34 protein-coding genes and 1 tRNA gene (1 of these 35 running past the window's edge) are annotated in these 57,671 nt (G+C 38.2%); 24 read left to right on the top strand and 11 right to left on the bottom strand.

Translation table 11 applies throughout. The annotated features are described in order from the left end of the window. On the bottom strand, nt 1–2,803 hold the 5' portion of the coding sequence (locus tag AC4MRQ_RS02155) for a golvesin C-terminal-like domain-containing protein (RefSeq protein WP_491195989.1). It extends 212 nt beyond the left edge of the window; 2,803 of the gene's 3,015 nt are visible here — the first part of the coding sequence; the start codon lies at nt 2,801–2,803; the stop codon falls past the left edge of the window. A 138-nt stretch (nt 2,804–2,941) separates the two neighbouring features. Here AC4MRQ_RS02155 and AC4MRQ_RS02150 point away from each other — a divergent pair, with 138 nt between their 5' ends. Next, nucleotides 2,942–3,796: an ATPase gene (locus AC4MRQ_RS02150; RefSeq protein ID WP_491195988.1), complete on the top strand. Its 855-nt coding sequence runs from the start codon at nt 2,942–2,944 to the stop codon at nt 3,794–3,796. Nucleotides 3,797–3,798: 2 nt separating this feature from the next. Then, entirely contained in the window at nt 3,799–4,623 is an 825-nt protein-coding gene (gene murQ / locus AC4MRQ_RS02145) for an N-acetylmuramic acid 6-phosphate etherase (RefSeq protein ID WP_491195987.1), read from the top strand. A gap of 39 nt (nt 4,624–4,662) precedes the next feature. Here the strand turns inward: murQ and trxB are convergent, their stop codons facing one another. The 6 genes from trxB to AC4MRQ_RS02115 all read right to left on the bottom strand — a co-directional run bounded on the left by trxB (nt 4,663) and on the right by AC4MRQ_RS02115 (nt 11,334). Further along, complete coding sequence (gene trxB, locus AC4MRQ_RS02140) at nt 4,663–5,664, bottom strand: thioredoxin-disulfide reductase (RefSeq protein WP_491195986.1); 1,002 nt, start codon at nt 5,662–5,664, stop codon at nt 4,663–4,665. Nucleotides 5,665–5,822: 158 nt separating this feature from the next. Beyond that, a complete protein-coding gene (locus tag AC4MRQ_RS02135; protein ID WP_491195985.1) occupies nt 5,823–6,755 on the bottom strand; it encodes a DUF4249 domain-containing protein in 933 nt (310 codons plus the stop codon). Between the two features lie 3 nt (nt 6,756–6,758). Continuing rightward, nucleotides 6,759–9,416: a TonB-dependent receptor gene (locus tag AC4MRQ_RS02130; protein WP_491195984.1), complete on the bottom strand. Its 2,658-nt coding sequence runs from the start codon at nt 9,414–9,416 to the stop codon at nt 6,759–6,761. A gap of 21 nt (nt 9,417–9,437) precedes the next feature. Next, a complete protein-coding gene (locus tag AC4MRQ_RS02125) occupies nt 9,438–10,415 on the bottom strand; it encodes a FecR family protein (RefSeq protein WP_491195983.1) in 978 nt (325 codons plus the stop codon). A gap of 71 nt (nt 10,416–10,486) precedes the next feature. Then, entirely contained in the window at nt 10,487–10,660 is a 174-nt protein-coding gene (locus tag AC4MRQ_RS02120; protein ID WP_491195982.1) for a hypothetical protein, read from the bottom strand. An 89-nt stretch (nt 10,661–10,749) separates the two neighbouring features. Then, the gene (locus tag AC4MRQ_RS02115; RefSeq protein WP_491195981.1) at nt 10,750–11,334 is read right to left on the bottom strand and encodes an RNA polymerase sigma-70 factor; all 585 of its coding nucleotides are present in this window, start codon (nt 11,332–11,334) and stop codon (nt 10,750–10,752) included. Nucleotides 11,335–11,494: 160 nt separating this feature from the next. On the opposite strand from AC4MRQ_RS02115, the gene AC4MRQ_RS02110 reads away from it, so the two are divergent. Beyond that, nucleotides 11,495–11,569 (top strand) — tRNA-Pro (locus AC4MRQ_RS02110). A gap of 174 nt (nt 11,570–11,743) precedes the next feature. Here the strand turns inward: AC4MRQ_RS02110 and uxuA are convergent. Further along, nucleotides 11,744–12,949 (bottom strand): mannonate dehydratase, encoded by a 1,206-nt coding sequence (gene uxuA / locus AC4MRQ_RS02105; RefSeq protein ID WP_491195980.1) that lies wholly within the window; start codon nt 12,947–12,949, stop codon nt 11,744–11,746. A 168-nt stretch (nt 12,950–13,117) separates the two neighbouring features. Continuing rightward, nucleotides 13,118–15,553: a glycosyl hydrolase 115 family protein gene (locus tag AC4MRQ_RS02100; protein WP_491195979.1), complete on the bottom strand. Its 2,436-nt coding sequence runs from the start codon at nt 15,551–15,553 to the stop codon at nt 13,118–13,120. A 521-nt stretch (nt 15,554–16,074) separates the two neighbouring features. Between AC4MRQ_RS02100 and AC4MRQ_RS02095 the strand changes: the two genes are divergently transcribed. The 3 genes from AC4MRQ_RS02095 (at nt 16,075) to AC4MRQ_RS02085 (ending at nt 24,858) form a co-directional block, all read left to right on the top strand. Continuing rightward, nucleotides 16,075–21,891, top strand: coding sequence for a PKD domain-containing protein (locus tag AC4MRQ_RS02095; RefSeq protein WP_491195978.1), 5,817 nt, complete (start codon nt 16,075–16,077; stop codon nt 21,889–21,891). Between the two features lie 7 nt (nt 21,892–21,898). After that, nucleotides 21,899–22,831 (top strand): PorP/SprF family type IX secretion system membrane protein, encoded by a 933-nt coding sequence (locus AC4MRQ_RS02090; RefSeq protein WP_491195977.1) that lies wholly within the window; start codon nt 21,899–21,901, stop codon nt 22,829–22,831. A gap of 194 nt (nt 22,832–23,025) precedes the next feature. Next, nucleotides 23,026–24,858, top strand: coding sequence for an OmpA family protein (locus tag AC4MRQ_RS02085; protein WP_491195976.1), 1,833 nt, complete (start codon nt 23,026–23,028; stop codon nt 24,856–24,858). Between the two features lie 502 nt (nt 24,859–25,360). Here AC4MRQ_RS02085 and AC4MRQ_RS02080 read toward each other — a convergent pair. After that, complete coding sequence (locus AC4MRQ_RS02080) at nt 25,361–25,738, bottom strand: HU family DNA-binding protein (RefSeq protein ID WP_491195975.1); 378 nt, start codon at nt 25,736–25,738, stop codon at nt 25,361–25,363. A 753-nt stretch (nt 25,739–26,491) separates the two neighbouring features. Here AC4MRQ_RS02080 and AC4MRQ_RS02075 point away from each other — a divergent pair. From AC4MRQ_RS02075 to AC4MRQ_RS02045, 7 genes are all read left to right on the top strand, one after another. Next, nucleotides 26,492–28,966, top strand: a complete 2,475-nt coding sequence (locus AC4MRQ_RS02075) for a phage tail-like protein (RefSeq protein WP_491195974.1) — start codon at nt 26,492–26,494, stop codon at nt 28,964–28,966. Between the two features lie 227 nt (nt 28,967–29,193). After that, on the top strand, nt 29,194–30,828 hold the full coding sequence (locus AC4MRQ_RS02070) for a 7TM diverse intracellular signaling domain-containing protein (RefSeq protein WP_491195973.1): 1,635 nt from the start codon (nt 29,194–29,196) through the stop codon (nt 30,826–30,828). 229 nt (nt 30,829–31,057) lie between these two features. Then, nucleotides 31,058–32,215 carry a DUF8740 domain-containing protein gene (locus AC4MRQ_RS02065; RefSeq protein ID WP_491195972.1) on the top strand — a complete coding sequence of 386 codons (1,158 nt, stop codon included), beginning with the start codon at nt 31,058–31,060 and terminating at the stop codon, nt 32,213–32,215. A 114-nt stretch (nt 32,216–32,329) separates the two neighbouring features. After that, nucleotides 32,330–32,815 carry a T9SS type A sorting domain-containing protein gene (locus AC4MRQ_RS02060; protein ID WP_491195971.1) on the top strand — a complete coding sequence of 162 codons (486 nt, stop codon included), beginning with the start codon at nt 32,330–32,332 and terminating at the stop codon, nt 32,813–32,815. 14 nt (nt 32,816–32,829) lie between these two features. Beyond that, nucleotides 32,830–34,428: an Lcl C-terminal domain-containing protein gene (locus tag AC4MRQ_RS02055; RefSeq protein WP_491196042.1), complete on the top strand. Its 1,599-nt coding sequence runs from the start codon at nt 32,830–32,832 to the stop codon at nt 34,426–34,428. Nucleotides 34,429–34,902: 474 nt separating this feature from the next. Next, the gene (locus AC4MRQ_RS02050; RefSeq protein ID WP_491195970.1) at nt 34,903–36,333 is read left to right on the top strand and encodes a redoxin domain-containing protein; all 1,431 of its coding nucleotides are present in this window, start codon (nt 34,903–34,905) and stop codon (nt 36,331–36,333) included. A 192-nt stretch (nt 36,334–36,525) separates the two neighbouring features. Next, nucleotides 36,526–39,183: a phage tail-like protein gene (locus AC4MRQ_RS02045; RefSeq protein WP_491195969.1), complete on the top strand. Its 2,658-nt coding sequence runs from the start codon at nt 36,526–36,528 to the stop codon at nt 39,181–39,183. A 122-nt stretch (nt 39,184–39,305) separates the two neighbouring features. Here AC4MRQ_RS02045 and AC4MRQ_RS02040 read toward each other — a convergent pair whose 3' ends face one another. Beyond that, a complete protein-coding gene (locus AC4MRQ_RS02040; protein WP_491195968.1) occupies nt 39,306–40,928 on the bottom strand; it encodes a 7TM diverse intracellular signaling domain-containing protein in 1,623 nt (540 codons plus the stop codon). Between the two features lie 503 nt (nt 40,929–41,431). On the opposite strand from AC4MRQ_RS02040, the gene AC4MRQ_RS02035 reads away from it, so the two are divergent. The 11 genes from AC4MRQ_RS02035 (at nt 41,432) to AC4MRQ_RS01985 (ending at nt 57,618) form a co-directional block, all read left to right on the top strand. Further along, on the top strand, nt 41,432–44,257 hold the full coding sequence (locus tag AC4MRQ_RS02035) for a BspA family leucine-rich repeat surface protein (RefSeq protein WP_491195967.1): 2,826 nt from the start codon (nt 41,432–41,434) through the stop codon (nt 44,255–44,257). A 96-nt stretch (nt 44,258–44,353) separates the two neighbouring features. Then, nucleotides 44,354–47,014 (top strand): phage tail-like protein, encoded by a 2,661-nt coding sequence (locus AC4MRQ_RS02030; protein ID WP_491195966.1) that lies wholly within the window; start codon nt 44,354–44,356, stop codon nt 47,012–47,014. Nucleotides 47,015–47,364: 350 nt separating this feature from the next. Continuing rightward, the gene (locus tag AC4MRQ_RS02025) at nt 47,365–49,614 is read left to right on the top strand and encodes an efflux RND transporter permease subunit (RefSeq protein WP_491195965.1); all 2,250 of its coding nucleotides are present in this window, start codon (nt 47,365–47,367) and stop codon (nt 49,612–49,614) included. A gap of 9 nt (nt 49,615–49,623) precedes the next feature. Further along, nucleotides 49,624–50,379, top strand: coding sequence for an outer membrane lipoprotein-sorting protein (locus AC4MRQ_RS02020; RefSeq protein WP_491195964.1), 756 nt, complete (start codon nt 49,624–49,626; stop codon nt 50,377–50,379). A 3-nt stretch (nt 50,380–50,382) separates the two neighbouring features. After that, complete coding sequence (locus AC4MRQ_RS02015) at nt 50,383–51,165, top strand: sulfite exporter TauE/SafE family protein (RefSeq protein ID WP_491195963.1); 783 nt, start codon at nt 50,383–50,385, stop codon at nt 51,163–51,165. A 10-nt stretch (nt 51,166–51,175) separates the two neighbouring features. Continuing rightward, the gene (locus tag AC4MRQ_RS02010) at nt 51,176–51,904 is read left to right on the top strand and encodes a phosphatidate cytidylyltransferase (protein ID WP_491195962.1); all 729 of its coding nucleotides are present in this window, start codon (nt 51,176–51,178) and stop codon (nt 51,902–51,904) included. A gap of 18 nt (nt 51,905–51,922) precedes the next feature. Continuing rightward, complete coding sequence (locus tag AC4MRQ_RS02005; protein WP_491195961.1) at nt 51,923–52,597, top strand: diacylglycerol/polyprenol kinase family protein; 675 nt, start codon at nt 51,923–51,925, stop codon at nt 52,595–52,597. A gap of 29 nt (nt 52,598–52,626) precedes the next feature. Continuing rightward, on the top strand, nt 52,627–53,739 hold the full coding sequence (locus AC4MRQ_RS02000; RefSeq protein WP_491195960.1) for an SDR family oxidoreductase: 1,113 nt from the start codon (nt 52,627–52,629) through the stop codon (nt 53,737–53,739). Nucleotides 53,740–53,761: 22 nt separating this feature from the next. Next, nucleotides 53,762–54,355, top strand: coding sequence for a CDP-alcohol phosphatidyltransferase family protein (locus tag AC4MRQ_RS01995; RefSeq protein WP_491195959.1), 594 nt, complete (start codon nt 53,762–53,764; stop codon nt 54,353–54,355). A gap of 15 nt (nt 54,356–54,370) precedes the next feature. Beyond that, a complete protein-coding gene (locus tag AC4MRQ_RS01990; RefSeq protein WP_491195958.1) occupies nt 54,371–56,806 on the top strand; it encodes a DUF5686 and carboxypeptidase-like regulatory domain-containing protein in 2,436 nt (811 codons plus the stop codon). Nucleotides 56,807–56,823: 17 nt separating this feature from the next. Then, complete coding sequence (locus tag AC4MRQ_RS01985) at nt 56,824–57,618, top strand: SDR family oxidoreductase (protein WP_491195957.1); 795 nt, start codon at nt 56,824–56,826, stop codon at nt 57,616–57,618. Nucleotides 57,619–57,671 lie beyond the last annotated feature (53 nt).

The following is a 57,671-nucleotide window of genomic DNA, read 5'->3' as shown; positions in this document are numbered from 1 at the left end:
GTGCTTCAACAGTATAAACATCGGGGTGATAGTCAGTATTAAACACCATATTACCTTTAAAAGAAGGTGCTGCTAAGTCCGTGGTATACACAATCCCTGTTTTTGAAGCATGATTGCTCCGCCATTTGAAACGCAACACATCGGCTGCAAAATCCTTCGCTACAGTATCTTTTGTTAGATGTATATCAGAACCCAGGTAAGCTCCACTCATAAACACATGCTGTTTGTTGACTGTCAATTCTTTTAATTTATTCATCATTCCTTGGGTAAATATCTTATAGCGATGTTCTTTACCATTGTACGATGGTGTGGTTCGTTCTTCTCCAAAAATTACATCTACCACATTATAAGGTGACGCATCGTATTGAGCATCTTCAAATGCTTCGTCACTAACCGATATAAAAGAATATCCTGCTTTTAGTATGGATTCACCGTGAAGGATCACATTATCAAAACTATTCCCTTTTATAATCTTACCCTCATCATTACCATAACTGGCTCCCCATCCAGGACTATCATCATCTAACCATGGCGATTGACGGTCAAAGTCATATTGTTGCCCCGTATAACTATAATTGTATTTATCAGGTACACCATGATCGTCCCACCAGGCTATTCCTGCAAAATCGCCTTCATCAATAAATGATGGTGCACTTAACCGATCAAATGCATTAACAACCAGAACTTTTTCAGCTCTTTTACGAGCCATTCCTATTGACAATACTTCAGATGGCATGCTTTCACCTCCTTCGTTCAAGGCGGTCACCTTATAACTGACAATTTGCCCTTTCCTGATCTTTGGTAATGGATAAGAGGTTCCTGTTACCATTGTTCCGTCATCAAATCCGTTGGTTCCGATTCTACGATATACTTTATACTTATCTGGCACTGCTGTTTCTTCAAGGGAATCAATAAGTGGTTGCCAACTTAACTCAAAACCTTTTTTTGTTTCTGTAATAGCCATATGGCTTACCGGCAAAGGCTGCACAACAAACTGCCGCTGCTCCTGATATGCCAGAAACTTCAGTATTCCCTTATAAATAGCCCGGCTAACATCAAACTGAAAATTCGGATCAAGCCCTAAGCGCATATCAGCCAGGTTCTGATGTGAAAGCAATTCCAAAAGCATGGTTGGTACATTAGGACGCCATGCTTCGGAGTATTGTTTGTTCCATATGCCTCTTCTTGTCCAGTCTTTCTTATACAGTGTCCTGATGTCCTCCACAACTTGTGTCTGAATAATGTCTGTCAAATCACGACTGGCCAACTTTGACTGTCCATTCTGAAAATATCCACTATCACGTTCTGAACTATAAATGCCAAGCGTTCCAATCACGGAATCATTGGGTGTAACACCGGCATCGGTATGAAAGGCAAACGCCAGATCAATGGGTAGTTTCAATCCTTCTTTGTTCCGATCTTTCATTGGTCCGGCAGGTGATCCGATCAGATAATCGACCCACTCGCCTCTGCTTTGGTAATCATCATTGTAATCGTTTTTCTCATCATTCAGACTGAATACCAAGGTATCGGGCATTCCCGCATATTGTAACCAATAACGGGCTGCTTCCATATAACGAGGTCGTTGTGATATTTTCCAGGAGTATTGTTCGGGATTGACAATGGTTATCTCGTTCTTATTATTGGGATTATTATTCAATGACCATTGGTTTGCAGATAGTTCATCTGACGGACGACGGGCCACATGACCATACCCACCACCAAGCTTAATGGCATCAACTGATATTTGACCTTGCCCTGATACCTCCACAATTGCATTCTGACCTTTTATAAAATGAAATGATCCTAGATAGATCCATGTACCACCGCCCATTTGTTGGTCAATAATAAAGGAAGAACTTCCTCCACTATGCTGAACTGTGTAATCAACTTCGCGGCTATTCTGATCATCCTGTTGGTAAGCAATATAAACCCCATATTCACCCTCGTTCGGTATCTCTGCTTCAAAAGTTGCAATCTTTCCATTTGCGTTAGTAATCCTTAATGATGTTCCCATTTGAAATGGATTATCCCCGGGAAAAAGCGTATCCTTATGTGCATAACCCAATAGTATATACTTCTCTAACTTAGACTCTAATTTTATTTTTGATTGGGCTGTTGATTCATCATTATCCACAATTATTTCATTGGGATTAAAACATCTTTCCCGTGGCAGATATATGTTGGCACCTGCATTTTCCAGCATCGGAACCAGGTAAGGCAGTACATAAGTCATTGGAAAAATATCTTCAACCGTACTGTACAAACGGGCTCTCTGCCACTCCCAACGATCCAGTTTTGATTCATAATACCAACCATGGCTATGCCATAAAGCTATATGATTATCTGTTAGTCCTTTGGGAAAATCATCCTGTGACGTCCGCTTAATATGAGAACCATTGATTTTATCATTTAAGCGAGTTGAATCAATATTTTCATTTAAACGATAAATGTTAGGTATCAAATCTCTAAGCTCATCTCCGTTGGTATAAATAGCAATCTGATAGTTTTTTAATTCATCAGATAAAGCATTTACCAGACTTGTATTAAATGCTGATAATTGATCTTCGCGCCAAGGCAAGTAAGACAGTGTTTTATTAAAGAAGAACAATGCTTCATTATTCGTCTCATTGATCAATAAAGAATCGAGCCTCAATTGTCCTACATATCCCCAGTGTGTTAATGGATTGTCCCAATCATATATGAATTGTTCTGTTGACAGCTTGTAAGAATGTTGATTCTGAGCGAGTCCATTCATAAACATGAACGACATCGTAATAATAAGATATAACTTAAATCGCATAATAATTCTTTTAAAATCAACACTGTCACATGCCATACAACCAGCATTTCCAATACCACATATTCATGGGAGCACCAATATCAAATTGCTTTTATTAACTTTACCTATCGGAGCTTTCCTCAAAAATATAAAGATTTTATGGATTCGGATACAATACTTATTGCTGATAGTGGATCTACAAAAACTCAATGGCAAATTATTTCTCAACAAGAAACACCTGGAGAAGCATGTGTAACCGCAGGAATTAACCCATTTTATCAAAGCAACGACGAAATATTAAAATGCCTTCAAAAGGAGTTTACAATTAAAGCCTCACAACACAAAACAATTTATTTTTATGGTGCAGGTTGTGCCAATGAAGAGAAAAATGCCATTGTTCGCAAAGCTCTTCAGGAATACTTTGGTGTTGATTCTGTTTTTATTTCCAGTGATTTATTAGGTGCTGCCCGATCACTCTGTCAGGATAAAAAAGGGATTGCTTGCATTATGGGAACAGGTTCTAATTCATGTTTTTATGATGGTTCAGCAATAATAAACAATGTTTCTCCTTTGGGGTTTATTTTGGGTGATGAGGGCAGCGGTGCTGTGCTGGGCAAAAAGTTAGTTGCCGATGTCTTGAAAAAGCAACTTCCTGATACAATTATTAATTTGTTTTTTGACACTTACAAAACAACTACAGCTGATATATTGAACAACATTTACAAACAACCCTTTCCGAACCGATATCTGGCACAATACTCAAAATTCTTATCGGCAAATATCCATATTGAAGAGTTGGAAAGTTTATGTCTTAATGCTTTTTCTGAATTTGTTGATCGCAATTTATTGCAGTACGAGCACATTGACAGTTTACCCATTCATTTTACCGGCAGTATTGCCTGGCATTTCTCAGATTTGCTCAAAAAAGTGCTTGAAAAGTATCAACTACAACCCGGCAACTTCAGTCAATCACCAATGGATGGTTTAGTTCAATATCACCAATTAACTCGTTAAGTATGAAAAAGAAGAAATTAAGTATAACTGAATCACCTTCGCCATTTGATAACCTTGAGAAAATGTCTGTTGGTGAATTAATTAGCAATATCAACCGGGAGGATGGGAATGTTCACCTGGCTGTACAAAAAGCGCTTCCTCTGATTGAAGCTTTGGTTGAACAAATCATCCAAAGAATGAGTCAGGGAGGAAGAGTCTTTTATCTGGGTGCAGGTACCAGTGGTCGTTTAGGTGTACTTGATGCCTCTGAACTGCCTCCGACTTTTGGTGTACCCGATAATTTAGTGATTGGTTTAATTGCCGGAGGTGATATTGCCCTAAGAAAAGCTGTTGAAAATGCTGAGGATGATCCGGATCAGGCCTGGAAAGAGCTGCAAAAGTACTATGTAGATGATCTCGATACTGTGATTGGAATCGCAGCTTCAGGAACTACACCTTATGTGATTGGGGGTATCCAACATGCCAGAAATAATGGACTACTGACAGGTTGCATCACTTGTAATCCAAACAGTGACGTAGCTAAAGCCGCCGAATACCCGATAGAAGCAATTGTTGGTCCTGAGTTTGTAACCGGCAGCACCCGATTAAAAGCAGGAACTGCTCAGAAGATGATTCTCAACATGATCACCACCACCATTATGATCAAGCTAGGGCGAGTTAAAGGAAATAAGATGATTAATATGCAACTTACAAATAAAAAATTGATTGACAGAGGCATCCGCATGATCATGGACGAGTTGAGCTTTAGTTATGAGGATGCCAAAGATGCACTACTTAAACATGGATCTGTTAATACCGTGATGGATATCCATAAAAAAAAGGAATGACACCAGCCATTCCTCTTTCTATTATCATGTAATAATGTTTTATTCTTGCTCTGCCAGAAAACGCTCTGCATCAATAGCTGCCATACAACCAGAACCGGCTGCTGTAACTGCCTGACGATACTGATCATCCTGAACATCACCACAGGCAAATACACCTGGAACATTTGTTTTTGTTGTTCCGGGAACTGTCTTGATGTAACCCACGTCATTAGTATCAATATAATCTGTAAAAATGTCAGAGTTTGGCTTATGACCAATACCCAAAAAGAATCCATCAATTGCAATCTTCACTTCTTCTTCTTCAGGTGTTCCCATATTTTTAACCAAGGTAGCACCTTCTACAACGCCATCACCAAATAAACCTTTGGTTTGATGTTTCCATAGAATTTCAATATTTGGTGTTTTAAGTGCTCTATCCTGCATAACTTTAGAGGCACGGAAAACATCGCGACGTACAATCAGGTATACCTTCTTACAAAGTCCGGCCAGATACATTGCTTCTTCTAATGCAGTATCACCACCACCAACTACGGCTACATCTTTACCTCTGTAGAAGAAACCATCACACGTAGCACAAGCCGATACACCTGAACCAGCATACTTTGTTTCATCAGGTAATCCTAAATACTTAGCAGTTGCACCAGTTGCTATTATCAAAGCCTCTGTTTCGATAACTTTATTACCGTCAACAGTTACTTTAAAAGGACGTTCACTAAGGTCAGCTGCAGTTGCCATACCAAAACGAATATCGGTACCAAAACGATCTGCCTGCTTCTTTAGATCTTCCATCATTTCAGGTCCGGTAATGCCACTTGGGTAACCCGGGAAGTTTTCAACCTCGGTTGTTGTTGTTAACTGCCCTCCTGGCTGAAGACCTTCGTACATTACGGGACTTAAATTAGCTCTGGCCGCATAAATTGCCGCAGTATATCCGGCTGGTCCGGAACCTACAATTAAAACTTTAACTTTTTCTACTTCTCCCATTTCTTTATTTTCATTTTGCGGAGTATTGAGGTCTCCCATTTTTTCAAATAGAGCCATAATATCTAATTATTAATATTTCTAAATAAGTCGTAAAACTACAAATTTTCGTGTTTCCTATCAAAAGACATGCCGCACTAATAAACATGACATTTCACACGCAATTATGTCAGCTAACTTATGCAACAGCAGGCATTTGATCTATTTTTTCTGTTTGGTTATTTATAGAACACCAACGAATCACAATCAAAATTCATACCTGATACCAATCCAAGTCCGTTTTGAATATTTGAATGTATTTTAACGGGTTCAAAAACAGGTAAACCATCATAAAAGCCTTCATATCCGGCAGCCAAAATGGTAGATCGAAAGTACTGATAGTAATCTGAAGAATGATGATACAAATAAAATGTCAATTTCATCTTTTCCTCGTAATAATCAAATATCAAGTATTCATTGGGAATATTAATTCCAAGTCTATATTTCAATCCACTAATATATTCGTCAGTAAACAACCCCTGAAAATCTAACCCTGGTAACAGACTCTCATTCTGAGCTCCCTTTGTAAAAACAGGGTCATCCTTTTCGTATTCCACAACCCTTCTGTTATAATATGGTTCACCACCAATGGTACCATAACCTTCACGCACCACGTACATTTGGTAATAGTTCCGCTCATCAGCAGGTTCGTGAAAAGTTATCATGGTTCGAAGTATTTTAGTTAAACCATTGCCTGAAACATTTTGACTAATGGAAACTGTGTCCATGTTCAGGATCGGCACAACATCTGGTATATACGACTCAACCTTAACTGTATCTCCATTCAATTCGTACGCATTTATTTTGATCTGATCTCCCGTCTTAAATGAGAAATCGGGCCATCGACTCCAGATTGTGTCAGATGGCAAAATATAAGTTCCCTGGAAATTATCATTGATAAAAATCTGAAATCTCCCTTTCTCAATTTGCTTATAATTATCAAGTGATAGTATGCTCTGACTCTTGCTAAAATGAAGATTTAATGTGCTATCAGGATAAACAAAAGCATACATCACCATTAAATCAGATTGTTCATTAATAGTCAGCTCAATATCTTTTTCACAAGCTATTAAGCCTAAAATCAATATGCATATATACTTTAACTTGTTCATCAATTAAAACTTGACTGTGTATCTTACATAAGGAATCGGAATAGGAAATAAGCTAAATTGCTTTAGCGAACGCTCCAGCTCACCTGTTTGTTCATTCTCGCTATCGGCAAAATATAAAAAGAATGGATTCTGATGCCCATATACATTCATTAAACCAACACTCCACAATCGACTACCCCATTTTTTCTTCTTTTTAAAGTTAAATCCAATATCCAGGCGATGAAAGTTGGGCATTCTGTACCCATTTCGCTCGGCAATATACTGGTTATATTGTGTATTATTCACCGTTTCAGATGTAGGAAGCTGCGGTGAATAGTATTTAGTTTCGGGCAAAGTTAGAGGATTACCAGTACCGAAGGCCCAAGTTAATCCCATATCAACTTTTTCAGAAAATTTATAAGTAGTATAAATGGAAATATCATGAGTGCGATCAAAATTCGCGGGAAATTCTTTTCCATTGTTTAACTCATCAAAACGATTAGTTGACTTGGAGTAGGTGTATCCAAACCATCCTGTTAAATTACCAATTTTACGATGCAGCAAAAGCTCAAAGCCATAGGACTGTCCTTCCCCTGATGTTAGTTTGGTTTGCCATTCAGAAGCAAAATCAAAATAACCGGCAGTTTCTTTATAGGCCAATATATCCTCCAATTCTTTATAATAAAACTCAAGGGACAAATTGAAACCTTTACTAATTTCGTACTCAAAACCAAGTGCTGACTGAACAGCCCGCATAGGTGCAATCTGATCAGATACAGGTAACCATAAATCCGTTGGCAAAGCAACTGTCGAAGTTCGAAGCAAATGCATATACTGTGTCATATGGCTATAAGCCGCCTTAACGGATAAATTATCCTTAATCAGAAAGCGCGCGGATAACCGTGGTTCTGCAGACCAATAATATTTATTGCTTTCTGTTTGAAACAGGGAAAAATGACCTCCAATATTCATTTTCAGTCGAGGCAGCAAGTGAAAATCATCCTCTACATACATGCGGTATTCGGTTCTGATCATTTCCTCACCCCCAAATGTTGTATCAATTGGTTCGCTACTTGCAATCTCACGAAGTTGTACATCTATACCAGGATAAAAAGAATGCCTGATAGCACTACCTCCGGCACGAATGTAATGCTTGGGTGAAGGAATATAGTCTACATCTATCTTAGCACTCCAATCTCTGATACCACTGTAATATTTCTGACTTCCTTTTGTCCAGGTTCCTTCTGAAATATAATTCAGCGATTGATCGATAAAAAAGCGATAATCACTGAATGTTAAAGTCGTATTGGCAAAAACCTTATTCCCAAAAATATGATTCCACCGGACAGCACCAACATAGTTTCGCCAACCCATATCACTCTCATCATAAGTTGTCACCGTCTGCTCGGAACTACCTTGGTTATCAAGAGTTATGGTTTGTTTGTTATAAGAAATACCATACTGATCCTTACCGGAATATGCGCTAAAATATAATCTGTCTTTATCTGATAGCTTATAATTAAACTTACTATTAAAATCGTAAAAGTAATAACGACTCTTGTCGACCTCGTTGAGTTGCCAAACACTGGTTAACAAATCAAAATAGGTTCTGCGGAAAGATACCGAGAAAGATGATTTGTCTTTAATCAGAGGTCCTTCCACTGCCAACTTACTTGATAACAACCCAATACTTGCAACACCTTTAAAATCCTCATTATTTCCATCGTACATCCGTATATCCACCACCGATGATAAACGACCACCATAACGTGCCGGGAATCCACCTTTTATAACCCTCACATTATTAACAGCATCCGCATTAAATATTGAGAAAAAACCTAACAAGTGACTAACATTATATATGGGCACATCATCCATTAGTACGAGATTTTGGTCGGGGCCGCCTCCGCGTACATATAATTCACTAAAGCCTTCTCCTCCACTTTGAATACCTGGCAATAACTGAATGCTCTTAACAATATCTACCTCTCCTAAAAAGACCGGAACATTCTTAATTTGTTCTATTGGTACATCTATGGTTCCCGTTCTTGTACTTTTCACTCTACCAGGTACTCGTTCACCTACAACTGCCACTTCCTCTAAATCTTCTTTTGGTTGCATTAAAAAATACACAACTGTGTCTCGCGTCAAATTTAAGTAATGATGCTGGTTTTTATATCCGACATATGAGCTTGATAAATGGACAAAGCCTTTAGGTAAACTAATACTAAAAAAACCGAAATTATTGCTTACAGTACCTAACAATATATCTGGTTCATAAACATTTGCCTGAATCAATGCCTCTTTTGAGCCGGCTTCTAATACATAGCCTTTAATGACAAACTTTTGCGCTTCTCCCTCAATGGGTTCAATAATGACCTTTTGGCCTCTGATGATATAATTGGAAGGACAACTTATAAAAAGTGCATTAAGAATTTCCCTGACCGAACCCCTCTGTATTGGCAGTTCAATTGTCTCCTGAAAACACAATTGATTACTGTAACTAAAGATAATGTCAGTCTGATTCTCAATTTCCGTCAAGAACCCTTTGGTGGAGTTTTGTTTTGAAGATAATTCGACTGGGGTATATAAAACATTTTGCCCATTCACACTAGCATGTGCCAGCAGAATGAGCAAAACAGTAATTGTGCTTTTATATCTATGGCTTAAGATTATTGGCATAAAAATTAATCAACCCCGAAATTAATCAGAGATGATCAATTTGTTGTCATTAATCTCAAATTTTTTCTTGAAATGAATTCTTAATTCAACCAATACATCCTCAATTTTCGGATTATGAAATCGTGATGTAATACTTAAATCTGAATTTTCTGTGTTGTTTTCTATTGACTGTACTTCATCAAAATGGTCGAGCAATGTTTCCAAAACCTGATCTAGTGGTGCATTCTCAAAAATAATATTACCAGTTTTCCAAGCTATGCAATTCTTTGAAACCAATTGACTCTTTTCTATTTTATTATTGGTAAACATCGCTTTCTCACCAGCAACAACTTCTATTGCTTCCTCATTTGCAGTAAACAAAACACGCCCTTCAGTTACAGCCAATGTCACACAACCACTGGTTCTATTCTCTTCCAGGTTAAACTCTGTACCCAGTACTTTAACCTCTGCATTACCAACCTGCACGACAAAAGGTTTATCCGGATTTTTGGCAACTTTAAAATACCCTTCTCCTTCAAGTTTTAACCGACGTTCAGCTCCATCAAGTCCTTTCTCATAAACAATACGACTATTGGTGTTCAAAGACACCTCTGATGCATCAGCTAATACTATACTCTCTACATCATTGCTGGTAGCATGGGCTTCCCACTTGCCAAATCCCGGAACCTTTTCATATAGTCCATAAATGCTAATTAATAGTAAAGCCGGTAACAAAACAGCTGCTACCTTCATCATTGATCGATAAACCGGAAGTTTTACTACATTAGGCTTCATTCCTACTCTTGTCTTAAACTTCTCAAAGTCACCCTCAACATCAACAGATAAAAAAGCATTAAGCTGCTCCGATTGCTTCCACACTTTCTCTAATTGTTCAAAATGAGCTGCATTCTCACGAGATTTATTAATCCATGCTTTCAGCTCATCATTCTCAACAGGCTTTATGTCACCTGTCAATGATTTGACAATTAATTCATCGATATATTTATCTGGCTCATTCATTTTGTTCCCCTTTTATCTTCTTTAGTCGACCTGAACAATTTATAAATTACTAAACTTATTCAGTTCGCTTTCTAATGAAAATCCATTACTCCAAAAATATTCGGATTTTCATTCTTTGTCTCTGGTACTTTCTCAACCTGAACTTCCTCTTTAGGTTGTTCAGCTATTTCTTTGGTTTCGGCTTTTACTTGTTTCTCATCTACAGGAGATAACAAGTCGGCTAATATTTGAAAAACGAATTCCATTTTTATATCCTTTAGAGGTTACAAATACTTCGTGTCATAAGTAGTGACAAACGATATTATCTTCACACGTATCCATAACCTCATTTTTTTTAGTTGAATAGCATCCATATTAAAATCATTACCCCTTCTAAATACCCGGCAAGATTGTTTCTTAGCACCTTTAATGCTTTACTTATCTGGGTTTCAACAGTTCTTTTGGATAATTTCAAATCATCGGCAATCTCCTGATTGGTGATCCCCTCAAACCGGCTCATTTCGAATATTTTCTTGCATTGAGCAGGTAATGTCTGGATGATCGAGAAAATTTTCTGCTCCAACTCTGTTTCTTCCAGTTTATCATCAACATAAGCCTCTTCACTTTTTTTATTCAGGTATATATTGGCATGATGATCACGCCGGATCTGACTGTGTTTAATCTGATTTAAACACCTGTTTCGAACTGATTGATACAGATGGGCCTTAAGGGATGAGTGTATTTTTATCTCTTTGCGCTTCTCATAAAAGTTAACAATTACATCTTGCACCAACTCACGGGCTAAGTCGTCATCAATAACAACTTTTCTGGCAAACACTACTAATTGGGCATAATACCTGATAAAAAGTTCTTGAAACGCTTTCTCGCTTCCATTTCCAATTCCTTCCAGTAACTCTGCGTCGTTTACCTGATTTTGCATTAAATTAATCGTTGTTGATGTGCGATAGCAAAAATATAAATTCATCGCGAAAAGCAATCATTGATTGTGAGTTATTAGATAAATGGAATTTCGATTTTTAACTTTTTCCGATATTTCAATTGCCCGAAAGGTGTTTTTAACTAAATTTGTACTCCGATTGCGGGATGTGGCGCAGCCCGGTTAGCGCACTGGTCTGGGGGACCAGGGGTCGCAGGTTCAAATCCTGTCATCCCGACAAAAAAATGATACAAAAAAACAAAAGCCTGTGAATGATATCATTCACAGGCTTTTGTTTTTGGTAGTTATACCAATTGATATTGAATAAGAATTGACATCTAATCTTTTTAATTGCGGATAAGAAATGTCACCTTCTGACATAGAAAAAGAAATATATTTGGCAGCCATAATCCTAGTCCAGCATATAACGAATCCCTCTTTCAAGACCTTTTAACTCTGCCAGACCTTTTAGTCTTCCAATTAGGGGGTAACCCGGGTTTGCATCTCTCTTAAAATCATCTAATACTTTGTGACCATGGTCAGGACGCATAGGGATATTAACATCTGTTCTTCCAGATTTATCCCTTCTTTTTTGCTCTTCAATAATCTCTTTCATCAGCAATGCCATATCTACGCCTCCATCTAAATGGTTATCTTCAAAGAAATTACCATTGGGCTTTATTGTTGTGCTTCGCAAATGCAAGAAATGAACTCTTTCGGCATGCTGCTTAAAAATGGCCGACACATTGTTGATTGTGCTTGCACTCAATGAACCAGCACATAAGGTTATACCATTGTTTATAGAAGGTACTACATTGACCAACCACTCTAGATCTTCATTTGTGCTGACAATACGTGGCAATCCCAATAAAGGAAATGGCGGATCATCGGGATGTACAGCCAGTTTAACACCACTTTCTTCAGCTACCGGAATAATTTCTTGCAAGAAGTATTTAAAGTTTTCACGAAGCTGTTGCCGGTCAATATTATCATATTCTGATAGCAGTTTATTAAAAACATTCAGGTAATTTTTCTCACCTTCCTTAACCACTCCATCAATGAATGACTGAGTTTTGACTACAATATTATACCTAAGTCTATCAATTTCTTCTTCATTTAATGAATCAAATAACTTTTTAGCTGCATCAATTTGATGTTTGTTATAATTGCTGGCTGCATTGGGGCGCTTAAGAATAAACAAGTCAAACACTGCAAATAGGTTGGCATCAAAAAGCATGGCTTCAGCGCCATTATCCAATCTATAATGCAAGTCGGTTCGTGCCCAATCTAACACTGGCATAAAATTATAACAGATGGTTGTTAAGCCGCACTGTCCCAAATGGCGAACACTTTCTTTGTAATTGGCAATGTGTTGTTCCCGTAATGCGGACGCTTTCTTAATCTCCTCTGTAACAGGAAGACTTTCCACTACATCCCATGTAAGACCATGTTGTTCAATCTCATGCTTTGTTTTAAGTATTTCTTCAACACTCCAAACTTCTCCATTTGGAATATGATGCAATGCTGTTACCACTCCTGTTGCACCGGCCTGACGAATATCGGATAGTGAAACAACATCACTTTCTCCAAACCACCTTAAAGTCTTCTTTAATTCCATAATTTTTAATAATAGCTTACCAGTTATTTAGATGTTAATAGAAGATTTAGCACTAAGACAATTTATATAATGCAAAACAAACACAACAAGGCTATAAGCCTGATATTTAATTACATCTATTATTTTTAACAAGGCATTCATATTTACACCATTATCTTTATTTACAAGCTATGGTACCGTATAGAACTCTAAATCCGAATTGCGAACTATAGCAATCTGATCAATTACAATACCAGTCTGGTTAACCGCTAAACGTAAGGTATGCTTCCCGTCAGCATTATTCTTAACAGGAAGACTAGCAATTACCTGATTGCGAAAGATATTCTCTTTCCAAGCCTTACTCCTGCCTTTGGTACTGATTTCAATTGTCTTAGCCGCTTGACCGTTGAATGACAAGGTTAATTGTTGATCCCGATTATTAACATGTGTAGGCAAACAACGAACCTGTACCTGGTACTCACCCTCTGGCAACTCAAACTGATACTCCAGCCATGGCTGTTGTGTCTTAAAATAAGTATTAGTTAAGGGCATTAAGGTAACAGCTTCGTTGCTTCTTCCTAATTGCTCAACACTTGTCCATTGATAACCATCATGCCCTTGACATTGTGTATAAGCATTGGCTGATAAACCAACAATTGGCCCCTGATTGTTTGTTACTTTTTTAGCATCTGATTCTACTGGGGTAAAATCAGGTAGTTTGAAAACATTTAAATCACGAGGTGCCATAGACATCATGTGGTTCCACTTACCATTGGCAATTTCTGTATTATATTGCCTGGTCAATTCCTCAATTTGTGAATAGGCCTGTTTACTGCTAATGATATATGAATTTCGCTTATCGCTTGTTGTTGCATGGCGTGCCAATTGGGCATACAAGAATTTCGCATTCATCAATTGAGCACCTTTTATAGGATAACTTACCAACTGAAACCAGGCATCTTTTTTGTGATCGGATATGTTTTTCTCAAGTGCATCAATGTTATCAACTAATTGTTGATACTGATCTAAACGTCTTTGTAATTCATTCCCATTTGCATTCGGGTTATACTCTGTATCTTTTGTTTTGGTTATTGGTTCTACACCACTCCATCCCATAAATTCAGGACGACGCTCTGCAGCCAATCGATAATACTCAGCCATCGCATCAGCTAATGGCTCTGCCACTTTCGCTCCAAATTCGCGAGCTGCCCAATTGGTCATGTGCTGATTAATCGTCTTTTCCGATACTGAATTTATATCCCAAGCCATATCCAGGAACAGCTCCATATTGTACTCTGCTGGTTTTATATCCCCAACATTGACAATCCACATTTTACGCGCCCCGTTCTGATAAGCCCGATTCATTTCGTACCAAATTAAGCCTGGCTGAATAGTAGATAACCACAGATAATCGTGTGGTTTGCCCCAATAGCTTAAATGATAGTAAATGCCGGATCCTCCTGACCTTTTTTGTTCTTCTTCATCATTTAACCTTCGTATAAAACCATGGTTGTCGTCACACCACATAATGGTAACATCATCTGGAATCTGCAAGCCTTTGTTGTATAAATCCAATACTTCTTTATATAGCACAACGGTTGTAGCAATTGAATCAATTGGCTTTTTCTTAATGTCAACCAACATTTGTCGCTGGTCATCGATAATTTGCTCCAACATTTGGCACTTTTCCTCCAAGGTATTTCCACCGTGCATGTGGCCATCGTGAATTCCTCTCATTCCAAGTGTTACAATATTCTCGGCATCATTAACCTGTGTAATTCGATCACTCCAGTATTGTGTTACACCTGCCTTATTTGTGAAATAATTATAATCGCCATTTTCATTATGATCCCATTCATCGACATTATTTCTCAGCATTGGTTCGCAATGTGATGTTCCTACCACAATATGATATTTTTTTGCCATCTCGTTATTGCCGGGAACCTGATAAAATGCTTTGGTGCAAGGATGCATGGCCGGCCAAATGGTATTTGCCTTTAAGCGTAGTAATAATTGAAAAATCTTTTCATAAGTTTTAGGACCAATATCCCCGACTTCGGGTTCGAATGTTTTAGCAGCCCAGGGATGTAGCCCCCAGTCTTCATCATTAAGAAAAATTCCACGATACTGAACCGAAGGGCTTTCTGAAATTCCATTGCCAGGAATTACCAATTCAATTTTTTGTCGTTTATCAGGAACAACATCTGCCCACCAAACCCAGGGTGAAATTCCCATTCGTTCAGCAAGTTCAAAAATGCCATACACGGTCCCGCGAACATCGCTCCCTGCAATACTTATTAGCTCTCTTTCTGAAGTGATCTGAAAATGTTCCCATTTGTCTTTTAACAATTTATTTGAATTGCTTTGGGGATTCTCTATAATAATACAGCGTTCTTTAATAGATGGCAGTGTATTTGACACCACTATTTTTGAGCCTAAAATATTTTCAAGATCCGAAGCTAATTCCCGGGCTGCCCAATTAATTAATACATCGCACTGTGCATCAACCACTATTTGCCATGAAGAATCGACAGCAATGGTTTTGCTCGAAGTACTTTTTACAGGTTTACAGGCAACTGTAAAAAATAAAAGAGAAAGTATAAATGAATTTAATTTTAACGACATTGGTTTTATTTTATCAGTAAAAAGAGTCCAAATTTTATGTCAAAGTTACAAAAGCACCCTAAGTTAGAATGCCCTTACTTTCTAAACTTTACTAATAGCTTTCATGCCTTGAATTTAAAGTATAAAACTCAATATTTTCAAACTAAAATATAACTTCCTTTGAAGTTTCCACAAATCATTGACACAGGTGGAGATTAATAGCCATGAAAAGGTTGCTAATACAGCCTGCAAATAAATAGCACTTATTATTGTTATCGCCCATGTCATAATACTCGTTAAGCAGGGATTTAATTACAGCAACACAATCAAATTCGCCCACATAGCCAATTAGTATTTTATGATCAGGTACCACATTATAATCGCTCATGGTAATTGGAGCCTAATTGGCTTTAGCTAGGGCAAATGCGGCGATAACTCCAATATATTAGGGAACTCATTAAAAAACCCTTAATAAATTTATTTATTTTACAATAATTTCTTAATTTCACGGCCAATAATAAACCTAAATTCTCAATTTTACTATGAACCTTCTTTGTGGTGCCAAAAACCAGGCAGCTTATTGCCATGGTTTCCCTCTTTTTGTTTTGTTACTCATCAACTTTTACTTTCCCACATTTGCTCAAAAAGCTGATTTTCATGCTAATATTACCGAAGGTTGTAATTCTCTGGATGTAGAGTTTACCGATGATTCGGAGGGTGCTACATCCTGGAAATGGGATTTCGGAAATGGTAATCTTTCTACCTTGCAAAACCCCAAAGCCAACTATACAGCTCCCGGTGAGTACAATGTCAAACTGACTATCAACGGAAGCATTTCTGTGACCAAATCAGCCTACATTAAAATATACAATAACCCTAAACCTGATTTTGTATCAGACAGAACTTCCGGTTGTGTTCCCCTGCAGGTACAATTTGAAGACAAAACCGCACCTGCGGATGGAGAAATTGAAAGTTGGGTTTGGTATATAAATGGTTCTTCTATTTCCGAAGAGAATCCTAACTATACATTTAACGAACCGGGAAGTTATAAAATAACCCTGATGGCAATTGATGAACATGGTTGCTACGGTAATACATCAAAATCAAAGTTTATTACAGTAGGTAAAGTACCAGAAGTTAACTTTGATATTAGCGGAGATACGCCTTGCGAATTACCTTATAAGCCAGTCATTAAAAATACTACAACGGTTAAAGATGTAGATGAACCTTTTGTGTACATCAATAACTGGGAATGGAAGATAAACGATAAAGTTGTTTCAAACGAACAGGAATTAGACCACAGCTTTGAAAAAAACGGAAAATATACTATCTCGCTTTCTGCACAAATGGGGGCATGTACCGATTCTCTGAGAATTGAAGATGCCATTGTATTAAGTGTAGATACATTAGATTATATTATTGAGCAAGAAGGTCCCGGACTAAAAGACAGCATCTTTTTTGATATTAAAAACCAGGACCTTAAATATGTAGAATGGGACTTGGGAGATGGATATAAAACCAATGAAAAACAGTTCAAATATTGCTATGCCGATTCGGGGAAATATGAAATAAGCATTACTGCAATCCTTGAAAACGGGTGTCATTTATACAAAAAAGCCAAAGTTGACGTACTTCCTTCGCCTTTGGCTGACTTTACTTCAAAGCAGGAAAATACATGCAAGCCTCCTTTCAAAGTTAAGTTTACCAATACTTCCCAAATGTCAGACAGGGTCAAATGGTACTTTGGGGATGGTAGTTCTTCTGACTCAGACACCACGGTAACTCATACCTATAACAGTACGGGCGAATTTTCTGTAAACTTAATTGCTTACGGTAAAGGTGAGCCGGATACGATTACCAAAGTTCTCAATTTATACCCACCAGGAGGCATCCCCGTCATCACTGACCGGGATAAAGGTTGTATTCCTTTTAATGTACAGTTTAATACGGATACCTCACTCGAAAATGTTCATTGGGATTTTGGCGACAGACAGCAGTCTGCGCTTCAGTCGCCCAATCACACATTCAGCGAGGAAGGAGTTTACACTGTCAGGCTGAGTTATACCAATAAGGAAGGTTGCCCTGTCAGTTCAACAACAGTGATAAGTGGTGGCGAAAAACCAATTATTGATTTTGAAGTTACTCAAACAGATAGTTGTAATCAATCGCCCGTTGAACTGATCAACCATTCATCAAATTACCAGATTGAAGAATGGTACATTGATGATTACAGATATGTAGATGAACCCGGCAGCTACTCTTTTCGCTTCTTTTCACCGGGTTATAAGTCGGTTGAGCTGATGCTGGATAATTTCGGATGTACAGCTTCATTAAGAAAGGAAAAAGCCATTTATATCAAGCCTCCGGTAGCATACTTTTTTATGGAGGACCCACTCTGCGAAATTCCTGCGCGGAGCAATATCAGTAATTACACGCAGCAATACGATGAAATATCCTGGAATTTTGGCGACGGACATCATCAAAAGGATACTCCGGAATATCACACCTATGAAAATACCGGCAATTACTTTGTTTATCAAACAGTTGAAAACCACACAACCGGCTGTAAGGATTATGATTCTCAGGTTGTTCATGTATCTGTTACAGAGCCGGACTTCGATGTAATTGGAATAAATGAAGGGTGTCTGCCTTTCCCGGTTTCTTTTATTGACAAATCAACCACAACCGGCCAGCTACGCAGATGGTACTGGGATTTTGGCGATGGCAATATTGATACAACGTACACCGGTGAAGTTACCCATGTTTATACATCTCCCGGCGAGTTTGATGTAAAACTTACGGTTGAGGAGTTTTACGGCTGCCGCGAAACCATAATAGAGGAAAAAGCTGTAGTCGTCAATTATTCACAGGCGAAAATTGAATCAGCTAAAGACATCGTTTGTGTGGGCGAAACATTTGAATTAAAAGACGTTTCGACTTCCAGTTCAAACATTGTTGAACGTAGCTGGCTTTTTACCTCTGGTGAAACGGCAACATCTGAGATAGTCGAGCATACCTATAGTTTCCCCGGAGATCAGAAAGCCATATTAGAGGTAACGGATGAGAATGGATGTACCAACTCAGACACACTGAGTATGCACGTTCCGGTTGCAGAGGCCATATTTATTTTAGGAGATTACGCCTGTACCGATAATGAGCTGCAAGTGCAAAACATCTCACTGGGAGAAGAACTGAGTTATGCCTGGAGCTTTGGAGATGGAGATACATCAACAGAAAAAGAACCGAAACATATATACAGTGCCGATGGAACTTACGACGTCAATCTGCAGGTGACGACAAAGGGTGGTTGCTCCGGCTCCACAACCCAAAGTGTCAATGCGGTTACGCCAGTTGTTGATTTTGATGCATACAAAACAGAACTGGGATGTGCACGCAATGCTTTGCCAGCAGTATTTTACGATCATTCATCAGAAGATATTTATTCATGGGAATGGGATTTTGGCGATGGTGAAGGCGCTGTTTCTCAAAACAAAGACCCGCAATATCTGTACACCTTGCCTGGTTATTACGATGTCAAACTTACCGTAATCAGCAAGGGAGGATGTACCCGCGAACTGATCAAGGAAGATTTTATTCACCTGACCGGCCCTGTGGGTTCAATAACCACTGATGTTTCTGCAGGTTGTATACCTCTCACGGTTAACTACTCTACCGATACGGATATAACTAATCAGATTTCGTGGGATGTTGGTGATGGTACCAACCATTACGACGACCAACTGAGTTTTAGTCATACTTATAATGAATCACGGAGCTTCTTCCCTTCCATCATTCTGACGGATGAAAATGGTTGTAAGATGGAATACGATGGCGACCCGATTATTGTTGAAAGTTACCCGGAGTTATCCATCACGGCCGATACCAAAGATGTGTGTGAAGGCACATCTTTAGATTTTGAAGGCAATATCAATTTAAACTCGTCCCAGTTATCAAAAATCAGCGAAATCATCTGGGATTTTGGTGACTCCCAATACAGTAACGCCACCACTACTCCATCGCACACCTATTATACACCGGGAACATATGATGTGGAGCTCTATGTTAAAACGTCCATAGGTTGCAGCGCTACACTAAAGGAAGAAGACTTTATCACGGTTTTCCCTTCCACTCTGAAGGCTGGCTTCAGCGCATCCAAACAGAAAGCCTGCCTGGGCGAAAGCATCCTGTTCACCAACGAGAGTCAATCGGATTACTCCATTGTTCAGGAACGCTGGAGTTTTAACAACGGTAATTTTGCAACGGTTTCGCCTGTTACGCATACTTATAATAAAGCGGGTTCATCTGAAGCAAAACTAACTGTTACCGATCAGCAAGGCTGTATAGACAGCACAAGCATGCAAATCCAGATCAGCAATATCCAGGCTTCTTTTATTGCCGATCCTGTTTCGGGATACGATCCCCTGGATGTGGACTTTACTGAACAGGCATCGTCTGACAACACATTGGTTTCATGGGACTGGAATTTTGGAGATGGCACAAACTCTGCTGAACGAAATCCCAAACATTCCTTTACAGGAGATGATACGCAAAGCACTTATTATGTGTCGCTGACGGTTACCGATGATATTAATTGCTCGGCAACGGCAAAGGATACCTTGTATGCTGTTAATTATCCTCCTGCTGCTTTGAATGATACTCTAACGGTGCAGGAAGATAATGTGGCTTACGGCGATCTGGCCGCTAACGACTCGGAACCAGACGGGCAACCACTGATTTACAATCCAGTACCGGTTATTGGTCCAACGCATGGAACAGTTTCCATTGAAGAAAATGGTCAGTTCAATTATACACCCAACCCAAATTATTTTGGTACAGATGAATTTGAATATAGTGTATGCGATAACGGCATTCCTCAAAAGTGTTCTACTGCAAAGGTCTACATTAATGTACTCACGGTAGATGATTTACCACCTGTAGCTATGATTGACAGGTTTGAAGTCAACGAAAGAGAAAGTCTGACAGGAACAAGCATTTTGTTCAATGATATTGACAACGAAGGCATGGGATTGAATGTGCTGCATGATGATCCTGTAAGTGCTACAATACACGGAGACATTGTTCTGAATGCTGATGGAACTTTCAGCTATACGCCCGACAATTCATACGTGGGCCGTGACTCTGCGATGTATATCATTTTTGACAAAGGAATACCTTCCGAAAAGGATTCTTCGTGGATAGTTATTGATGTTTTGCAGGTGGAAGAACCGCCGGTTGCCATTGCTGATACGTTTAAGACCAATGAAGAGATACCGGTTACGCTTTTCAACCTTGCTGACAACGATACTGACCCCGAAAGTAATATTGATACCCAAACCGTAACAATTCTGGAATCTGTATCCGACGGAAGTATAGCAAACACGAATAATGAATGGGTGTTCACACCAGAGAAAGATTTCTATGGAACGGCACGCCTGTTATACAGTGTCAGCGATATGACCTTCCTGAGTGACACAGGTGAAGTGGTTATACACGTCAATCAGGTAAATGATCCGCCTGTGGCCAATGATGATCATGCCAACGGTTATGAGGACGTTCCTCTGGAGGTGGATATTCTGAGTAACGACATTGATCCGGACAATAACCTGGATGCATCCAGCTTTAAGCTGTTAAGCGCTGATGTGTCGGACGATGTTACGTTTGATGTCCAAAGTGGAGTTTTAACTTATTATTCAACCGAAAACTATATTGGCCCCGATGTACTGACTTACGAAATATGCGACTCAGCACAACTTTGCTCGCAAGCCAAAGTTTTTATTAACCTACAGCAATCCTTTGATGACGCACCAGTAACAGCACCCGATACACTTTGGGTCATCCAGAGTTTAAGCGATACAGCCAATGTGGCAGCCAACGATACCGATCCTGAAAATGATCTGGACAAAGAATCGGTTTACGTTGTTACAGATCCTGCTTCATACCCTGATATTACGGTACTGGAAGACGGACAAATTCTTGTGGACTATATCTCTAATCCGACATTTATTGGAAATGACTCGCTGGTTTATCAGATATGCGATTTACAGAACAACTGTGCGGTAGGTAAACTATATATCGTAGTTAAACCTCACAGGGAAACTATATTTATTCCTCAGGCCATCACACCCAACGGCGACGGAAAAAACGATCTTTTTGAAATAACAAGCATCGATAAATTCCCGAACAATCACCTTTATGTATATAACCGTTGGGAAAAGGAGGTTTACAGCAAGGAAGGCTACAATAATACATGGGATGGTACCTCCAACGACAAACCGCTACCCGATGGTACCTACTACTACTTATTGTATTTGTTTGAAGGAGATGACCCAATTAAAGGATTTGTTTACATTTCACGATAGATAAGACATGCGATATATCAAAATCATCATATTACTGATTGGCCTGCAACCGATAACGCTGTTAAAGGCACAACAAGAGAATCAATTTACACAATATGCCTTTAACCAGGCCATTATTAATCCGGCTTACATCGGCAGCATCAACTATATGAATCTGCAGATATCGAGCAGAAACCAGTGGGTAGGTTTTCCTGGTGCACCAAAGTCACACGCTCTTACCCTTGGCTATCCCTTAAAGTACTTTAATACGTCCATAGGTGTTACTGCTATGCAGGACAATATCGGACCGTTAAAAAATACCATACTCAGCTTAGGCTATGCTCACTCAGTGAAAATAAACGATAAAATAAAGCTCTCGCTGGGTTTAAGTGCCGGAATAAATATGTATGCCGCCAACCTGGATATGCTGCAAACCACGGATGGAGATGATCTGGTGTTACAGCAGGGAACCGTCAACCATTCTTCCTTCACCTTTGGTTCGGGCGTTTTCCTATATGCATCCAACTGGTACCTGGGCTTGTCGGTGCCTAAAATAGTAACTAACAGCTTTTCGCTGGGCAGTGACGAAAGTGACACGTATAATCTGAAAGAGCGAAATCACTTTTATCTGGTAAGCGGTTATGTATTTGATTTTAACAGTGGAAACATAAAGTTAAAACCATCGGTTTGCGTCAAGAAGGTGCAGAATGTAGGTCCAACTATTGATTTAAGCTTAGCTACCTCGCTTTATAATCGTCTGGCATTAGGAGGAGGACTGCGTAATCCCGATACCTATTTCACATTCCTCCAGGTAGCCATTACTAAAAACGTGAAGGTCGGTTATGCTTATGATTTCTCAAAATCACGCATCAGTAATTTCTCCAACGGTTCACATGAAATTGTTTTGGATCTGAGATTACATCGCGATGCTACAAAAATTCATTCACCAAGGTTCTTTTAAAAACAAGAAAACTCTGAGACTTTGTGCCTCTGAGTTCTTATTCTTTTGCTTTTCATCTAATTAATATAATATGAAACGAACATGTAAATTTTAATCTTAAAAATTACACACAACTTGTCCCGACTCAGGCGGGAGGGTAATGATTAAAATTTCTTGAGAGTTCCGTGTGGCAAACGAAAGAAAATTTTAAACACATGAAAAAGGTTTTTATCAGCATATACTTCTTAATTATCACAACAGTAATATCGTATGCTCAGAATGTGAACAAGATGCTGGGTGATAATTATTTTAATCATCTGGCTTATGTCAAAGCCATTAAGCATTATGAGAAAGCTCTAAAAAAAGATAGCTCCAATGTCCATATATTAAAGCATCTGGCAGCGTCGTATAAGCACACCGGCGACTTTAATAAGGCTGAAGAGTTATATGGTTTATTGCATATTCAAAAAGATACTTCGTGCATGCAGGACTATGCACGTTTATTAATCTATAACAACAAATATCATCTGGCCGATAGTGTACTTACCCAATTTAAGCTGTCGCTGCCCAATTACAACAAGCAATTGATTGATAGTCTCATGAGTGCCCAACCGGATTACAAGGTTTCACATGCAGGGATTAACACGAAGTATTCTGAATTCCGCCCCTGCTTTTCGGGAAACAAACTGATATTTACCTCATCGCGTGATACCAGCAAAAATGAATACGAATGGAACGGACAGCCCTACTTAAGTCTATTTACAGCGAATATGACTATTGATGGTAAACTGTGCAACGTACGATCATTTTCAGGATTGGATTCCCGATATCATATCAGTTCCTTTCAACATGTCAGAAACAGAAGTACGGCCATTTTTACCATGAATAATGCCAATGCCTTTAGCATCAACAAAAATGCTGATAATGAGGTTAACCTCGGCATTTATATGAGTAAGCGAAACAATGGGGAATGGCAAAAACCAGCAGCTTTAGAGCCTGTAACTGGTAATGACTTTTCATCGGCTCACCCCTATTTCTCTGAACACGATGACCGTTTGTACTTTTCATCCAACCGTCCGGGAGGCTTTGGAGGAAACGATATTTACTATGTAGAAGTGTATTCTGAAGGTACAAGTGAGCCAGTTAACTGCGGTGAAAGCATCAACACGCCAGGCGATGAGGTGTATCCATTTGTCCTGCCCGACAGTATGCTGTATTTTTCGTCCGACGGTCATCCGGGATTGGGAGGCCTGGATATATTCAGTGCAAAAATTGATGATGATATCTTTAATGAAGTAAGAAATTTAGGTGCTCCTGTAAACAGCTCCAGAGACGACTTTTCCATCGTATTCAATGAAGACCGGTCCATTGGTTATTTCTCCTCGAACCGCAGCGGCGGCGTGGGCGATGATGATATTTATCTGGTTAAAAAGATTATAAGACCTAAAATGATGGAGAAAAGGTCTGAAGTTGTAAAAGTAGAAGTGCCGGATAAACAACCGGTAAGTAATAAGCTGGTCGGATTGGAAACCATTGGTATCGGAGGAGCAGGTATTAATGCATTAGCCATTCCTGCAGGTACTGCTTCCGGAGTTTCATCAAATATCCCGCTAACCATTGAAGCCATAACGGCATTAATAGAAAGTGCTAAAGCAGGCAACGGAGCAAGCGATGAAGATAAGTTGAAGAATCTGAGATTCAGATTATATAATATTGATTTTGAGTTTAACTCCTGGGAAATAAATTCAGAAGCGGCCAAGGACCTGGATAAACTGGCCGATTTAATGTGGAAAAACAAAACCATGACCATTGAATTAAGTGCACATACCGACAGTCGCGGAGATAATATGTATAACAAGGCATTATCACAGGCACGTGCCGATGCAGCGCTTAAATATGTTCTGAAAAAAAGAATCAGCGTTAACAGAATAGAGGCCATCGGTTACGGGGAGCAAAAGTTGCTTAATGATTGTACCGATGGAGTGGATTGCCCCGAGGAACTGCATAAAGAAAACAGACGGGTTGAGGTTTTGATTACGGGGTTTTAGTGGGTAACTTACCCACTAAATCTCCCTTTAAAAGCGAGACTCAAAATGTACTTATTTACATCTTGTAAATCCCTGCTATTCATATCCCCTGATTAGGGGATTATAGGGGTAGTAAAAATTCCAAATTAAGTTGGAATTCTCTCTGTGGCCTCCTTTAACTCTGTGGTTGATTTAATAGGATTAACCGCCGAGGAAGCAGTAAACACAGAGAAGTTGAGGCCTGGACAAAGTCATTAAGTCAGTAAGTAGGTTTTTAATGGGTAACTTACCCACTAAATCTCCCTTTAAAAGCGAGACTCAAAATGTGCTTATTTACATCTTGCAAATCCCAACAATTTATATCCCCTGATCAGAGGATTATAGGGGTAATGATATTAAATCCTATAAAACGGATCGCATCTTTAATTCACAATTTGTGGTAAAGATGCGATCCGTAAAACAACCCATCAAAAAAGCCACCTCATAGTGAGATGGCTTATGCCTTTGAGCAAATAAATATTAGTTATTTAATTTTCTCGTACTTAACTGCCTTCATTACTTCCTTAACTTTTATGCTTGGCTGGTAACTTATTTTGTTACTTTTAATCTGGTCGTCAGTAAAATCTTCTTCAGTATCAGCACCACCACTGCTGATGTTAACCATTAATCGTCCCAAATCACCAAGTTCAACTGTTGCTCCCTGTTTCAAAAACTCAGGAAGTACTTTTGTAAACGCTACCAGTACAGTTTGAGTATCCAGCTGATTAACAGGTGAAATTTCTGCAATACGGTTCGATAATATATCAAGAGTTACATTTTTAGGCCTTACTATAGTTGCATAGTGCTTTTTAGGCAATTCTGGTTTTCCGGGTATGTGCTTGGCTACTACTTTGTAATCCATATTAAAATTTTTAGAGGTTAGAATAACGTTTAAGTAAATATGCATCGAAAATAAGATAATATATCAATTTAACCAAGTATTGCTATTTTATTTATATACAGTATAAATAATGTATTACTATTTTAATTGTTTTCCTTTTATCATTTGGGCATTTTTCCAGTTCATCACTATGAAAAAAGAAAATGCTCAGGAGGAAAATAAAAAACGGACAGGGGGATTTTTAATTTTCGTCAGGAGGATTTTCAAAAATGGACAGGAGGATTTTTGATTTTCCTGCTGTCCATTTTTTACATACAAAAACACATTTGGTTTACAATCACTTACGACCCTTCAAAAATAAATTACCCTACCCCCATATAGTGTGATTGTTTCATCTTTACATGTAAAAGAGTTTAGGTCTTTTCTTCCTTCTTACTAAAGGATAATACTTCGGAAAAAATCACCCCCCCATTCATTATCATTTAAACGAATACACTGCTATGTAAAATTACGGAGTGCATCACATCAGAAATTCAATATAAGTACCTTAATATGTGAAACGTTAACTATTAAGATGTTTTAATTGGATATTATTTACCTCGGTGATACACCCTCGTAGCTTAAACATAGATTAAGAAGATTAATAGGTAAATAGTATGTGTTTATCCAATAAATATTGGGGTTCGTGTAATTGCGACAAATAGCATTACTGACTCAATAAATAAAAGTGTAACATTGCAGTAATTAAGTATTCTATAACTTAAAACCTTACACATGAAAAAACAATTACTTTTAATTGCATGCTTTATTTATGGCATAAATCTAACAATGAGTGCTCAAGATGGTAATTATACCGCTGGAGTTGGAGCTGGAGAAAAAATCACGTCTGGTGACTTTATTACTGCTGTAGGAGATTCTGCCGCTTATAATAATATAAGCCATCGATTCGGGTCTTTTTTCGGCTATCAAGCAGGTTACAACAATACTGCCGATGAGAGCACGTTTATTGGATACCAATCCGGTTATAACAATACTACAGGTGGAGATAACCTGTTTATAGGATTTAGAGCTGGGTTCTATAACACATCCAGACACGATAACACTTTTTTAGGACATGGTGCCGGTTTCAACAATACTGAGGGAGATGATAATACTTTTGTAGGAGAAGGAGCCGGACTACGAAATACCACAGGAGATGATAATACCTTTATAGGTTGCCAGGCAGGTGCGGGTTATGGAACTTCAATAAACTCAGGTACAACAACAACCTCTAATCCTGCTACCGGATCAGATAACACGGTTATTGGATCTGAAGCTGGATATAGCCTAACATCTGGGGAGCAGAATGTAATTGTTGGTCATTGGGCAGGCTATGATTTAACTACAGGAAACTGGAATGTGTTTGTTGGTGATTCATGCGGTACTGATAATGCTGCAGGGTTTTGCAACACCTTTGTAGGGCAGGGTGCCGGAGCACGTAATGAGCATGCAGATTATAATACATTTATTGGATATCATGCTGGAATTCGTAACAATGTAAGTAACGGAACATCAAATGCGAGATTTAATAACTTTTTTGGTGCTTATGCAGGAGACAGAAATGAAGAAGGAAGTAATAACATTGCTTTTGGATATAATGCCGATTTTGCTGCTGATGGAACAAATAACTCAATAGTGATAGGTAATAATGCTTTAGCAGGTTCCGGAAACGGAGATAAAAACAGTATAATTGTTTTGGGGACCAGTGCTGTTGGTGGTGATAGCTATAGCATTGCTTTTGGTACACAGGCCAATGTAACCGGAAATAATTCTATTGGAATAGGCTATACCACTTCTGTTACGGCCAATAACTCATTTGCGTTGGGTAATACAGCCAGTGTATCAGCTAATTATTCTGGAGCCATTGGTTATGGAGCTTCAACCACTCAGGCCAACAGTTTAGTAATTGGGGGACTAACATCTACAGACCGCATGACTTTAGGGATTGGAACAGCTACTCCTAACCAAAATGCCAGTATTGATCTTTCCGAAACGGATAAAGGTTTTCTGATTAACAGGCTTTCGGAAACAGAAAAGACTTCTTTAGGAGGTAGTTTAACAACAGAAGATGAAGGTATGATGGTGTATGACAGCACCACCGATAAGCTGAGTATCTGGAATGGTTCAGCATGGTCCAATAGCGGTAGTCAAAGCCTTGACCTGACTGATCATATCTTATCTATTTCAGATGGTAATTCAATTGACTTATCTGCTTATCTGGATGATACTGATAACCAAACATTGGGTTTAAGCGGAACCTCTTTATCTATCAGCAGTGGTAACTCAGTTGACTTATCTTCGCTGCAGGATGGTTACGAAGCCAATACCGATGAGCAAACCTTAGGTTTAAGTGGAACCTCTTTATCTATCAGCGGCGGTAATTCGGTTGACTTATCTTCATTGCAGGATGGTTACGAAGCTAATACCGATGAGCAGACGTTAGGCTTAAGCGGAACTTCTTTGTCAATAAGCGGTGGTAATTCAGTTGATTTATCTTCATTGCAGGATGGTTATGAAACCAATACGGATAATCAGGAATTAAGTCTGAGTAGCCATACATTGAGTATTTCAGGAGGAAGTAATACCGTTAATCTTGCAAGTTATTTAGACAACACCGATGCGCAAAGCCTTTCTTTATCAGGAACCACTTTATCAATTGATAATGGTAAAAGTGTTGATTTGTCTTCATTACAGGATGGAACGGGAACGGATGATCAAACGCTTGCTTTATCCGGTACAACCTTAAGTATTGAAGATGGCAATTCAGTGGACCTTTCTGTATTGTTGACAGACTTGTACTCTAAAGTAGAGGCTCTTGAAACAAGAGTTACTGAGCTGGAAACTGAAAATAGTGAGCAAGCCACAAAAATTGAAACGCTGGAAAGCCAAATGGCAGCTGTAATGGATGCTATAGGTCTATCAACAAATGCACAACTTAAATTAACCGTTGATAAATCTAAACTATATCAAAACACACCAAATCCTGTTAACGGAACAACTACCATTAAATACTACCTGGCAGAACAAAATGTAACGGCATATATCGCTATTCATACCTTAACAGGAACTGAAGTAGAGCGCATTGATATACATGAAGCTGGAGAAGGATCTGTTCAATTCAATACCTCAGGATATGCACACGGCACTTATCTGTATTCGTTAATTGTAGATACTAAAGTAAAAGATACCAAACGAATGGTGGTGCAGTAGAATATTAATCTTCACCAAAGAAGTACAAATCCTCTTGCAGGTTCGCAAGGGGATTTATTTATTCCTAAATAGTTGTAATGCCATTTGTTCAAATCATTGATTAAATTATTAAGACCTTAATATCCCTGCGTCTTTGTGTATTTATTGCAGGTATCATATAGAATTATAGCAATTTAAAGTTAGATTTGCAGCACTTTCAAATAAGATTAAATTGCTGCCAAACAAAAATGAAAAAGTCTGTTCTACTCTACTGCTTATCTGTACTTTTAGTTTCTTGCTCAGTTGATAAAGTGAGAGTTGAAGGTGATGAGATAAACATCTCTGAATATGACTTAGAGCAATATAATCTGGAACTACAAGAATTTAATTTTTTTTGGAATCAGCTGGTCCAAAATACCCCGGAAGAAACTGTATTTACAGACACCATAAAAGGAAACGTTGGTTTTTGGATTAATTACAAAGATAAATTTGGAGAAAAACCGGACAAAAGAGGTTATGGAACCTTTCATTTTAGATTAACCAACGTAAAGCACGATAAATTATATCTTAACCATGGTTTAATCAGTTCTGCCTGCAATATATGGTGTAATAATGAATTGGTATATAGTTTTGGAAAAGTGGCCACCACAGAAGAGGAAGCGCAGGAAAGAGCAAAAAGTGGAATTGTAGCCTTGCCCATAAATAATAACAATGCTGATATATATATTGAAGTTTCCAGTTATTCTTTTTTTACAGGAGGCATAATCAGGCCCATTTATATAGGAACAAGAAATAATGCTATTGCTTATCGGGAGAAAAAGGGATTGATTGAATTTGGAATGCTGGCCTTTGTGTTTGCCATTGTACTGTATAATTTTATCGTTTCTTTTTTTAGAATTGGAGTAGATAACAGTTATTTGTTTTTTGCCATATTTTGCTTGTTGGCATTAGTGCGTCAAATGTGCTTAGGAACCATTCCTCTTGCGGTATGGTTTCCTGACTTTCCACCTAAAATATTCCATTTAATAAAGCATTTAGGATATATGTTGGGCAATTTTTTTGCCATACATTACTTTTATATTTTGTTTAAGAACGATGTGAATCGAACTATAATGAAAGCACTCGAACTTATAACCTTAATTTTGAGTGTCATATTTCCGGTTTTTCCGGTTTCATACGGACTTACCATTTCAATGATATCTCAGGTTGTAATGGCATTATCTTCTGTTTATATTTCTTACATTATTATAAAAACTATAAATCGCGAAAACTACGAATCTCTTATTCCATTAACCGGGTTGATATTGTTTTTTGTATTTATCTTACATGACGTATTGGTTGCAAACTATATCATCGATGGAGATTATAAACAACGCTATGGCTTTTTCGCCTTTGCCATTAGTCAAATTGCCTTTCTGAGCATCAGGCATAATAAAATGGCTTCGCAATTATCATTTGCAAAAGCAGATTTGCAAAAAGTAAGTGCCTTTACCAAAATACAGTCAGATAAAGAACAGCAATTTCTAAAGAGAATTCAATCCATAAAAAGCACAGGCAATTCCTCAAATGCAGATGAGTTGGTTTATGAAATCCGGAAACATATTGCACAAAAAGAAGCAGTATTATCCGAACCTAAAATTACCATCGAAAATATAGACAAATTAAATGCAGAGTTCTTTCATCGCCTTTCCACGAAATTTTCGGATTTAACCAAATCTGAAACAGAGATGTGTGGATATATACGGGCAGGAATGGATACCAAAGATATTGCCCTCATAAGAAATATCACTCCGAAATCAGTAAAAATGGCCCGTAGCAGGCTTCGTAAAAAGCTTAATATCGATGGTTCGGAAGACATTTATGCCTTTCTTTCTCAAATTTAACCCGTCTTCACCCCTTTTTTACACTTCTGATTATCAACTGAGTAAATTCCTGTAGACCCCAAATAGACCCCTGTTTTATTATCTTTTTAGCCCTGGTACGTAGATTTGAGTCCATAGGGTACACTGAAGTTTGTTGAATAAGCCATTCACTTTCGTTGTGATAATTTTCACTCATAGTAAGTTCCTCCCTATGGTTATCGGGAGACCATTAAAATTAAATAATAAACAGATGAAAAAGATATTTGCAATTTTGACAGCAGTATTAATAACAGCAACACTTTGGGCGCAAAGTCCTGACAAAATAAGCTACCAGGCGGTAATCCGTGATGCAAGCGATGACCTTGTAACAAACCGGTCCGTAGGCATACAAATCAGTATTTTGCAAGGTTCGGCAAGCGGTACAGCCTTGTATGTAGAAAGCCATACACCTGCTACCAATGCTAATGGCTTGGTAAGTATCGAAATGGGAACAGGAACAACCAGCGATGACTTTTCAACCATCGACTGGGCCAGCGGGCCGTATTTTATTAAAACAGAAACCGACCCTTCAGGTGGTACAAGTTACAGCATTACCGGCACCAGCCAGTTATTGAGCGTGCCCTATGCTTTGCATGCAAAAACAGCCGAAACACTTACAGGTACCATTATCGAAACCGATCCCTCTGTACCTGCCGGTACCCAAACAGGTGAAATGCAATATTGGGACGGTAGCGAATGGATAACAGTTGAAGCGGGCGACGAAGGTCAAATGTTAAGTTTTGTTGGAGGAGTACCAACATGGACAACTGTTATTGGCGTTACAACTGTTGCACAAACTGATGTATACAACTCCACAACAGGCAAAATATGGATGGATCGGAACCTGGGTGCTGCACAAGTTGCCACAAGCAGCACTGATGCCGATGCTTACGGCGACCTGTACCAATGGGGGCGAGCTACCGACGGGCACGAAAGCCGTACTTCCGACAGAACTTCAACCCTGGCAAGCAGCAACACTCCGGGACATGGTAATTTTATATTTATTGTCAGCAGCCCTTACGATTGGCGAAGCCCTCAAAACGACAACCTTTGGCAGGGGGTAAACGGAACCAACAACCCTTGCCCGGATGGTTACCGCTTGCCAACTGAGGCCGAGTGGGAAGCCGAACGCCAAACCTGGAGCAGTAACAATGCAGCCGGAGCTTTTGCCTCACCACTTAAATTAACTGTGGCTGGTGGCCGCGACTTTAGCAGCGCCACACTCTTCGATATGGATTTTATGGGCTACTACTGGTCGAGTACTATAAATGGTAGTGACCCGGAGTATCTGTACTTCCACAGCGGCGATGCCGATATGTCCAGCTACTTCCGTGGAGCCGGCCACTCAGTTCGTTGTATTATGGATTGAGCACCAAATTGTTTGAATCTTAATAACTGTATGGATTGAGCACCAAATTGTTTGAATCTTAATAACTGTTAGGATTTTATTTTTTGAAGTAAATATTACAAAAAAGAGGTATAAATGAGACATAAAAATTTAAAATTAAGTGCCATGCTCCTAGGGCTTGGACTAACGGCACTACAGGCACAGGAAAGCATTAATGCCGCGGGGAGTAATGCTTCGGGCAGCGGGGGGTCGGTAAACTATACTGTGGGACAACTGACGTACCAAACCCATACAGGCACAGGCGGTACGGTAGCCGAAGGTGTTCAGCAACTATTCGAAATCTCCGTAGTAACAGGACTTGAACAAGCCAAAGGCATAACCCTTTCGGCTTCAGCGTATCCCAACCCGGTAATGCACAACCTTACCCTGACCATTGACAATTTTGAATCTTCAACTTTGAACTATCAACTATACAATATGCGGGGAACACCTTTGCAAAGCGGAGAAATAACCGATAACCAGACAAGCATCGATATGAGTAATCTTGCACCGGCAATCTATTTTGTAAAAGTTATGCAGAACAACAAAGAATTAAAAACATTTAAAATCATCAAAAAATAGGGAGTGAGTGTGTGATGAAAAAGATATTTACAACTTTGACAGCCATATTAATAACAGTAACACTTTGGGCGCAAAGTCCCGAAAAAATGAACTACCAGGCGGTAATCCGCGATACAGGCGATAACCTTGTAACAAACCAGTCCGTTGGTATGCAAATCAGCATTTTGCAAGGTTCCACAAGCGGTACAGTCGTGTATGCAGAAACCCATGCACCTGTTACCAATACCAATGGCCTGATAAGTATTGAAATTGGAAACGGCGCTGTTCAAAGCGGTGATCTCACAACCATTGCCTGGGCAAACGGGCCATATTTTATTAAAACAGAAACCGATCCTTCAGGAGGCACAAGTTACAGCATTACCGGCACCAGCCAGTTGCTGAGCGTACCCTATGCTTTGCATGCAAAAACGGCAGAAACAATTACTGGTGGAATTACCGAAACCGACCCTGTTTACACCACAAGCGAAGCTGCCAATATCACAGCAACCGACATTAACAATTTAGGAAATTTATCAGGTACCAACACAGGCGATCAGGACATAAGCGGTATTGCAACAAACGCCCAGGCCATACAAGATACAGCAAGTCAGATACGTGCCGATATTCCCGATGTAAGCGGATTCATTTCAAGCGAAACCGACCCCGAATTTACCGCTTGGGATAAAGACTATGCCGATTTAACAAACACACCAACAACTATTACCACAGCCCAAGCTGATGCAATTACGGCTAATACAGGCAAAGACACTACAGGTATTTACCATACTAATCGCATTGCGCTTGATTTAGTAAGTGGCACCAACACAGGCGACCAGGATATTACAGGTATTGCCGTAAATGAACAAGCTATACAAGATACAGCAGCTCAAATACGCACAACACTTGCCACTGCCCTAACTTATGTAGATGAATTAGAACAAAAAATAGAAATTCTAGAATTAAAAGTTGAATTAAATTCTGGAGCAAGTGTTTCTGACTTACTAATAGCTGGGGCAAGTATTTCTAATCTACTATCAGCTGGGGTAAGTGTGCCGGATTTGCTAACAGCCGGAGCAAGTGTACCAGATTTGCTAACAGGTGGAGCGAGTGTAACGGATTTGTTAACAGCTGGAGCAAGCGAATCAGATTTTATTGGAGCTTATTACCAAGGAGGTATAATTTTTTATATTGATGCTACTGATGGTAGTGGTTTAGTATGTGCCGTATCCGATCAGAGTAGTAGTATACAATGGTATAATGGTAGTTGGATAAAAACAGATGTTACAGCTACAGCAGTTGGTACAGGGCAGGCTAATACAGCAACTATCGTTAGCTATCAAGGTTCAGGTAGCTATGCTGCACAAATATGTGCAGATTTAGATATGAATGGCTATTCTGATTGGTTTTTACCCTCTAAAGATGAATTAAACCTTATGTATACTAACAAATTGACTATTGATGCAACGGCAATAGCAAATTCAGGTAGTAGTTTAGCCAGTGCTTTCTATTGGAGTTCTTCGGAGTCCGATACCAGTAATGGCTACGGTGCTTGGAGACAGAACATCGGCAGTGGTTCCCAGAAAAGCAGCTATAAGAGCTTCACAAGTAGTGTTCGTGCAGTTCGTGCTTTTTAACTATTTAACTGTGTAGCGGTCGAATTTTGAAAAACACAATGGCACTTTACTATGAATTGCAAGTTTTAAAAGATGTTTACACACTTGTTCAAAAAGTGTTTTTATGTACACATGATTTTCCTTGAGAATATAAATACACACTTGGGCAAGATATGAAAAGAGACAGCATACAGTTTGTAAGGAGTATTATAATCGGCAGTAATTCTGACGAGAGTGGCGATCATCGGGCAAACGGCTACTCAGTCCGCTGTATTAAGGATTAACACTTTTAATTTACCTCGTTGGACAAAAGCTTTGCTATCCCACGGGGTAAATCCCTTGAATTCCTAAAGTGTTGGTGAATTTTATAGCACCATCCCTACGGGATTCTATTTGTGATTATATAACCCTTCTTCCACCATAACATCATCGCTATCTGATTCTTTCAAACTTATTGTGATAATATGTTGGTTTTAAAAAATAATGACATAAAAAATGAAGACGCTTTTATATTTGAATTCCATGAATAAAGCAACATTTGGAATCATTTCTCTACTGTTTAGTTTTACTTTTACATATTCACAAAACACGGTTACCTGTACTTTCCCGGAGCTGGCACACGGACAAATTAAATTGGTAGGCTACATTGGATTTGATACGTACACTATAGATAGCACACAAGCTAATGAAAAAGGCGAATTTAACTTGTCGTTTAGTAAAGAAGATTGTGGCAGGGGGTATTTGCTTTCAGAAGATGGTAAATCCTTAGTTATTTTGTTGGTAGAAAACGAAAACCTTCAATTAACAGGTGAGAACTTTGAATTATCAGAAAGTATCAAAATTTTAAATGGCAAACAAAACAGGCTTTTCGAGCAATATGCTACTGAACACCCTCGCAGGGAGCAATGTCTGGGTGCATGGGATTATCTGGCAAAGATTTACAAGCTGGACACACTTTTTTCCACCCATGAACTGACCAGACAAGCCATTGAAACGGAGATAAAACGCATTAAGGCAGAGGACTCTTTATTTTTAACTAAGCTGCCAACAGATTCTTATTTGTGTTATTATTTGCCAGTGCGTAAGTTGGTAAGTTCGGTTTCTATCATTGCCCAATACCGTACCAAAGAAATTCCAACAACTTTTGAGGCATTTCGAAACATGGATTATACTGATCTACATCTTTATAAAAGCGGATTGTTAAAAGATGCCGTTGAAAGTCATTTCTGGTTAATTGAAAACAGCGGTCGGTCGTTGGATTCGGTATATATTGAAATGCAAATTTCCATTGACCGCTTGCTTGAAAATTTAATGGCAGACGAACAAAAGCTCAATAAAATAACATCGCACCTGTTTAAGTTTTTAGAGCAACGAAGTTTGTTTACGGCTTCAGAGTACCTGGCCATAAAACTACTCAACATGAACTCGTGCACCCTCCACAACGATTTAGCCGCTCAACTGGAAAGCTACCGTGCCATGAGAAGAGGCAATATTGCCCCCGGAATTGTTTTTAATGGCGATGTGTTTGCACCCGGTTACTCCGGTTCTAACATACCCCAAAAACTATCAGACATACAATCCCCGTATAAGGTAGTGGTGTTTGGAGCAGGCTGGTGTCCGCAATGTCCCGTTGAGCTGCAAAGCATAGCCCAAAACTATACTAAATGGAAGCAATACGGTGTAGAAGTAGTTTTTATCTCCCTCGACGAAGACCAAGAAACCTTTACAAATTTTACCCAACCATTCCCATTCATCAGCACCAGCGATTACAAAAAATGGGACAGCCCTGTCGTAAAGGATTATCACGTATTTGCCACTCCAACCATTTACCTGCTTAATCATAATCATGAGATCATGCTAAAACCGGGTTCTGTCAGGCAATTAGATTCCTGGATAGATTGGTACTTGGTTCAGGGAAATAAATGATCCATAGCAGACTACGCAAAAAACTTAATATCGATGGTTGCGAAGATATTTACACCTTTCTTTCTCAAATTCAGTCATTCTCATCTTTCTCGAATCAACTCTTTTTCAATCGATTGTACTCTCATAAACTTTAAATACCACTAATTCTATCAGGCTTTGGTTTAGAAATATAAATTCATAAAACATATACAAATGAAAAAACAACTACTATTTTTTATATGCATTCTTTATAGCATAAATCTGAGTGTTAGTGCACAAACCGCCAATTATATAGCTGGTAACGGTGCAGGAAAGAATGTAAATTCCAATAGCGGCTACAATACCTTTGTTGGGGACTCCGCTGGTTACAGCGCAACCAGTGGAACCAATAATGTACACGTTGGTTACAAAGCTGGATATTTGTACGATTCGGATACTGACAATACAGTAATTGGAGCCTATGCTGCGGACCAAACCAGTTCAGGGGTGGACAATGTAATTATTGGTACACGTGCGGCCCGTGCCAGTACAGGAACCGATAATGTGGTTATTGGCTCAGATGCTGGTTCCAGCATGAATGGTACCGCAAGCGACAACGTCATTATTGGGGAAGAAGCAGGCTACTCCCTTACTGATGGAGACGATAATGTATTTATTGGCGAAGATGCAGGAAAGGACAATACGGCCAGTGACAATACCTTTGTGGGTAGCCAGGCAGGTGCCAATAATACTACTGGCACTGGAAATACCTTTCTTGGGGCGGAAGCCAATAGTACTATTACTTATGATATTCATCCAGATGATAACATATCAATAACCAACGGAGCAGTAGGTTCTAGCAATACCACAGGGTCGGCCAACACTTTTTTGGGAAGTGGTTCGGGGGCAGACAATTCTACGGGAAGTGCCAATACTTTTGTAGGGTATGCAGCAGGGGCACAGAACGAGTACGCTGGCTTTAACACCTTTGTAGGGTATGCTGCTGGTTGGGACAATGATCGTCTTAAAGATAGTAACACAGCTCAGTACAACACCTATTTGGGCTACTTAACAGGAGGCAATAACCGGTCTGGAAGTTACAATGTGGGCATTGGCGCTAAGGCTGATTTTAACAATACTGACCGTTCGGGAACTACTTTTGTAGGCTACGATGCCTATGTAGGAGCCAATTATGCAACCATGTTGGGCTATGATACCTATGTTAGTGGCGATTATGGCATTGCCATTGGTTGGTTTGCTTATGCTAAAAACGCTGGGGCCATAGCCTTAGGGAAAGAGGCTTATTTGCAAAACGGTGCAAGCTACTCCATAGGTATTGGTTATGAAACCAGCATTGCCGGTGATAATGCCCTGGCTATTGGCCGCAGAACTGAAATTACAGCGGACAGTGCTATTGCCATTGGAGCGTACGCTTCTGCATCAGGCATTAATTCGGTGGCACTAGGTACCAATGCAAGCGTAACGCAAGACAACAGCTTTGTGTTGGGGGGAACCTCCGCCGACAACCGTATGACTTTGGGAATTGGAACCACAGCACCTAACTTAAATGCCAGTATAGACCTTTCCGAGGCAGATAAAGGTTTCCTGATTAACCGCATGAGCGAAACGGAACTTACGAGCTTTGAAGCTTTGTTAAGTACTACAGATGTAGGGATGATGGTTTTTGACAGCACCAATTATAAACTAAGCCTTTGGGATGGTAAGCAATGGTTGGCCGCAGGCGCACAAACACTTGGTTTAACAGATAATACACTTTCTATTTCTGATGGAAATTCAGTAGACTTATCAGCATATCTTGACAATACCGACAACCAGGAACTTTCAATAGCCAGTGATATTCTTAGCATTTCGGGAGGCACCAATACCATTGATCTTTCGGGATATTTAGACAATACCGATGCCCAGGATATTTCTTTTACTGGCACCAGCCTAAGCATTGAAAACGGAAGTACCGTGAATCTATCTTCCTTGCAAGATGGCTACGAAGCCAACACCGATAACCAGGAGCTATCCTTATCAGGTGATGTTATTAGTATTTCAGGAGGAACAGCAACAGTTGATTTATCAACCTATAAAGATAATACCGATGCCCAAAACCTGTCTCTCTCTGGAATATCTTTATCTATTGATAACGGCAATAGTGTAGACCTTTCGTCTTTGCAGGATGGAACCGGAACAGATGATCAAACCCTCGCTTTATCTGGAACTACTTTAAGCATAGAAGATGGCAATTCGATAGATTTATCAACTGTTCAAGATGGTTATGAGGCCAATACTGATGAGCAAACACTGGGGTTAAGCGGTACTTCTTTGTCTATAAGCGGTGGCAATTCTATTGACCTATCTTCTCTGCAGGATGGAACCGGAACAGATGATCAGACACTTGCTTTATCGGGTACAACTTTAAGTATTGAAGATGGTAATTCGGTGGATCTTTCTGCATTATTAACTGATCTGTACTCTAAAGTCTGGGCGCTTGAAACAAGGGTTAGCGAACTGGAAACTGAAAACAGTGAACAGGCCACCAAAATTGAAACACTAGAAAGTCAAATGGCGGCTGTAATGGACGCTATAGGTCTATCAACAAATGCTCAACTTAAACTAACCGTTGATAAGTCAAAACTCTACCAGAACACGCCTAACCCTGTTAACGGAACAACTACCATTAAATACTATGTGGCAGAACAAAATGCAATGGCATATATCGCTATTCATACCTTAACAGGAACTGAAGTGGAGCGCATTGATGTGCAGGAAAGCGGCGAAGGGTCTGTACAATTCAATACCTCAGGATATGCACACGGTACTTATCTGTATTCGTTAATTGTAGATGCTAAAGTAAAAGATACCAAGCGAATGGTGGTACAATAATAAAGGTAAACAGTTACATACCGGTAATCAGCTCTCCTACTTTTGAAGCAGGAGAGCTGATTTTTACCTAGTAAATCAGTCACATGTTTTTTGTCTAAATTCTAACTACTTACTTGATGATATTAAAGATCCAAAATCAAATCATCAATCGAAGTACCTTCTTCTGCCAGTTTTTTATTAACACGGTGCTTTGTAACCTTTACTGTAGTGGGGCTTATCTTTCTAATATTTGCAATCTCCTTAGTGGATAGTTTCAGTTTTAAATAGCCTAAAATCTCTATCTCACTTTTGGTTAGTTTAGGGAAACGTTCTTTAAGTTTTTTCTCAAATTCAGAATTTACCGTATCAATATTTTCCTGTAGCTGACTTCGTTTTTCATCTGCGTCAAATTGAATGTTCAAATCAGCAATAAAGCTACCCAATTGCGTTTTAATGGTTTCGTCTTTACTTTTATAAATAAGCTTCAATTTTTCCAAAACACCTGCTTTAAAAGAATGTCTTAATCGATTATCAATAATTACTCGTGATAAATCATCCTTTTTATGAGTGAGGCTAAATTCTAAATAATCTTTTTCTTTTTGTAACGATCTGTATCGGTCAGTTAGAGCAAAGGCCAAAAGCAGCACCTCACATAACACTCCAATAACATAAAAATTATTGGTAAAGTTATTGGCTGGCAATACACTTATATACATTAAAGTCATAACCATTAAACCTGTCAAAGAGCATATCCAACCGGCTAAATAATACCTGGCATGCTTGCTGCCTTTTTTTACTGCCATAATTCCGGCATAAATAGCAATAATGGAAAAAGAAAAATTTGCATAAACCACTGACTCGAGATGCATTTGTTTTCCATACATTCGAAGCACACTAACAATCGTTGCTGAAATAAAAGAAGCTAAAGATGAAGCAATCATTAAATAATAACTCACCCTATCGTTTCTCCTTAAATCTAAAAAGCGAATACTAAAATTAGAAGAGGTAATAACATACAATACCGTTGGGAATGCAACAATATAGGGCGACCAGTGTACATATGCATCCGGCAAGTTATAAGAGAGGAAACCTCTTATTGACAGCACCGTTATACCAGTAGCAATATTAGCCAGTATATAATGAAAGTAGACATTATCTTTTACCCTCAGCCCAATAAAAAAATTGAATATGGTAATAATTAATAGACCTCCTACAAACAGGCTAAGTATACCTGTCTCTATCAAATCGCCTTTAATTAACGTTTCCTCGTTAACAATTGAAATATTAAACTGACGGCTGTAAGTACTTATAACTCTTAAGTAAAAAGTTGTGGTATCATTCGCAATTAATGTAACCGGAAAGCAACTGCTATTGGTTCTAAGGGTTCGCTCCTTATCGGCAAGGTGAGCTCCTGTACTAACACTCTCCCACTTCCCGTTGCCACTAAAGTAAATTGTGGCAGTGTCAATTAAAAACTTACTTACTTGTATGATTCTTTCTGCATCACGATTACACGGATTATAAATACTGAATTTGATCCAATCAACTCCGTTGTTGTAACCTATATTGATTGTATTGTAATTATTCTTTATAAAACGAGCCGATTGTACTTCCTCAAGACTTAACGTCCCATCCGGTTCATGCAGTAATTCAACGTTACTACTTATATTAGTTTTTTCTTCGTCACTTAATAGAACAATCTCCTGACCAATAATGGAAAAAGAGAATATAATTTGCATCAAGAAGTATAGGAAAATCCCCTTCATCAAATAATCAATTTTAAAATCACAGCTTTTGGCCTTGATAAGGTAAATATCTTACAAAGATAGTACTCTTAGTTTTTGAAAAAGTTATAAAAATGTAAGGATCCTATCTAAAGAATTAACCGAGATCTTGTCTTTTCTATAAATAAAACCACTGCTATTATCCTGTATCGCAAGGCCTCCTATATCTCACATTATATGATCATTAGCTTGTGCATAAACCTTTTGAAACCCCTCTTAAACCTATTGAAACCCTTATTTTGGCACAAAGATTTTTTGAATTCGTAACCTTAACACAAAACACAAAAACATTCAATTATTGGAAGTTCTGCTTCTGCCACACTTAATACCAATTTAATTAAATAATACCGTATGGTATAATGCTGATCGACTTCTAAAGTCACAGAATGTGTGTAACAAAGTTATGCGGCATTTTAGAATGCAAATCGGTATAACAATATCAGGTACTGATTTAAGAGAAAGTAGAGCACCATAAAACAAAACGTATGAATAAGACAATTTTACTTTTCACCTTATTATCACTTATTGCAACCAAAGGTTTTACTCAAACCGAGTTTATCACAACCTGGAATACTGATTCAGAGGATGATCCTGGATCAACTACTATTACTATTCCAACAAACAGTGCCTACGCCTACAGTTATAATGTAGATTGGGATAACAATGGAACTTTTGATGAGTTCGGAATAACAGGTGATATTACCCATGATTTTGGAAGCACAGGTACTTATACGATTCGAATACAAGGAACATTTCCCGCTATTTATTTTAATGCTGGTGGCGACTGCGAAAAATTACTATCTATTGATCAGTGGGGAACGATTGCCTGGTCTGATATGAACTATGCTTTTGCCGGTTGTGAAAATCTAACTTACAATGCAGCCGATACACCTGATTTATCAGCCGTAACCGATTTAAGCGAAATGTTTAAAGGCTGTTCCGTTTTTAATGGTGACATTTCTAATTGGAATGTAGATAATGTAACTACAATGGAAAACATGTTTAAATATGCCTATGAATTTGACCAGGATTTATCCAACTGGGATGTAAGTAACGTCACTATAATGGACGGAGTGTTTCATAGCGCCACCAACTTTAATGGTGACATCAGCAACTGGAATGTAAGTAATGTTACCTCCATGTCATCCATGTTTCGTAATGCCGATAGTTTTAATATTGATATCAGCGACTGGAACGTGAATAATGTAGAAAGCATGTCATACATGTTTTACTATGCCAAGTCGTTTAATCAGAACATTGGGAATTGGAAAACTGATTCCGTAACGAGCTTATTTCGAACATTTACTACTGCATTAGAATTTGATCAGGACCTAAGCAACTGGAATGTGAGCAATGTAACCACAATGAGAGAAATGTTTTTTGTATCGGGATTATCTACACAAAACTACGATAAACTGCTTCAGGGCTGGAGTGCACAAAACGTACAGGATGGTGTTGATTTTGGGGCTATGGGAGTAGGTTATTGCAATGCCGGAAGTTATAGAGATACCCTTATTTCAAAACACGGTTGGTCTATCACTGACAATGGACAAACATGCGATGATACCCATTATTTTATTACCACCTGGAAAACAGATATTGAAGGGACAAGCAACGACTCAACTATTCTTATACCCACAAATGACGATTATTCATACAGTTACGATATAGACTGGGATAACGATGGCGTATTTGATACCTTAGCCATTACCGGAGAGTACGAACATACGTTTAGCGCTCCTGGTACCTACACCATCCAAATTCGCGGGATTTTTCCTGTGATCAATATGAATTTTGAAGGGGATAGGGAAAAGTTACTTTCTGTAGACCAATGGGGAACGATTCATTGGAAAACTTTTAGCAGCGCATTTGCCGGTTGTACAAATATGGATATTCTGGCAACAGACACGCCAGATTTATCAGAGGTTAATTCCTTAAGTGCAGCATTTTACGAATGTACAAGTTTAACACAGGGCTTATCTGATTGGGATGTGAGCAATGTAGACAATATGAGCTATACGTTTCAAAGTAGCTCTTTTAATGGAGATATCATTTCCTGGAATGTAAGTTCGGTTGAAACAATGTTTGCAATGTTTAAGAACAGCAGTTTCAACCAGAATATCGGTAACTGGAACGTGAGCGCGGCAAGTACCTTCCAGTATATGTTTTCCGGAACTTCATTTAATCAAGACATCAGTTCCTGGGATGTTAGTTCATCTACTATGTTGGACCACATGTTTGAAGGTAATTCACAGTTTAATGTTGATATTAGTTCCTGGAATGTTAGCAATGTCAAGCTATTTCAAAATATGTTTAACAATGCAGAATCGTTCAATCAGGATTTAAGTAGCTGGAACATTGAAAATGCCGAAGTCCTTTCCGATGTTTTCAGTTATTCAGGCCTATCAACTGAAAATTACGATTTAATACTTGAGGCTTGGTCGCAACAAGATGTAAATTACGGGTGTAGCTTCGGAGCAGAAGGTATTTCTTATTGTAAAAGCGGGGATTATCGTGAAAGCCTTACTGCCAATCAGTTTTGGAATATTTCCGATGCCGGACAGGAAATGGAAGCCCCTGTTCCTAATCTGCAAAACCTACCGGATGTTATTGGTCAATGTGAAGTAACACAATTGATTGCCCCTAAAGCCACAGATAACTGCTCCGATATGGTATACGTTTCGCATAATGCAACATTACCGATAACAGAGCAGGGAACAACTCTGGTAACCTGGACTTTTGAAGATAGCAATGGCAATACTAGTACCCAAACGCAAAATGTAATTATTGAAGATGTTATGGCTCCTGCAATTTCATGCGTGGAAGATAAAGAAATTAAGATTATAGGAAATTCATATACAGTTCAGGGCTCTGAGTTTGATCCGGTAAGTACATTTGATAATTGTGAAATTACCACCATTGTTAATGATGTGAACAATTCAGAAACTCTGGAAGGAGTTGAGCTACCGGTGGGTACAAATACCATAAGCTGGACTATAACTGATAATTCAGGCAATACCAATACTTGTACTTTCAATGTAGTGGTAAGTACGAGTACAAGCCTGGAGTCACATCCGTTTGGTAATATTAAATTATACCCAAACCCGGCAAAAGATTATGTATTTATTAAGGGCTTAACAGGTTATGCTCGTGTACTCCTAAATATCTACAGTGCAAATGGCAACATGATTTATTCCACAAATACTTCTCGCAACCTCAAAGTTGCTGTTTCAGAATTTGAATCCGGAATATATTTCATACAAATCAACCATCCAAATCTTGTTGAAACACTAAAACTAATAATTCAATAGATAAACAAGGTTAGAAATGCATATTGAGATTTTATCTCTGTCTCATTTCTCCTTGTCTCTCATATATCTATTCATCTCATATCAAAAGGAAATATCATGAAAAAACAATATAAATCTTTACTTCTTGCAGTTCTTATTTTAGCTACCTGTAGTAACATCATCAGGGCACAAACATTAAACGAGGGCCAGGGAGAAGGTTCATTAGAGAGTATAACTACCGGTGACTTTAATACCGCTTATGGCGACAGTACAGGATCAAGAATTACTACTGGTAGCCAGAATACATTCTTCGGTTACCAGGCCGGAGTAAATCATACTTTTAATGAGGCTGTATTTATAGGGTACCAGGCTGGCATGAATAATACAAAAGGCTTTGATAACACATTTATTGGCCACCAGGCAGGTGTAACAAATACTACTGCAGGAGATAACACTTTTGTTGGTACGGAATCAGGTGAAATGAATACCTCCGGTTATGATAATACTTTTATTGGAGAAGAATCAGGTACCAACAATACCACCGGGTACGAAAATACATTTATTGGTGAGGATGCTGGCTTTGATAATACAACGGGATACAGGAATACTTTTATTGGCAATGAGGTAGGTTTTAAGTCAGTGGCAGGATATCACAACACCGGGGTGGGCCATGAGGCACTTTATGATGTTGATTACGGATATAATAATACGGCAATTGGATACCTGACAGGAGAGGATATTGGCAGTGCTAATAATAATTCAATGTTTGGAACAGAAGCGGGCAGGCATACGGAACATGGTAATTACAACACCTTTATTGGAGCCTACTCGGGGTGGGATAATAACAGAACCAATGGTTTAGATAATGCCAGCAGAAACACCTATGTCGGCTACTATACAGGCTACACAAACCGGGAAGGAGAAGATAATGTAGGAATGGGGGCATTTTCAGATTATGAAGATCTATACAATTCCCGCTGCACCTTTATTGGAGCCAACAGTACCCCAAGTGAAGATGATGTAGTTATGTTGGGGTACTCCATATATAACGATGGTCAATATGGTATTGCTATAGGTAATGAAGCTGATTTACGCGGAAAAGGTGCACTTGGATTAGGATATCAACTCAATATGGATGCTAACTCCGGGTACTCCATTGGCATTGGCTATCAAGTAGATATAGATAACAATCATTCAATTGCTATTGGTCGAGGTACTGCTATTGCTGCTGATAGCTCAATAGCAATAGGTGCTTATTCCAATGCTTCTGGTGTCAATTCCGTTGCTTTGGGAACAAGCGCAAGTGTTACTCAAAATAATAGTTTCATAATTGGCGGTACGGATGAATCTAATCGCATGACTTTGGGTATTGGAACTACTGCCCCCAACCTAAATGCCAGTATCGACCTTTCAGAAACAGATAAAGGTTTTCTGATTAACAGGCTTTCGGAAACAGAAAAGACTTCTTTAGCAAGTAGTTTAACGACGAATGATGAAGGTATGATGGTGTATGACAGCACCAACGATAAGCTGAATATCTGGAGTGGTTCAGCATGGTCAAACAGCGGTTGTCAAAACCTTGACCTGACTGACCATACTTTATCCATTTCTGATGGTAATTCAGTTGACTTATCTTCATACCTGGATAATACAGATGCTCAGGAATTAAGTCTTTCAACCAATAACTTAAGTATCTCTGGCGGAACCAATACTATCGACCTGTCAGGCTATTTAGATAATACCGATGCTCAAACCTTATCTCTTACAGGAACCGATTTAAGCATTTCAGGTGGAAATACAATTGATGTAAGTGCATTGCAAGATGGCTATGAAGCTAACACGGATAGTCAGGAATTATCCTTAACCTCTGATGTTTTAAGCATTTCAGGTGGAACAAATACTATTAATTTATCAGGTTATTTAGATAACACCGATGCTCAGGATATTTCATTATCCGGTACAAACCTTTCGATAGATAATGGAAGTACTATTGACCTGTCTGCGCTTCAGGATGGAACCGGAACGGATGATCAAACCCTTGCCTTATCTGGAACAACTTTAAGCATAGAAGATGGTAATTCGGTTAATTTATCATCTATTCAGGATGGATATGAAGCCAATACTGATGAGCAAACATTAAGTTTATCAGGAATAAACTTAACAATTGCAGGCGGCAATACTATAGATGTTAGTTCATTGCAAGATGGTTATGAACCCAACACAGACAGGCAAGGATTATATTTAGATGATGACTATTACCTGGGAATCGACAACTCTGACTTTGGTGTGTACCTTACAGAGTATATGGATAACACCGATGAGCAAACATTATCAGTTAGTGGAACATCCTTAACTATATCTGGCGGAAACACAGTAGACTTATCAGAAATCTTAATAGATCAGCAAGATCAAATTGAAAGTTTGGAAGACAGGGTTACAACATTGGAAACACAAATGGCTGAAGTACTTGAATTATTAAATTTATCAACCAATGCACAACAGCTTAAATCCACAAGTCAAAAAACAAAGCTTTATCAAAACACGCCCAATCCTGTTAACGGAATTACAACAATTAAATATTATTTAGCAGAACAAAATGCACCAGCGTATATCACCATTTACACCCTATCTGGGACTGAAGTAGAACGTATTGAGGTGCAAGAAGGCGGAGAAGGATTTGTACAATGTAATACTTCATCTTACACCCCGGGTACATACTTATATTCTTTGTTTGTTAATAATAATGTAAAAGATACAAAGCGAATGGTGGTGAAGTAGAACACTAACAGCAAATAAACGAAAATCCTCTTTCCATATGGAGAGAGGATTTTTACTTTTATTAACCTGAGCCGATTTAATAATTTCCGGTATAGCAAAATGGGCTTGGAATCATTTTGTTTATTCATTAGTTAATGCCGGTTATCATTTAAAGCTTAATATAATTTTCAAATCACTTGCTGTTCTGTTTCATTCCATCTATCTGACACTTCACCTCGCTAATTCCACGCTTAAGCTTTTTTTACTGGACAACCATATTTAATCGCTCTATATTTACATGTTTGGAGGTTCAACAATAATAATTAGTGTTGATGTAAAATTTTCTGCATCAGTTAAGAATTGGGATTAGAATGAAAAAAATTTTAGGGAGGTATAAATATTGGATATTAATTATTATTGTTCTCATAACCATTCTTTCATCCACACAACTTTCACAAATTAGAATCAACCCGGGATTTGAAAAATACATCCCGGAACATGTTGGTAACAGAGCTTATATCAAAGAATTAAACAACATATTTGGCGGAAGCGAAAAGGTAATGTTAATTCTAAATTCGGAAACCAATATCTTAAACGACAAAAGCTTTGAACGACTTGAGCAACTTACATTACAATTAAAAGACTTACCAGGAATTGAAAACTGTCTTTCCATACTTGATGCAATAGAATTCAGCTACAACGATGGATTTTCAGAAATCAATCCCTTAATCACCGAATTTCCTGAAAGCATTCAGGAACGTAATGTTCTGAAAGACAAAATTACCAATAACCCAATGGGGAAGCGTTTTGTCTCCAAATATTTTAAGTCCACCGCAATTATATTGACAAAGAGTAATGATGTAGCAGATAAGGAATTAATTCCTTCAATTGAAAACGTAATTAAGAACACGCCAGGAGACGAAATGGTATATGTAGGTGGATTGTCTTATATCCGCCAATCAATAAAGGGGTATATAAAATCAGACTTGATTTTCTTATTACCACTGGCATTATTTTTAATGGTAGTAATGCTCTACTTTTCATTTAGGGAATGGAAAGGTGTTATACTACCATTTCTGGTTGTTATCTTATCCATATTGATCTCGTTTGCTCTCATGGCAATTATGAACTGGGAAATTTCCTTGATTTCTGTATTGCTCCCCATCATGCTTATTGCTATCGCAAATGATTATGGAATTCATTTAATAAATCTGTACCAGGAAAAATCGCATGCCAATTCATCTGCTTCAATGAAAGAAATTGCGATTGAGATATTCCATGAATTAAAAAAACCGATTGTAATTACCGCTTTAACCACCATTGGAGGAATGTTAGGCTTACTCTCACATGATATGCCTCCCGCTGCCGAACTGGGAGTTCTTTCATCTGCTGGTATTGGTATTGCGTTAGTGCTTAGCCTGTATATGATACCATTGTTACTCACTTTTTTAAATAAAGGCAGACCCACACATTCACATTCTAAACGTCAGAATTCATTTATCGATAAGGTACTAGGGAAATTCACCCATTGGGTAAGCCGTTATAATAAAAGGGTTATTATGGCTTTCTCACTCGTATCAATAATTAGCATTTGGGGCTTGTTTAACCTGCACGTTGATACAAATGTGGAAGAATATTTTATTGGCAAATCAGATATTAAGAAAGGCATTGATCTTGTCAACAATAAATTCGGTGGCTCCCAATATGTTTCCATTCTTTTTAAGGGTGATGTTTTATCGCCGGAAGCATTAAAGCGAATGGAGAAGTATACTGAAGAAATCAAAAAGCTTCCCATGGCCGGCAATATCATTTCGCCAAGTACATTCTTTAAAGAATTAAGCAAAGGTATGTTTGCGCCTGATGAAGATGGATATCTTAATTTGCCTGCATCAAAAGAAGAAGCAGTGCAATACCTCGAAATATTCTCGATGAGCGGATTTGATGAACAAATAGCTCAATTCATTGATTACAATTATAAGCACTCGAGAATACTGGTTAGCATGAAAGATGGAAGTAATCAAACCGGCAAAGCTATTTTGAAGGCGCTCGCTGATATAACAGAGAACGATCCTCAATTGGTAAGTATTAGTGGGCCTGGCCTGTCGAAAATACAAATTGCAGATATGGTGATCAATGGCCAGAAGTCCTCATTACTGTTGGCATTTGTAATCATCTTTATATTGCTGGCCCTTATTTTTAAATCTGTATCAGCAGGTATACATGCAAGCCTGCCACTGGTTCTATCCACATTGTTTTTATTCGGATTGATGGGAATAGTTAATATTCCTCTTGACATTGCCACAACCTTACTATCATCTATTATGATTGGTGTTGGTGTTGATTATACCATACATTTTTTGTGGCGATATAAAAGTGAATATGCCATGTCGAAAAATATTGATACAGCTATTTCAAATACTTTTAAAACTACAGGACGAGGTATTGTTTTCAATGCCATGTCTGTAATTATCGGCTTCTCGGCTCTTATATTTTCAAATTTTGCACCATTACGATTCTTTGGGTTTTTAGTAGTTGTTTCCATATTCTCTTGTTTAATGTGTGCGCTGCTATTAATACCTGCCATTATAAAAACCATTAACCCTGCTTATCTGAAAAAGTAACCTGTAATTATGAAAAAATTATTAACCTATACACTCTTCATTCTTGTTTGCTGCTCATTTGCAGATAGTGGCTTCACGGCCAAACAACTAATCAATAGCTCAAAAAGCAAATTAGCACTTAAAAATGTGCACCTGGCATTGGAGCTTGTCACCACAGACAATAAAGACATCAGCAAAACAAAAGAGCTTACAGTTGATTTTGCAGAGTTTGGAGAACAAAAAAAGGTAAAGATTGAAATAACAGCACCTCATCATGTTTCGGGCACGAAGATTATCACAACAGACTACCCCAACAAGAAAGGTTTAATTGAGATATTCGTTCCGGCCACCGGAAAAATTCAACGCATCAAAGCCAATAAGTTCAACATGAAAATCATTGGAAGCGAAGTGCCTATTAATCAATTCAGCAATATTATTGGTGGTGATTTCAATTTTAAAAAAGAAGGTACAATTCTGATAAATGACGAGGAATGCTATAAAATTATAATTGAAAATTCCGAAAGTAAAAGTTATGGTATCGCTTATATCTCTGTTCAGGATCAATATTTATTAAGGCTTGAGCAATACCACACAAACAATAAACTTCTGAAAGTTACAGAACTGTCTGAATATATTAAAATTACTAACTCGAAAGATAAATACTATCCCAAACATATTTCGGTTAAAAACATGCGAAATGGCAAGAGTTCCAGAATGCTAATTCGCGAAGTAAAATACCTCAGTCAATTAAACCTGGAGGATTTTGAACTAACTGCTGATTTATAAGCTATGATTTCCTTCTCGTCCATAGAACCAATATATTACCTGCTACCCCTAATCGGATTTGTAGTTGGTTTCCTGGGCACCGTTGTTGGTGGCGGTGGTGGTATTTTCTTTATGCCAATACTTATCTTGTTATACGGAGTCTCGTCTCAAACAGCCATTGCAACTTCTTTGGTTGCTACGATACCTATCGGATTGGCAGGAACAATGGGACATCTGAAAAAAGGTAACATCGATTTAAAACTAGGCTTATTTTTCTCCATTGCAGGAATATTTGGAGCAATCGCAGGCACGTATATTACAAGCATTACCAGTTCAGAAGTATTAAAAACCAGTTATGGCGTGTATGCCATTTTTATGGCAATCAGTATTACATACCGCTGGTTAATGAAAAACAAAACAGAAAGACATAACAGCTCTTCTCAGATTTATAACATCAAATCCACACTATTTGGGTTATCGGGAGGAGTTGTATCAGGTATGTTTGGTACCAGTGGAACTGCCCCGGTTATTGCCGGATTGCTAAGTATGGATATTTCATTAAAAGTGGTCATCGGCACTTCATTAATGATCGTACTATCTAACGGAGTTTCAGCAACGCTGGCGCATTTCGTAGTTGGAAAAATAGATTTAACCTTGGTTGCCTTTCTGACTATAGGCTCGCTGATTGGGGCAATAATGGGACCTCAATTACTTTCAAAAGTCAATACTGAAAATAAAGAATCAAAAGCCAGATACCTGTTTGCAGGGGTTTTACTGACAATTGGAATATTAATGATTGTAAAATAAAGACATATTAATGATTAAAATTATCTATTTCATTATACTAAGCTATTTCGTACTTGGAGGGATTGGTTTCTATTTTATCAATCGTAAAAGAGAAGCTGATATAGCACGTAAAAGCTATACTAAGTTTATCACCTACTTTTTTATTATACACATCCTGTTTTTCAGCATCGTTATAAACCCTGTGTATTTTAATATTATGGCTATAGCAATAATTGCCATGGGTGCGGTTGAATTATTCAAGCTATATAAACAATCGGCTTTTCAAAACACGCTTTTCTACATCCTCTCCAATATCGTATTTGCAGCTTCAAGTATTGGCTTTCTATATTTCAGCAAACTACCAAAAGAAGTCATTTTATTTTCATTTCTGATTCTATCAATATTTGACAGTTTTAGCCAGATAAGTGGTCAACTCTGGGGTAAGACAAAGCTATTACCAACCATCAGTCCTAATAAAACCCTTGGTGGATTAATTGGAGGGGCAATTACGGCAATCGCCAGTGCCTATCTCTTAAAAGGTCTTTACGAAGCAACGGTGATTAATACCATTATTCTGGTGTTGGGAATTGTACTGTTTGCCTTTTTAGGCGATATAGCATCATCCTTCTTTAAGCGAAAATACAAAGTAAAAGATTACAGCAATTTAATACCCGGTCATGGCGGTTTCCTTGATCGTTTTGATAGCCTTATTGCGGGTGGATTATGGGTTACAATCTACTTTCAATCAATTCAATTATAACAGCTTTAAATAAAACTAATGACAAATATTATAGTATTAGCAGCGATTTACTTGATAGGAATAAGTATCCTTCTCGGCTTTAATGAACTCAACTACCGTAGAAATAAGATTCAAGGAGAAATCACACGTAAATTTGCTCACTTTGCTTCTGTACTGGCTGTAATTCCTCTACCCTATATGTTCGATTCTCATTGGTACATATTAGTATTGGCCATTATATTCTTTGCTGTATTGTTTTTTACGCAACTCAGCAAGCAGCTAAAGTCGATTCATGATATTAAAAGAAAATCAATAGGCAGTTATCTATTGCCCATCTCAATATATGTAACATTTTTAATTGCAAATAAACTGGATGATAAATTCATCTACATTCTACCCATGCTGATTCTGGCTGTTTGCGACCCAATGGCAGCCATTCTCGGCATGAACATTAAAAAATACAATGGTCAGATAAAAATCGCAGGTTACAAATTCACAAAAACCTGGTTAGGCTCAGGAGCTTTTTTTGCCATGAGCCTGGTAATAAGCTTAATTGCCTTGTACTATCACAGAGGTGTATTTGACATCGAAACACTCTCGCTATCATTAATCATTGCCTTTGTCAGCATGCTTGGAGAGCTATTTAGCTGGAGAGGCTCTGATAATCTGACTATTCCTTTAAGTGTGGTACTGATCCTAACACTTTTCCAGTAATAAAACAGCAACAAAATAACATTCAATATATGAAGAAGATAATTATAAATGGGGCAAATGGATATGTAGCTTCTAATTTCATTAATCAGTTATTACATCATGAATATGAAATAATAGCACTGGTTAGAGGAAACAAGAAACTAACAGCCAATGAGAGAATGAATCAGGTTCTTTCTCATTTGAATGATAAAGATTTTTCCGGCAATAAAAAGCTTAAAGTCATTAACTATTCTTTGAATGATGAAAATTTCGACATCCCTGAAGAAGAATTAAAAACTATTTTTAGCGGAGAGATTGAATATTACCATTTTGCCGCCAGCTTAAAGTACGACTTCAAATCAAAAGACGAAATATTCAGAACAAATATCGACGGCGTAAAAAATTCTTTATCCATTTATAAAAAATATACCTCTGAAAATTCAAGATTCTTTTTCATCAGCACTGCCTATTCTTGTGGTAAATACAATGGTGAATACAAGGAACAATTTCATGACAACGAGGATATCTCGGCATTCAGAAATTACTACGAACAATCAAAAAGATTTGCTGAGAACGTCATTAGAGAATTTGGTCAGAACAACAATATTAACACTCACATTATACGCCTGTCGCAAGTTGTGGGAGATAGTGAAACAGGAATCACAAAAACTGACTATGGCATTTTTGACTTTGCCAAAAGAATGCATAGTATATCAACGCGTTACCCCAATAAAGAAATAAGGGTTAAAGTTGATCCTGAAGCTACGCAAAACCTGATTCCCATCAATTTAGTTATTCGATATTTAATGCGAACTGTTGAAGCTTCAGAGGTACCTCAGATATTAAATCTTACTGCTAAACAGTCCATTCAAAACACTATAATATTAGATGGTTTATCAACATTGATTCCTATAAAGCTAATACCGGTACCGGAACTTAAAAAAGAGGAAATGTCAGCAATCGAAAGACTGGTATCTGTTGGTATGTCATTTACGGGCAGTTACATTGATACAGATTTAAAATGGGAAACCAACAATCTTGATGCTTTGATTCCCATTGAAAACGGGAATAGCGAAGATAAAGCCATCCTTAAAATGCTCAAGTACTTTATTGATAGCCTTGATTCTTCAAGAATTGATAATGAAGTAAATATAGCCAGTTAAAACACTATTTAAATCATAAAACATGAAACAACTTATAATTAAGGGCGAAAACGTTATCAACCTTCCAAACTTCATCAGTTTATACCGTTTGCTTGTGTTTCCTGTCATATTATACATGGCCTTAACCGGAAATGAGCAGTGGTTTGTCATCTTACTTTGTGTCAGTTTAATCAGTGATATACTGGATGGTAATTTAGCCCGCTACCTGAAGCTTCAAACGAACTTTGGTGCTGCCCTGGATAATCTGGCTGACATCTGCACCTATGCCATGGCTCTATTGGGCTTATTTATATTTAAATGGGATGTGATTGAGCCGCATGCTCTAATACTTTACATTTTCCTATCTGTTTTTGTATTAAGCTACATCGTTTCCTTTATCCGATTTGGTAAAATACCCGGGTTACATCTCTATTCAGCAGTTTCAGCCGGATACATTCAAGGTATATTCTTCTTTATACTTTTTGTGTTTGGCTTCTACCCCTGGATGTACTACTTAGCTATTGGATGGGGTGCTATAGCTTACGTAGAGAAAATTCTGGTATTGTTTAAGCTTGATGATATTCGAATTGGTGTTAAAGGACTTTACTGGCTTTATAAAAAAGAAAATAGCAAGTAATTATTTGTTGGATTTATGGTGTTGAAAATCGCTATTTTTATTATTGTTGCCTTCTCTTCTGTAAATATTTATTCACAGCAGGTTTCCGGTTATGTCAGGGATAGAGATACAAAGGAACCCATTCCGTTTGCCAGTGTGTACCTAAAAAATACTCAGCAGGGAATTATGACGGATTTGGACGGATATTTTGAAATTTCTTCACCTCAAGGTGATACAATCCGTATTTCATCTGTTGGATACATACCAACCGAAAAGGCAATAAAAAGGTATTCAAATCAAAATATTATTTTATACCTCTCAAAAGACGTAATGGAAATAGATGATGTTACTGTAAAGGCTAAGTTGCCCATTACAAAAGTTATTTTCAAACGCATCCAAAAACATAAAAAGCAAAACAGGGAGCAAGTTCGAAATGTAAAAGATTATAAAGCTGTTAAAAACACAACTGTTTATATGGCGCTTGATACAAGTTCTACGGTAACCCGCATTTTTGATGATATCAATGAGGTTACCGTAGAACTGGAAAACCAAAGTTTACGCTTCTCCCCTATTTACCTGTATGAAGAAGCACTTCAATCTAACGGTGGTAATGATACTATAGTTTATAACAGGAAAGACGGCATCTTTCCCCGCATAAACCAGGCGATTGAAACTTACATATTACAAAATGTAGTGGTTGATCTGGATTTCTATAAAGATCAGATATATATAATGGATCGTGGATTTGTTTCGCCGATCAGCAACAACGCAATGCTATATTATAACTTGTATTTTAATGACAGTACAAGAGTAGGTAATCAAAAATACTACCACTTCACATTTGCTCCTAAGAACAAATACAATTCGCTCTTTTCAGGCCAGTTTACAGTTGAAGAAGGCAGCTATGCACTTACAAAGGTAAAAGCGCATATCTCAAGAGAAGCCAACCTTAATTTTGTAAATGGTTTTAGTGCCCAAGTGTTATATCAAAAACTACCTGACGGGAAATGGTTTTACGATCAACAAGAGATTGACCTTAATATGTCACTATCCTTAAACAAGGATACGGCTGTTGTTTCATACAATTCAGAAAGGGTTAACAATGTTTCAAGTGGCAACTGGTTAATCAATAAATCAACCTTTTATTCAACATCAGATGAACTAAATAGCATCAAACCAAAAGAATGGAAAGATCAGCAAGCCTTTAGTTATAATCGGTTAGGGGAAGAAACCTATAAAAGGGTTAATAACCTGAAAGATAACGATTATGTAAAGGCTGTAGATGCTATCGGAGGAATGGCCTTGTCGAGTTATCTGAATATGGGTAAGCTGGATATTGGGCCGGTTTTTAGTATTTATAGTACCAATACCATCGAAGGTAACCGCATAACAGTACCTCTTAGGACCAGCGAGGAGTTATTTGAAAGTTTTTACGTAGGCGGTTTCTTAGGATATGGTTCCAAGAGTGAAGAGTTTAAATACGGTGCTAATATTGCTGTCAGACCTCTGCCAAAAGATAAATTCATTTTACGATTCAGTTATGAAGATGATTACAACTTGGTTTCGCAGGATAAATTTCTTCCATTCATTAAAAACAACCCCAATGTAAAAGGCAATAGCAACTTTATCGCCTCTTTTACAACAAGGGAAAGGAATCCTTACCTGAAGGAAGAACAGAAGATTGATTTTAAAATTGAATACAACGCTGAGAATGACTTTCACATTGAACTGTCGCCCTACCATATGAAGAGTACCAGCACACCGGCCGTTAAGTTTACCAAGGATAATGTTGACTATCCCAATTATAAAAATTATGGTATACTGATGAATATGCGTTATGCCTTCGGGCAGGATTACGACCTGTATTTCTTCAATCGGGTGTATTACTCCACTCCCACCCCAATTGTTAACCTGGCATTTGATTTTGGTAAAACAGATGTAAATAATGAAGGTATGTATGGTCAGATTCATGGTTCTGTACAGGGACGTTTAATATTTGGCCAGGTATTTATGAATTATATGCTAAACGGAGGTTACCTGTTTGGTGATGCACCATACGATCTTTTAGATCAACCCGTTGGTTCCATGTCACTGGGCTATGCAAAATACCGCTTTAACCTGCTGCACCATGCCGCCATGGCGCATAATCTATACACCAATACACACCTGCATTTTAATGGGGGTGGAATTATTCTGAATCGATTACCGTTAATAAAAAAATTAAAACTGCGCGAGGTGGTTTCTTTTAAAGGACATTGGGGAGAGCTTAATGGCTCTTATAAAGGGGTGTTTGATCTACCTGATTATTATTCAAACGATTCAAGTACTCCATACGCAGAAATTGGATTTGGCTTTACAAATATATTTAAAGTACTACGCGTTGAATACGTCCGTTTATTAGGCAACACTTACCAAAACAAAGATTACACTGATAAGCATGGAATATTCTTTAGAGCTGAAATGAGTTTTTAATTCTGACCTTGATTTACATGAAAAACATAAAAAACAAAGTTGTATGGATTACCGGGGCATCATCCGGAATTGGTGAGGAGCTGGCCTTTTTAATGGCCAAAGAGGGTGCTTTCCCGGTGCTAATTGCTCGTAATAAAGAGAAGCTACAATTAGTAAAAGAAACGTGTTTACAGCACACTGAAAAGTGTTGGGCATACTCAATGGATTTATCCAATGTTGATGAATTACCTGCTTTTGTAGAAAAGGTATTTAGTGAGACCGATCCAATCGACATACTGATTAACAATGCCGGCAGGAGTCAACGGTCATTAGCGATTGACACACCTTTGCAAAATGATCGTAACATTATGGAGCTTAATTTTTTTAGCGTCATTTCACTGACCAAACTGGTATTACCTCACATGTTAAAGCATAATTCAGGTCACATCGTAACCATTAGCAGTATTATTGGAAAGTTTGGCTTTCCCTGGCGAACAGCTTATGCTGCCTCTAAACATGCATTGCAAGGCTATTTTGAGTCGTTAAGAGCAGAATTGAACAGCTCAAATATCAATGTAACGATTGTCTCTCCCGGCAGGATAAAAACTAACATTTCGCTTCATGCACTCACCGAAAATGGTGAATCATATAATAAAATGGATAAAGGGCAGGAAAATGGATTACACGTTGATAAGTGCGCCCGGAGAATTGTAAAAGCCATTCGAAAGAATGAAAAGGACATTCTTGTTGGCAAAAGCGAATTACTCATGGTTTATATACGAAAATTTTTCCCGGTACTATTCCACCGGATGGTAACTAAAATAAATAATTAAAGATAATAGACATGAAAAAGAATTTATGTGGCATCCAGCAAGTTGGAATCGGA

The organism is Carboxylicivirga sp., assembly GCF_982718395.1.
This window is presented reverse-complemented; position numbering and strand designations above follow the sequence as displayed.

Coding starts and splice junctions, on each gene's coding strand:
- AC4MRQ_RS02150 (WP_491195988.1), top strand. CDS start 2,942: ATGGATTCGGATACAATACTTATTGCTGATAGTGGATCTACAAAAACT.
- AC4MRQ_RS02045 (WP_491195969.1), top strand. CDS start 36,526: ATGAAAAAACAACTACTATTTTTTATATGCATTCTTTATAGCATAAAT.
- AC4MRQ_RS02055 (WP_491196042.1), top strand. CDS start 32,830: ATGAAAAAGATATTTACAACTTTGACAGCCATATTAATAACAGTAACA.
- uxuA (WP_491195980.1), bottom strand. CDS start 12,949: ATGGAATTAAAGAAGACTTTAAGGTGGTTTGGAGAAAGTGATGTTGTT.
- AC4MRQ_RS02080 (WP_491195975.1), bottom strand. CDS start 25,738: ATGGATTACAAAGTAGTAGCCAAGCACATACCCGGAAAACCAGAATTG.
- AC4MRQ_RS02005 (WP_491195961.1), top strand. CDS start 51,923: ATGACAAATATTATAGTATTAGCAGCGATTTACTTGATAGGAATAAGT.
- AC4MRQ_RS01995 (WP_491195959.1), top strand. CDS start 53,762: ATGAAACAACTTATAATTAAGGGCGAAAACGTTATCAACCTTCCAAAC.
- AC4MRQ_RS02120 (WP_491195982.1), bottom strand. CDS start 10,660: ATGGAATTCGTTTTTCAAATATTAGCCGACTTGTTATCTCCTGTAGAT.
- AC4MRQ_RS02100 (WP_491195979.1), bottom strand. CDS start 15,553: ATGTCGTTAAAATTAAATTCATTTATACTTTCTCTTTTATTTTTTACA.
- murQ (WP_491195987.1), top strand. CDS start 3,799: ATGAAAAAGAAGAAATTAAGTATAACTGAATCACCTTCGCCATTTGAT.
- AC4MRQ_RS02090 (WP_491195977.1), top strand. CDS start 21,899: ATGCGATATATCAAAATCATCATATTACTGATTGGCCTGCAACCGATA.
- AC4MRQ_RS02025 (WP_491195965.1), top strand. CDS start 47,365: ATGAAAAAAATTTTAGGGAGGTATAAATATTGGATATTAATTATTATT.
- AC4MRQ_RS02035 (WP_491195967.1), top strand. CDS start 41,432: ATGAATAAGACAATTTTACTTTTCACCTTATTATCACTTATTGCAACC.
- AC4MRQ_RS01990 (WP_491195958.1), top strand. CDS start 54,371: ATGGTGTTGAAAATCGCTATTTTTATTATTGTTGCCTTCTCTTCTGTA.
- AC4MRQ_RS02095 (WP_491195978.1), top strand. CDS start 16,075: ATGAACCTTCTTTGTGGTGCCAAAAACCAGGCAGCTTATTGCCATGGT.
- AC4MRQ_RS02050 (WP_491195970.1), top strand. CDS start 34,903: ATGAAGACGCTTTTATATTTGAATTCCATGAATAAAGCAACATTTGGA.
- AC4MRQ_RS02000 (WP_491195960.1), top strand. CDS start 52,627: ATGAAGAAGATAATTATAAATGGGGCAAATGGATATGTAGCTTCTAAT.
- AC4MRQ_RS02010 (WP_491195962.1), top strand. CDS start 51,176: ATGATTAAAATTATCTATTTCATTATACTAAGCTATTTCGTACTTGGA.
- AC4MRQ_RS02020 (WP_491195964.1), top strand. CDS start 49,624: ATGAAAAAATTATTAACCTATACACTCTTCATTCTTGTTTGCTGCTCA.
- AC4MRQ_RS02125 (WP_491195983.1), bottom strand. CDS start 10,415: ATGAATGAGCCAGATAAATATATCGATGAATTAATTGTCAAATCATTG.
- AC4MRQ_RS01985 (WP_491195957.1), top strand. CDS start 56,824: ATGAAAAACATAAAAAACAAAGTTGTATGGATTACCGGGGCATCATCC.
- AC4MRQ_RS02135 (WP_491195985.1), bottom strand. CDS start 6,755: ATGAACAAGTTAAAGTATATATGCATATTGATTTTAGGCTTAATAGCT.
- AC4MRQ_RS02040 (WP_491195968.1), bottom strand. CDS start 40,928: ATGAAGGGGATTTTCCTATACTTCTTGATGCAAATTATATTCTCTTTT.
- AC4MRQ_RS02075 (WP_491195974.1), top strand. CDS start 26,492: ATGAAAAAACAATTACTTTTAATTGCATGCTTTATTTATGGCATAAAT.
- AC4MRQ_RS02065 (WP_491195972.1), top strand. CDS start 31,058: ATGAAAAAGATATTTGCAATTTTGACAGCAGTATTAATAACAGCAACA.
- AC4MRQ_RS02115 (WP_491195981.1), bottom strand. CDS start 11,334: ATGCAAAATCAGGTAAACGACGCAGAGTTACTGGAAGGAATTGGAAAT.
- trxB (WP_491195986.1), bottom strand. CDS start 5,664: ATGGCTCTATTTGAAAAAATGGGAGACCTCAATACTCCGCAAAATGAA.
- AC4MRQ_RS02015 (WP_491195963.1), top strand. CDS start 50,383: ATGATTTCCTTCTCGTCCATAGAACCAATATATTACCTGCTACCCCTA.
- AC4MRQ_RS02060 (WP_491195971.1), top strand. CDS start 32,330: ATGAGACATAAAAATTTAAAATTAAGTGCCATGCTCCTAGGGCTTGGA.
- AC4MRQ_RS02030 (WP_491195966.1), top strand. CDS start 44,354: ATGAAAAAACAATATAAATCTTTACTTCTTGCAGTTCTTATTTTAGCT.
- AC4MRQ_RS02130 (WP_491195984.1), bottom strand. CDS start 9,416: ATGCCAATAATCTTAAGCCATAGATATAAAAGCACAATTACTGTTTTG.
- AC4MRQ_RS02085 (WP_491195976.1), top strand. CDS start 23,026: ATGAAAAAGGTTTTTATCAGCATATACTTCTTAATTATCACAACAGTA.
- AC4MRQ_RS02070 (WP_491195973.1), top strand. CDS start 29,194: ATGAAAAAGTCTGTTCTACTCTACTGCTTATCTGTACTTTTAGTTTCT.